This is a genomic window from Pseudomonas sp. NPDC090201, from assembly GCF_044746825.1.
Classification (GTDB): Bacteria; Pseudomonadota; Gammaproteobacteria; order Pseudomonadales; family Pseudomonadaceae; genus Aquipseudomonas; species Aquipseudomonas putida_AD.
This window is the reverse complement of sequence record NZ_JBIVCX010000007.1, coordinates 106988-164286: the sequence shown is the minus strand read 5'-3', so window position 1 is coordinate 164286 and position 57299 is coordinate 106988. Positions and strand designations below refer to the sequence as shown.

At 62.8% G+C, this 57299-nt stretch carries 48 protein-coding genes and 1 pseudogene; 26 read left to right on the top strand and 23 right to left on the bottom strand.

The features are described 5' to 3' along the window. Nucleotides 1-4786 (top strand): beta strand repeat-containing protein (locus ACIPOO_RS19585; RefSeq protein ID WP_400609152.1); only part of this gene is annotated, 4786 nt, incomplete at its 5' end. Between the two features lie 83 nt (nt 4787-4869). Continuing rightward, entirely contained in the window at nt 4870-5208 is a 339-nt protein-coding gene (locus ACIPOO_RS19580; RefSeq protein WP_274135447.1) for a tryptophan synthase subunit beta, read from the top strand. A gap of 333 nt (nt 5209-5541) precedes the next feature. Here the strand turns inward: ACIPOO_RS19580 and lapD are convergent, their stop codons facing one another. From lapD to ACIPOO_RS19545, 7 genes are all read right to left on the bottom strand, one after another. Next, nucleotides 5542-7488 (bottom strand): cyclic di-GMP receptor LapD, encoded by a 1947-nt coding sequence (gene lapD / locus ACIPOO_RS19575; protein ID WP_400609150.1) that lies wholly within the window; start codon nt 7486-7488, stop codon nt 5542-5544. 8 nt (nt 7489-7496) lie between these two features. Next, complete coding sequence (gene lapG / locus ACIPOO_RS19570; protein WP_400609148.1) at nt 7497-8192, bottom strand: cysteine protease LapG; 696 nt, start codon at nt 8190-8192, stop codon at nt 7497-7499. A gap of 243 nt (nt 8193-8435) precedes the next feature. Then, nucleotides 8436-9770 (bottom strand): DEAD/DEAH box helicase, encoded by a 1335-nt coding sequence (locus tag ACIPOO_RS19565; protein WP_400609146.1) that lies wholly within the window; start codon nt 9768-9770, stop codon nt 8436-8438. A gap of 181 nt (nt 9771-9951) precedes the next feature. After that, complete coding sequence (gene yedA / locus ACIPOO_RS19560; RefSeq protein WP_274135444.1) at nt 9952-10851, bottom strand: drug/metabolite exporter YedA; 900 nt, start codon at nt 10849-10851, stop codon at nt 9952-9954. A 272-nt stretch (nt 10852-11123) separates the two neighbouring features. Beyond that, nucleotides 11124-11738 carry a PolC-type DNA polymerase III gene (locus tag ACIPOO_RS19555; protein ID WP_400609143.1) on the bottom strand — a complete coding sequence of 205 codons (615 nt, stop codon included), beginning with the start codon at nt 11736-11738 and terminating at the stop codon, nt 11124-11126. 135 nt (nt 11739-11873) lie between these two features. Continuing rightward, nucleotides 11874-12353 carry an NYN domain-containing protein gene (locus ACIPOO_RS19550; protein WP_400609141.1) on the bottom strand — a complete coding sequence of 160 codons (480 nt, stop codon included), beginning with the start codon at nt 12351-12353 and terminating at the stop codon, nt 11874-11876. A 232-nt stretch (nt 12354-12585) separates the two neighbouring features. Then, on the bottom strand, nt 12586-13383 hold the full coding sequence (locus tag ACIPOO_RS19545) for a DUF2076 domain-containing protein (protein WP_400609139.1): 798 nt from the start codon (nt 13381-13383) through the stop codon (nt 12586-12588). A 190-nt stretch (nt 13384-13573) separates the two neighbouring features. Between ACIPOO_RS19545 and ACIPOO_RS19540 the strand changes: the two genes are divergently transcribed. Next, the gene (locus ACIPOO_RS19540) at nt 13574-14233 is read left to right on the top strand and encodes a YciC family protein (protein WP_400609137.1); all 660 of its coding nucleotides are present in this window, start codon (nt 13574-13576) and stop codon (nt 14231-14233) included. A gap of 9 nt (nt 14234-14242) precedes the next feature. Beyond that, a complete protein-coding gene (locus tag ACIPOO_RS19535) occupies nt 14243-15334 on the top strand; it encodes an endonuclease/exonuclease/phosphatase family protein (protein ID WP_400609135.1) in 1092 nt (363 codons plus the stop codon). 105 nt (nt 15335-15439) lie between these two features. Here ACIPOO_RS19535 and ACIPOO_RS19530 read toward each other — a convergent pair whose 3' ends face one another. The 4 genes from ACIPOO_RS19530 to ACIPOO_RS19515 are packed head-to-tail and all read right to left on the bottom strand — an operon-like array spanning nt 15440 to nt 19244. Next, the gene (locus ACIPOO_RS19530; RefSeq protein WP_400609133.1) at nt 15440-16216 is read right to left on the bottom strand and encodes an alpha/beta fold hydrolase; all 777 of its coding nucleotides are present in this window, start codon (nt 16214-16216) and stop codon (nt 15440-15442) included. A 23-nt stretch (nt 16217-16239) separates the two neighbouring features. Continuing rightward, on the bottom strand, nt 16240-16749 hold the full coding sequence (locus ACIPOO_RS19525; protein WP_274135437.1) for a cytochrome P460 family protein: 510 nt from the start codon (nt 16747-16749) through the stop codon (nt 16240-16242). A gap of 22 nt (nt 16750-16771) precedes the next feature. Continuing rightward, nucleotides 16772-17845 carry an alpha/beta fold hydrolase gene (locus ACIPOO_RS19520; RefSeq protein WP_400609131.1) on the bottom strand — a complete coding sequence of 358 codons (1074 nt, stop codon included), beginning with the start codon at nt 17843-17845 and terminating at the stop codon, nt 16772-16774. Nucleotides 17846-17903: 58 nt separating this feature from the next. Continuing rightward, a complete protein-coding gene (locus ACIPOO_RS19515) occupies nt 17904-19244 on the bottom strand; it encodes an epoxide hydrolase family protein (RefSeq protein WP_400609129.1) in 1341 nt (446 codons plus the stop codon). A gap of 168 nt (nt 19245-19412) precedes the next feature. On the opposite strand from ACIPOO_RS19515, the gene ACIPOO_RS19510 reads away from it, so the two are divergent. Genes ACIPOO_RS19510 through ACIPOO_RS19500 form a run of 3 tightly spaced genes read left to right on the top strand, consistent with a single transcriptional unit; the run spans nt 19413 to nt 22247 of the window. Then, complete coding sequence (locus tag ACIPOO_RS19510) at nt 19413-21188, top strand: ATP-binding protein (protein WP_400609127.1); 1776 nt, start codon at nt 19413-19415, stop codon at nt 21186-21188. Beyond that, the gene (locus ACIPOO_RS19505) at nt 21188-21559 is read left to right on the top strand and encodes a response regulator (protein WP_400609125.1); all 372 of its coding nucleotides are present in this window, start codon (nt 21188-21190) and stop codon (nt 21557-21559) included. Before ACIPOO_RS19510 ends, ACIPOO_RS19505 begins: the two co-directional genes overlap by 1 nt. A gap of 31 nt (nt 21560-21590) precedes the next feature. Further along, nucleotides 21591-22247, top strand: a complete 657-nt coding sequence (locus ACIPOO_RS19500; protein WP_400609122.1) for a response regulator transcription factor — start codon at nt 21591-21593, stop codon at nt 22245-22247. Nucleotides 22248-22256: 9 nt separating this feature from the next. Here the strand turns inward: ACIPOO_RS19500 and ACIPOO_RS19495 are convergent, their stop codons facing one another. The 4 genes from ACIPOO_RS19495 to hrpB all read right to left on the bottom strand — a co-directional run bounded on the left by ACIPOO_RS19495 (nt 22257) and on the right by hrpB (nt 29029). Beyond that, a complete protein-coding gene (locus ACIPOO_RS19495; protein WP_400609120.1) occupies nt 22257-25142 on the bottom strand; it encodes an ATP-binding protein in 2886 nt (961 codons plus the stop codon). Between the two features lie 127 nt (nt 25143-25269). After that, nucleotides 25270-25686, bottom strand: a complete 417-nt coding sequence (locus ACIPOO_RS19490; RefSeq protein WP_400609118.1) for an Ohr family peroxiredoxin — start codon at nt 25684-25686, stop codon at nt 25270-25272. 26 nt (nt 25687-25712) lie between these two features. Next, nucleotides 25713-26099, bottom strand: a complete 387-nt coding sequence (locus tag ACIPOO_RS19485; RefSeq protein ID WP_274135429.1) for a sigma factor — start codon at nt 26097-26099, stop codon at nt 25713-25715. A gap of 395 nt (nt 26100-26494) precedes the next feature. Continuing rightward, on the bottom strand, nt 26495-29029 hold the full coding sequence (gene hrpB / locus ACIPOO_RS19480; RefSeq protein WP_400609115.1) for an ATP-dependent helicase HrpB: 2535 nt from the start codon (nt 29027-29029) through the stop codon (nt 26495-26497). 144 nt (nt 29030-29173) lie between these two features. Here hrpB and ACIPOO_RS19475 point away from each other — a divergent pair, with 144 nt between their 5' ends. Beyond that, a complete protein-coding gene (locus ACIPOO_RS19475) occupies nt 29174-29599 on the top strand; it encodes a polyribonucleotide nucleotidyltransferase (RefSeq protein WP_274135420.1) in 426 nt (141 codons plus the stop codon). Nucleotides 29600-29629: 30 nt separating this feature from the next. Continuing rightward, nucleotides 29630-30535, top strand: coding sequence for a cation diffusion facilitator family transporter (locus tag ACIPOO_RS19470; protein ID WP_400609112.1), 906 nt, complete (start codon nt 29630-29632; stop codon nt 30533-30535). Nucleotides 30536-30666: 131 nt separating this feature from the next. Here ACIPOO_RS19470 and ACIPOO_RS19465 read toward each other — a convergent pair whose 3' ends face one another. After that, complete coding sequence (locus tag ACIPOO_RS19465) at nt 30667-31497, bottom strand: DUF6515 family protein (RefSeq protein WP_337993904.1); 831 nt, start codon at nt 31495-31497, stop codon at nt 30667-30669. Between ACIPOO_RS19465 and ACIPOO_RS19460 the strand changes: the two are divergent. From ACIPOO_RS19460 to ACIPOO_RS19450, 3 genes and pseudogenes are all read left to right on the top strand, one after another. Then, nucleotides 31414-31905: pseudogene (locus ACIPOO_RS19460) on the top strand (hypothetical protein); the annotation flags it as partial. The gene ACIPOO_RS19465 and the pseudogene ACIPOO_RS19460 sit on opposite strands and share 84 nt — an antisense overlap. Nucleotides 31906-32378: 473 nt before the next feature. Then, nucleotides 32379-32858 carry an Lrp/AsnC family transcriptional regulator gene (locus ACIPOO_RS19455; RefSeq protein ID WP_274135417.1) on the top strand — a complete coding sequence of 160 codons (480 nt, stop codon included), beginning with the start codon at nt 32379-32381 and terminating at the stop codon, nt 32856-32858. A gap of 51 nt (nt 32859-32909) precedes the next feature. After that, nucleotides 32910-33116, top strand: a complete 207-nt coding sequence (locus ACIPOO_RS19450; protein ID WP_400609109.1) for a DUF2788 domain-containing protein — start codon at nt 32910-32912, stop codon at nt 33114-33116. Between the two features lie 120 nt (nt 33117-33236). Here the strand turns inward: ACIPOO_RS19450 and ACIPOO_RS19445 are convergent, their stop codons facing one another. From ACIPOO_RS19445 to ACIPOO_RS19430, 4 genes are all read right to left on the bottom strand, one after another. Then, nucleotides 33237-33803, bottom strand: a complete 567-nt coding sequence (locus ACIPOO_RS19445) for a pseudouridine synthase (protein ID WP_274135449.1) — start codon at nt 33801-33803, stop codon at nt 33237-33239. Nucleotides 33804-33926: 123 nt separating this feature from the next. Next, the gene (amn, locus tag ACIPOO_RS19440; protein ID WP_400609226.1) at nt 33927-35423 is read right to left on the bottom strand and encodes an AMP nucleosidase; all 1497 of its coding nucleotides are present in this window, start codon (nt 35421-35423) and stop codon (nt 33927-33929) included. A gap of 164 nt (nt 35424-35587) precedes the next feature. Beyond that, nucleotides 35588-37237, bottom strand: a complete 1650-nt coding sequence (locus ACIPOO_RS19435; RefSeq protein ID WP_400609106.1) for an acyl-CoA dehydrogenase family protein — start codon at nt 37235-37237, stop codon at nt 35588-35590. Between the two features lie 243 nt (nt 37238-37480). Next, entirely contained in the window at nt 37481-39439 is a 1959-nt protein-coding gene (locus ACIPOO_RS19430; RefSeq protein ID WP_400609104.1) for a 7TM diverse intracellular signaling domain-containing protein, read from the bottom strand. A 320-nt stretch (nt 39440-39759) separates the two neighbouring features. Between ACIPOO_RS19430 and ACIPOO_RS19425 the strand changes: the two genes are divergently transcribed. The 4 genes from ACIPOO_RS19425 to ACIPOO_RS19410 all read left to right on the top strand — a co-directional run bounded on the left by ACIPOO_RS19425 (nt 39760) and on the right by ACIPOO_RS19410 (nt 43486). After that, nucleotides 39760-40557, top strand: coding sequence for a hydroxymethylpyrimidine/phosphomethylpyrimidine kinase (locus tag ACIPOO_RS19425; RefSeq protein ID WP_400609101.1), 798 nt, complete (start codon nt 39760-39762; stop codon nt 40555-40557). 27 nt (nt 40558-40584) lie between these two features. Further along, nucleotides 40585-41211, top strand: a complete 627-nt coding sequence (thiE, locus tag ACIPOO_RS19420) for a thiamine phosphate synthase (RefSeq protein ID WP_274136747.1) — start codon at nt 40585-40587, stop codon at nt 41209-41211. A 50-nt stretch (nt 41212-41261) separates the two neighbouring features. Next, complete coding sequence (gene hemL, locus ACIPOO_RS19415) at nt 41262-42545, top strand: glutamate-1-semialdehyde 2,1-aminomutase (protein WP_274136746.1); 1284 nt, start codon at nt 41262-41264, stop codon at nt 42543-42545. Nucleotides 42546-42922: 377 nt separating this feature from the next. After that, nucleotides 42923-43486, top strand: a complete 564-nt coding sequence (locus ACIPOO_RS19410; protein WP_274136745.1) for a tetratricopeptide repeat protein — start codon at nt 42923-42925, stop codon at nt 43484-43486. A gap of 5 nt (nt 43487-43491) precedes the next feature. On the opposite strand, the gene ACIPOO_RS19405 is transcribed toward ACIPOO_RS19410, so the two are convergent. Continuing rightward, the gene (locus tag ACIPOO_RS19405) at nt 43492-43818 is read right to left on the bottom strand and encodes a DUF1820 family protein (protein ID WP_274136744.1); all 327 of its coding nucleotides are present in this window, start codon (nt 43816-43818) and stop codon (nt 43492-43494) included. Nucleotides 43819-43946: 128 nt separating this feature from the next. Between ACIPOO_RS19405 and miaB the strand changes: the two genes are divergently transcribed. From miaB to lnt, 5 genes are all read left to right on the top strand, one after another. Beyond that, nucleotides 43947-45275 carry a tRNA (N6-isopentenyl adenosine(37)-C2)-methylthiotransferase MiaB gene (gene miaB, locus ACIPOO_RS19400; protein ID WP_274136743.1) on the top strand — a complete coding sequence of 443 codons (1329 nt, stop codon included), beginning with the start codon at nt 43947-43949 and terminating at the stop codon, nt 45273-45275. A gap of 214 nt (nt 45276-45489) precedes the next feature. Then, nucleotides 45490-46500: a PhoH family protein gene (locus ACIPOO_RS19395; protein WP_274136742.1), complete on the top strand. Its 1011-nt coding sequence runs from the start codon at nt 45490-45492 to the stop codon at nt 46498-46500. Next, nucleotides 46493-46993 (top strand): rRNA maturation RNase YbeY, encoded by a 501-nt coding sequence (gene ybeY, locus ACIPOO_RS19390; protein ID WP_400609096.1) that lies wholly within the window; start codon nt 46493-46495, stop codon nt 46991-46993. Before ACIPOO_RS19395 ends, ybeY begins: the two co-directional genes overlap by 8 nt. A 5-nt stretch (nt 46994-46998) precedes the next feature. Further along, a complete protein-coding gene (locus tag ACIPOO_RS19385) occupies nt 46999-47838 on the top strand; it encodes an HlyC/CorC family transporter (RefSeq protein ID WP_274136740.1) in 840 nt (279 codons plus the stop codon). A gap of 9 nt (nt 47839-47847) precedes the next feature. After that, on the top strand, nt 47848-49368 hold the full coding sequence (lnt, locus tag ACIPOO_RS19380; RefSeq protein ID WP_274136739.1) for an apolipoprotein N-acyltransferase: 1521 nt from the start codon (nt 47848-47850) through the stop codon (nt 49366-49368). Between the two features lie 111 nt (nt 49369-49479). On the opposite strand, the gene ACIPOO_RS19375 is transcribed toward lnt, so the two are convergent. Both ACIPOO_RS19375 and ACIPOO_RS19370 read right to left on the bottom strand, forming a co-directional pair. Then, nucleotides 49480-50241 carry a YdcF family protein gene (locus ACIPOO_RS19375; protein WP_400609093.1) on the bottom strand — a complete coding sequence of 254 codons (762 nt, stop codon included), beginning with the start codon at nt 50239-50241 and terminating at the stop codon, nt 49480-49482. 87 nt (nt 50242-50328) lie between these two features. Continuing rightward, nucleotides 50329-50715: a hypothetical protein gene (locus ACIPOO_RS19370; RefSeq protein ID WP_400609091.1), complete on the bottom strand. Its 387-nt coding sequence runs from the start codon at nt 50713-50715 to the stop codon at nt 50329-50331. 291 nt (nt 50716-51006) lie between these two features. Here ACIPOO_RS19370 and leuS point away from each other — a divergent pair, with 291 nt between their 5' ends. From leuS to ACIPOO_RS19345, 5 genes are all read left to right on the top strand, one after another. After that, on the top strand, nt 51007-53613 hold the full coding sequence (leuS, locus tag ACIPOO_RS19365; RefSeq protein WP_400609089.1) for a leucine--tRNA ligase: 2607 nt from the start codon (nt 51007-51009) through the stop codon (nt 53611-53613). An 89-nt stretch (nt 53614-53702) separates the two neighbouring features. Further along, complete coding sequence (gene lptE / locus ACIPOO_RS19360) at nt 53703-54308, top strand: LPS assembly lipoprotein LptE (protein ID WP_400609087.1); 606 nt, start codon at nt 53703-53705, stop codon at nt 54306-54308. Nucleotides 54309-54350: 42 nt separating this feature from the next. After that, nucleotides 54351-55388, top strand: coding sequence for a DNA polymerase III subunit delta (gene holA, locus ACIPOO_RS19355; RefSeq protein ID WP_400609085.1), 1038 nt, complete (start codon nt 54351-54353; stop codon nt 55386-55388). A 228-nt stretch (nt 55389-55616) separates the two neighbouring features. Then, nucleotides 55617-55775, top strand: a complete 159-nt coding sequence (gene arfA, locus ACIPOO_RS19350) for an alternative ribosome rescue factor ArfA (protein ID WP_400609083.1) — start codon at nt 55617-55619, stop codon at nt 55773-55775. An 89-nt stretch (nt 55776-55864) separates the two neighbouring features. Beyond that, a complete protein-coding gene (locus tag ACIPOO_RS19345; RefSeq protein WP_400609081.1) occupies nt 55865-57199 on the top strand; it encodes a lytic murein transglycosylase in 1335 nt (444 codons plus the stop codon). The last annotated feature ends 100 nt before the right edge of the window (nt 57200-57299 follow it).

The following is a 57299-nucleotide window of genomic DNA, read 5'->3' as shown; positions in this document are numbered from 1 at the left end:
GGACGAAGACAAATATGTCAGCGGCCAGCTGAAAGCGACCGATGTCGACGACAACGACGTTCTGACCTACACCGTGACCAACAAGCCAGCCGGCTTCACCGTCAATGATGCAGGCCAGTGGACTCTGGACGCCGGCAACGCGGCCTACCAGCACCTGGGCGCAGGCCAGACCACCACCGTCAACGTGCCGTTCACCGTCACCGACAAGGCCGGCCTGACCAGCACCTCGACCCTGACCATCACTGTTACCGGCACCAACGACGCGCCTGTGGCGAAAGTCAGCACTGGCACCGGCGTGGAAGACACCATCACCACCGGCAAGCTGCTGGCCACCGATGTGGACGACGGCGACGTCCTGACCTACACCGTCAAGGACGCTGACAAGCCTGCCGGCTTCACCCTGGACAGCGCCACCGGCCAATGGACTCTGGACGCCGGCAACCCGGCGTACCAGCACCTGGCAGCGGGCGAAATCGCCACCGTCACCGTGCCGTTCACCGTGACTGACAAGGCAGGTGCCACCAGCACTTCGAACCTGGTCATCACCATCACCGGCACCAACGACGCACCGATTGCCGTCAACGACATCGGCGCGACCGTCACCGGCAGCCTGCAAGGCAACTACTACGGCTACAAGGAAGGCACCGACGGTCCGAACCTGGGCACCATCAAGCAAGCGCTGGACTTCATCGCCTCGCACCGGGCTGACGCGACCTTCGACGCGAAAACCCTGAACTACGGTGGCGGTTCTGCGTTCAGCAATGACCTGGGCAATTCGGGTAACCTGCAATCGTTCCTGGGCTCCGACAAGGGCTCTCTGGTCTACACCAACGGCACCGCTCAGACCACCACCTCCGATGCGATCATCGAACTGGCGGGCAAGGTCAACATGGCCGCGGGTGACTACTCGCTGAAAATCACTGCTGACGACGGCTACATCGTCTTCATCGATGGCAAGCAAGTCGCCGCCTTTGACGGCAACCAGTCGTCCGCCGACCACACCACCACCTTCTCGATCGCAGCGGCAGGTGACCACGATATCCAGATCGTCTATTGGGATCAGGGCGGCTACGCACAGCTGAAAGTCGAGGTGGCCTCGATCGTCAACAACGTGACCGGCGCCTACAGCGTTCTGGGCACCAGCAACGCAGTGACCCTGGCGCACAGCACCCTGACGACCCTCGAAGACCAGCCTCTGGTCATCAAGGCGCAGACCATCGTGGGCAACGACACCGATGCCGACGGCGACAAGCTGACCATCAACTCGCTGCAGGGCCATGATCCGAAAGTCGCCTCCGACGTCTTCGACGCCAGCGGCAAAGTGGTCGGTTCGGTCATCATGGATGCCGCTGGCAACGTGATCTTCACCCCGGCCAAGGACGTCAACGGTCCGGTCAGCTTCAGCTACACCGTCACCGATGGTCACGAGACTTCCAACACCGCGACCGTCACGGTCAACGTGGTGGCGGTCAACGACGCACCCGTGGCAGTCGCCAGCTCCGGCACCGGTGTTGAAGACACCATTACCAAAGGCCAACTGCAGGCGACCGACGTCGACGCTGGCGATGTACTGACCTACAGCGTCGCCGATGCCAGCAAACCGGCAGGCTTCAGCGTCAACGCCGCTGGCCAGTGGACCCTGGACGCCGGCAACGCGGCCTACCAGCACCTGGCCGCAGGCCAGACCACCACCCTGTCCGTGCCGTTCACCGTCACCGACAAGGCCGGTGCGAGCAGCACCTCGGTACTGACCATCACCGTCACCGGCACCAACGATGCACCTGTGGCCAAGCTCAGTTCCGGTACCGGCCTGGAAGACACCACCACCACAGGCCAGCTGCAAGCCACCGATGTCGACGACAACGATGTCCTGCACTACTCGGTCGCCAACGCCAACAAGCCAGCCGGCTTCAGCGTCAACGACGCAGGCGTGTGGACACTGGATGCCAGCAACCAGGCGTATCAACACCTGGCCGCCGGTGAAAAACTGACACTGACCGTGCCGTTCACCGTCACCGACAAGGCCGGCCTGAGCAGCAGTTCGGTTCTGACCATCGTCGTCACCGGCACCAACGACGCGCCTGTGGCCAACGCCACCAGCGCAACGGGCCTGGAAGATGCCGGTCAAACCACGCCTGCAATCGCCATCACCCTGAGCGGCAACGATGTCGACGGCACCGTGAGCAAGTTCAGCCTGTCCGACCTGGACGACCTGAGCAGTCACGGCAAGTTCTACAGCGATGCCAATGCCACGATCGAGCTGACCAACCTCAGCAACATCGCAGCCACGAACAACTCGGCGACGATCTACTTCAAGCCGACTGCAGACTGGAGCGGCAGCACCAGCTTCAACTACACCGCCGTGGATAACCTGGGCCTGGCAAGCAGCAAGGCGACTGGCACCATCAACGTCACTCCGGTCGTCGATCAGCCGTACGTGACCGTCGGCCGCGACGTGATCACCAGCACCGGTCTGGTCAAGGACGTCTGGGTCAAGACTCTGCAAAACATGGGTAACAACGGCAACGGTGCAAGCGAAGACACCATCAAGGCGGGCTTCGCCAGCGCGCCGGCCCCGACCAGCGAGACCACCGCAACCAACGCCAGCGAGAGCAACGTTGTCGAGGGCACCGGCACCAAGCTGTCCGGCCTGATCTACCTGGAAGCCGGCAAGACCTACACCTTCGGTGGCTCGGCGGACGACAGCCTGCTGATCACCATCGGCGGCAAGACCGTTGCCAACGCGGCGTGGGGCACTGCCGGCGGGGCGATCAGCGCGACGGGTTACACGCCCACCGCGACTGGCTATTACACCCTGGACATCTACCACTACAACCAGGCGGGTGCGGGCAACTACAACATCAACCTGACCACCACCGTCGGCAACACCAGCCAGACTGTGGCGCTGACCAGCGCCAACGTGCCGCTGTACGCTTCGTTGACCGACCTGACCAATTCGGGCCTGACCGTTTCGGACCTCAATGAAGTCAGCGGCGTCAAAGGCGAGGGTTACTACGCCGGTTACGAGCTCAACCACGGTCTGGAAAATGGCGTGGTCAAGCTGGCTCCGGTTGCCGCAACCTTCACCGACAGCCAAGACGGCTCCGAGACGCATACTCTGGTCCTGAAGCTCACCAGCTCCACCGGCGACGCCAAGGCCCTGGCCAACGGCATCATTACCGATGGTGAAGGACACAGCGCAACCCTGGCCGATGCGGCCAAAGGGCTGGATGTCAGCACCTGGAATCTGGCAAGCCTCACCGTCAAGACGGCCTACTACAGCGGCCAGTTCACCCTGAACGTCACTGCGACCGCCACGGAGAAAGCGCTGGTGGGCGTGCCTGGCGCCACGGCGACCGCGACCGACAGCAAGAACATCGTCGTCACTGTCGATGCAGGCACCTACAAGGCCACCGAAGGCACAGCCGGCGACAGCACGGTCACAGGTACCGCGACCAACGACATCGTCGTGGCGGACGTCAGCGCGATGAAGCTGGTCAAGGGTCAGAACTACGACATCGCGTTCATGGTCGACACCTCGAGCAGCATGTCCGGCAACCTGAAAACCATGGTTGATCAGATGAAGCAGGTGTTCTCGACTCTGGCTGCTGCGGCAACCAGCGAGCAGGCCGGCACCGTCAAGATCTACCTGACCAACTTCGCCAGCAGTGCGGCCAACGGCATCACGGTCGATCTGTCGAAAGCCGGCGCCCTGACCACGCTGAACAACTACCTGGACGGCCTGAAAGCCAGCGGCAACACCAACTATGAGGCGGTTTTCAACAAGACCACTTCCTGGTTCGGCAGCAGCGATGCGGTGAACGCCGGTGCGCAGAAGTTGACCTTCTTCATCACCGACGGTCAGCCGAACGTGTTCGACTCCAGCATCAAAGGCGTCGGCAGCACGCTCGATTCGCACACCACTGCCGCCTACAACAAACTGGCAGCAGCAAGTAACGGTATCGAAGCGATTGGCCTGAACACCAGCGCGCTGGACAAGTACGACACCAACAACCACTCGCAGAATGTCATTGACGTTTCCAAGCTCAAGGACGCGATCCTGAGCAACGAAACCCTGATCGGTCCTGGCAAGGACACCGTCACCGGCGGCGACGGCAACGACATCCTGTTCGGTGACGCCATCCACTACGGCACGCTGGAAGGGACTGCGGCGCTCAAGGCATTCGCGGCCGATGCGTTGAAAGTCAACGTATCGACCATCGATGACAAGGCACTGCATCAATTCATCTCCAGCCACGTGGACGATGTCTCGAAACTGGCCAACGGGTCGAATACCTACGACACCAGCAAGTTCCCGCTGCTGGCAGACGGCAACGACACCCTGCTGGGCGGCAACGGCGATGACATCCTGTTCGGCCAGGGCGGCACCAACACCCTGATCGGCGGCAAGGGCAACGACATCCTGGTCGGTGGCAGCGGCAAGGACACCTTTGTCTGGCAGGCTGGCGACACCAACAGCGGTGGCTTTGACGTGATCAAGGGCTTCAGCGAGAAGGTCGACAAGATCGATCTGCATGACCTGTTGCAAGGCGAGGACAGCAACGACCTCAACAACCTGAGCAAGTACCTGCAGATCACCAACGATGGCAAGGACACCACCATCGAAGTCAGCAGTGCAGGCAAGTTCACCACCGCCACCACGGCGGCGAACGCTGGCAGCACGGCCGATGTGCATATCAAGGTCGAAGGCGTGACCTGGAACAACGACATGCTCAAATCTCTGGTTCAAGGTACTGATCCGACCATCAAGGTCGATCATCACTGATAGATCAGTCGCGTGAGCTGATGTACTGTGCTGGCAGCCGTTACCGACGGCTGCCAGCCGTTGCATTCAATGAGGAATGAGCCATGTTTTACGTTCAGCGCGATGCAGAGGGTGTGCTTGTTCGTGTGGAGGCGGCAGCCTTTGCCGAGGCGACAGACCAGCTACCGGCCGACGATCACGAGATCCAGGCGTGGTACGCCAACGAGATCGTTGAAAAGAGCCTGAACAAGTTGAAGTTGAGCGACACGGACATGATCCGGGTACTCGACGACTTGATTCAGGTATTGACCAGCAAAGGAATCCTCAACATCACCGACCTGCCCCCGGCAGCCCAGGCGAAGTTGATGGACCGTACCCAGGCCCGTGAAACCCTGGGCGGCCTGAGCGATTTGATCAATGATGATGAAACGCGGTTGATCTAGCAGGAGCGCGCGCGACAGGCTTCACACCCCACCCTTGTAGGAGCGCGCTTGCCCGCGATTGCGGTCGTTCAGGCACTGATGTGCTGAATGACAAACCGCCGTCGCGGGCAAGCGCGCTCCTACAGGCGTACTCCGACCCCGTAGCAGTCCGGCTTGCCGGCGATGGCGGCCGTTCAGGCACTGATGTGCTGGATGATACACCGCCGTCGCGGGCAAGCGCGCTCCTACAGGCGTACTCCGACCCCGTAGCAGTCCGGCTTGCCGGCGATGGCGCCCTTGAAAGCGCTATCGCCGGCAAGCCGGACTGCTACGGGGTTGGTGTTTTGCGCGGGCTCACTTCCATGGCGCCGGGTCACCGACCAACTGGCCCTGCACCCCTTCCATGCCCATCTCGACGATCACCTTGCGCTCGCCCTCGGTCTCGACCCGTTCGGCGATCAATGGCAAATCGATGCTATGCGCAGCACGCTGAACCGCTTCGATGAACAGCCGCTTGTGGCTTTCTTCGTCGATGGCGCGAATGTAACTGCCGTCGATCTTCAGGTACGCCAGGCCAAGATGCGCCAGGTTGCCGATCATGCTGAAGCGCCCGCCAAAACGCTGCAGGGCCAGGGAGAACCCGGCCGACTTCAACCGACGCGCCAGCTTCTCCAGCACCGCCTGTTCCGGCAACTGTTCCTCGCCGATCTCGAACGTCAGGCGCGAGCCCACCTTAGGATGCTGACGCAGCAACTCGAAGACCTGATCCAGCGCATCGGCGTCAGCCAGCGTCGGCGCCGAGAGGTTCAGCGCCAGGCTTTGATCGTGGGTTTCAAGATGCGCCAGCACCTGCTTGAGCATCATCAGGTCCAGCCGGCTCGACCAGCCAAAGCGCTCGATCCACGGCAGGAACCGTCCTGCCGCGATGGCGTAGCCCTGCTCGTTGATCAGCCGCGACAGCACTTTGTAATGCAGCACCCGGTCAGGGCTGGCCGACTCGACCACAGGCTGGAAAAACAGCTCGAAGCGGCCATGGGTCAGCGCATGATCCAGCGTGCGATACCAGGTGTGCTGATCGTCACCCACGCTCGCCACAAGGCCATTCTCGGCGTAGCTCCAGGTCTGCTCGCCCTGGGTTTCGGCTACCGACAGCGCCTGGTCGGCCAGCCCCAGCAAGGTCAACGGCGCCTCACCCGGCGTATAAGCGGCCAGGCCCATGTGCGCGACCGGTGACAGGTCGGAAGCACCGGTAGCACCCAGTACCTGCAGCGCCTGCTCAAGGTCCCTGACCAGCTCCAGCGCCTCATCGCGTTCCATGCCCGGCGCCAGAACGGCAAACTCACCACCGCGGGAGCGGCTGATAAGGTTGCGGATCTTCGGATATTTTTCGCAGTGATTGCTCAGCACCTGCGCCACCGCGATCAACAATGCGTCAGTACGCTTGCCGCCCAGCCGCTGGTTCAGGCCGGCCAGATCCTGTACTCGCAGCAGCAACAGATGGCCTGCGCGGTGCTCCTCCTGACTGCTGACATGAGCCTTGAGCTGCATGTCGAAATAGCGCCGGTTCGACAGCCCCGTCAGGCTGTCCTGATAAGACTCCACCCGCAGTTTCTCGCTGCGCTCGGTGCTCTCCTTGAACAGCGCCTTTAGCTTCTCGACCATCTGGTTCATCGCCTGAACCACCCGCCGCAATTCAGGCGTGCGAGGCAGCTCAGGCAAGGTCAGAAACTCGCGACGGCCGATAGCCTGGGACTGCTCGACCATGTAATCGAGCGGCTTCAACTGCCGACGCAGCAGCATCGCACCGAGAATCGCACTGACGATGCCACACACTACCAGCCAGCCCAGGCTACCCAGCGCGCTCTGCCACAACTTGGCCAGGGCGAACATCGGATGGCTGACCACCTCGACCCGCGCCGCCTGCTCCCAACCCCGGCTGACGATGGCCTCGCCGCCCGCCGGCTCAAGGCCGATGGCATTGATGAACCACTGCGGCACACCCTGGTTGTCAGGGGTTGCACTGCGCTCGACGATTACCGCGTTGGTCGCCAGGTCCACCACACGAATGCTCGCGTAGTAGCCGCTGTCGAAGATCGAGGTGGTCATCAGTTCGACCATCGCCGGGTCGTCGATGTTGGCCGTCAGCGACAGCGCCAGCGACGTCGCCGCATCCTGGGCATGTGAGCGCAACTGGTTGACGTACTGGGCCCGCGAGCTTTCCAGGCTGACGACAAAGCTGCCCGCGAACGCGACCACCAGAAACAGACAGATAGCGATCAACAGCTGTTTGAACAGAGACATCAGAGCTCCTAATTCTCAGGCTCGGCCGGGAAGCCTTCGGCGGCCATTTTCTTCAAAACGTCCTGCCAACGGGACAGACGCTTGGTATCGCTGACTTTCTTGTTGCCCTGCGCGCCCGGTAGCCACAACCCCTCGGCATTGAAGGAGTAGACCGGCAAGAGATCCTGCCGCTGGTTGGCGGGTTTGATTTCGTCGATCAGACTGTCGAGCACCAGCGGCATTGCATTGGGGCTCGAATAGTAAGTCAGCACCATGTGCGCACGGTTCAGACGCAATGCCTTGACATAGGTGATGAGCAGCTTCTCGCTGGGCACACCCAGGCGGCGCAGGCTGAAATACTTGGCGATGGCGTAGTCTTCACAGTCACCTGCGCCCTTGATCAAGGACTCCACAGGCGTTGCCCAGTAGTCGACCTCATGCCACAGGTCGATGTCTTCTTCGTAGCGCATCTGCTTGTTGAAGAACTGGTTCACCACTTTGAGCTTGTCCATCTCGCCGATCTGCTTTTCGGTCGACAGCAGATTCTGCCAGGCATCGATGCGCTGCTTGCCGGCCCCCAGAGGCCCATACAGCGATTCGGCCCGACGGCTGATGAGGGAAAAGTCCCAATCGGCACTCAGATAGCTCGCACACGCCGTGCACGTCAGTGCAAGCGCCAGAAGCAACCAGAATCCGGGGCGCTTGTGGGCGGAACGTACTGCCAATTCGTCTAGTCCATCGGGCGAGCGGAGAACCGGAGCAGATGGTGAGGGCTTGGGCGGGAAAAGACAATGGCGTAGTGAGATCATCGCTCCCTGTTACCTCACGTCGATTCCATTCACAACACCCTAACTGTAGCAGTCCGGCTTGCCGGCGGGCAGCGGTGTATCAGTGAATCCTCTATTGACTGACACACCGCTGCCCGCGGGCAAGCCCGGCTGCTACGAACGTAACGCGGCGCGGCGCGGTTACGGCTTACGCTTGCGCGGTCCGGTATTGAACACCGGCACCTTGCGCACAGGCTTGGCCGCCGGCGCTTCCGGTGCAGCGTCGCCACTGTCGACCCACTTGCCCAGATTGCGCTTGCCGCCGCCGCTGACTTTAGGCTTCTTCGGCTTTTTCGGTTTCTTCAGAATCTGCCCCGAGGCGTCGGTCACCGGGACCCGGTGCTCGGGCTCGAAATCCGGCTCTTCCTTGCGTTGCAGGGTCTGGCGGGTCAGGACTTCGATGGCGCTGAGCAGGTCGACTTCGTCGGCGCAAACCAGGGAGATCGCCTCGCCTGTCTGCCCGGCACGGCCGGTACGACCGATGCGGTGGACGTAGTCCTCGGCGACGATGGGCAGATCGAGGTTGACCACGGTCGGCAGGTCGTCGATGTCCAGGCCGCGGGCCGCGACGTCGGTCGCAACGAGGATCTGCACTTCGTTGGTCTTGAAGCGGTCCAGCGCGCGCTGGCGGGTCGCTTGCGGCTTGTCGCCGTGAATGCCGTCGGCATTGATGCCCAGACCCTGCAGACGGTCAACCAGTTGATCGACGCCGACGCGGGTCTTGGCGAACACCAGCACCTGGCCCCAACGCTGCTTTTTCAGCAGATGGATGAACAGCTCGCTCTTGCGCTTCTTGTCGACGGTGACCACCCATTGCTTGACCGAGGTCGCCGCGACGTTACGCGGGCTGACTTCGATGCTCAGCGGGTTATCGAGCATCTGCCCGGCCAGTGCGCGGATCGGGTCGGAAAAGGTGGCCGAGAACAGCAACGTCTGCCGGCGTTTGGGCAAGGCTGCGTAGATATCACGCAGCTCCTGGGAGAAGCCCAGGTCCAGCATGCGGTCGGCTTCGTCGAGCACCAGGGTCTGAACCTGGGAAAATTTCACCGCGTTCTGACGATGCAGGTCCAGCAGCCGGCCCGGGGTAGCCACCAGTACATCGACTCCGCGCCGCAGTTTCATCATCTGCGGGTTGATGCTGACACCGCCGTACACCGCGTACGTGGCCAACGGCAGGTGTTCGGCGTACTGACGGATCGCCTCATGCACCTGTTCGGCCAGCTCGCGAGTCGGCACCAGCACCAGCGCGCGCACCGAGTTGGCGGCGACTTTCGGGCCTTCCATGGTCAGGCGTTGCAGCAGCGGCAGGGCGAAACCTGCGGTCTTGCCGGTGCCGGTCTGGGCAGCGGCCATCAGGTCGCGGCCTTCGAGCACAGGCGCGATGGCCTTGGCCTGAATGGGAGTGGGCGTCTGGTAGCCAAGTGCCTCAAGGGCACGCAGCAGGGGTTCGATCAGGCCAAGGGAGGCGAATGTCATGGGGGTACCGTGAAAATAAATAAACGCTTTAGGTTTCGTACGAAAAGTCGGCGAGCGAAAGTCAGGCAAGGCAAAAACAGGCGAGGAAGCGGAGTTTACGGGTTGTAAATGAGCATTCCGAGCCTGTTTTTAACGCAGCATGGCTGAGCGCAGCCACTTTTCCTGCGAAACCTGGCGCAGTTTACCCTGTCTGGACGGCACTCTGCTTGCGCCACTGCGGCAAGCCGATCAACACGACGGCGCTGATGATGACGCACATGGCCGCCGCTTCCGCCGCACCAATGTGTTCATCGGCGAACAGGACACCCAGCATCACCGCCACGGCGGGGTTCACGTAGGCGTAACTGGTGGCGGCCGCAGGGCGCACGTTTTTCAGCAGGTACATGTAGGAGCTGAATGCGACGATGGAGCCGAACACCACCAGGTACGCCATCACCAGCCAGCCAGAGGTGCCGGGGGATTGAACCATGCGCTCGCCGCTGACGTAGCTGCCGATCAGCATCATGGCGCCAGCGGTGAGCATTTCGCAGCCACTGGCCATGGCGCCGGGAGGAAGCGGCAGGTAGCGGCTCCAGACCGAACCGAACGACCAGGTCGCGGCGGCGAAGATCACCAGCGCCGCGCCGAGCGGGCTTGCCTGCAGGTTGGAACCCAGGTTGAGCAGGCCGATGCCGATCAGGCCCAGCACGATCCCCGCCCACTCAAGCGAGGTGTTGCGGTGCCCCCATAGCAGGCCGAACAGCAGCGTGAACAGCGGCACTACGGCCACCGCCAATGCCGCCACGCCTGATGCCACACCGTTGTGCTCGGCCAGGGTCACCGCGCCGTTGCCGCAAGCCAGCAACAGGAAGCCGATCATGGCCGAGGCTTTCCACTCTTTCCAGGTCGGCATCGGCGCGCCGCGAAAGCGCATGAAGGCAAACAGGATGGAACCGGCGATGGTGAAACGCACACCGGCCATCATCAGCGGCGGCCAGGTTTCGATACCGATACGAATGGCCAGATACGTGGAGCCCCAGATCACATACAGCGCGAAAAAGGCCCCGATCAGCAGCAGGGGAAAACGGCGAGTGGCAGGCATGAGCGGCTCAACTTTTTATTCGGTGAGTACCTCATCAGGATTCACCGGAGTGTTTTTTGAGGTGCCATTTTAAGGAGACAGCGTTTACATAATCAGTAACAACTGCAGATTATTCGACCCGTACACTTTCACACGCCCCACGAAGACCTACTGGCATGACGCACTTGATGTGTAGGAGCGCGCTTGCCCGCGACAGCGGTGTGCCTCTCAACCTGTTTGTCAGGGGCAGATCGCCGTCGCGGGCAAGCGCGCTCCTACAGGGTTCAGTGAACTCAAGCCCCGCGGTGCTTGCTGATGGCGTCGATCATTTTCTTCGTCGGCACTTTCTGCAACTTGCAGAGTAACTGGTGGGAAACAGCGGCGATCCCGTGGGTATTGCGCAATTCAAGGCTCAGGTGCGCGGTGAGGTTGGCAGCCATTTCGGCGTCGGCCATCGCCCGGTGTGCCTTGCCGGTATTGGGCAGGCCCGCCCAGGACGTCAGGGTGCCGAGCTTGTGGTTGGGTGCGCTGGGCATCAGGCGTCGGGCGAGCAGCATCGAACAGGCGAAGCTCTGCTCGCGGGTGCGCTTGATGCGCGACAGTTCGTAATCCCAGAACTTCTGGTCGAACGCGGCGTTGTGCGCCACCAGTGGTGTCAGGCCGACGAATTCGGCGACTTCGTTCATGACCCGATCGGCCGGCGGTGCCGTGCGCAGCATGCTGTTGCTGATGCCGGTCAGGGATTCGATGAAACCCGGAATGCGCACGCCGGCGTTCATCAGGCTCTGGTAGCGCTCGACGATGACGCCCTGCTCCATGATCACCACGGCAATCTCGGTCGCCCGGCAACCGCTGCCTGGGGAAATGCCGGTGGTTTCGAAGTCGATGACGGCGATGCGTTCTTGCATGGGTAAACCTTTATCTATGTATGCACACACGCTGTAGGAGCGCGCTTGCCCGCGACTGCGGTGTATCTCTCAACCTATTTGTCACAGGCAGATCGCCGTCGCGGGCAAGCGCGCTCCTACAGGTGTGAGGCGCCTTCAGTTCTTGAGCAGCAACCCGCCCTCGATCGGCACATAACGGCTGGCGGCGCGGATCAGCGAATTCGCGGTCAGCCCAGGCACGCCGTAGGCCACCGCCTCGACGCCGTGCTTGCTGATGATACGGTCGAGCAACAGGTCGAAATCGCCGTCGCCGGAGGCCAGCACCACTTCGTCGACGCTGGGCGCCACGTCCATGATGTCGATGGTGATGCCCACGTCCCAGTCGCCCTTGGCCGAGCCATCGCTGCGCTGGATATAGGGCTTGAGCTTGACGGTGAATCCCAGGTTACGAAGGATCTGCTGGAATTGCTGCTGTTTGCTGTCGCCACGGTCGATGGCGTAGGCGTAAGCCTCGACGATCTGCCCGCGCTTGCTGATGTCCGCCCAGAGTGCGGCATAGTTGAAGTGGCAACCATGGGCCTGACGCACTGTGTAATACAGGTTCTGTACGTCGGCAAACACCGCGATTCTTCTCACCGGAACTCCTCGATGCGCTGGCAGGCGACAACGGCCCGAAAACCGGACCGGCGCTCAGTATGCCAGTTTGGGGAGGGGATTGAAGAGAAGCGTTTGCTTGAAGGCCTGCAACGACATACCCCGTAGCAGCACGGCTTGCCGGCGGGAGCGGCGTGTCAGCCAATGCAGGGTTGCCTGACACACCGCCCCCGCCGGCAAGCCGTGCTGCTACGGGGGATATGCGGTTCAGCGATCAAACGTACGAATCGTCATCATCGCCGCCGAAAAAGCCGCCATCGTCGTTGCCGTAGTCGGTATCGGCAAAACCGCCGGAGTCATTGCCCCAGCCATCGTTGCTGGTGACACGCTGCTGATCGTCGCCCCAACCGCTGCCATTGCCCAAATCGTTGTTACTGGCTGGCTGCGCAGGCTGCTCTTCGATGATCTCGACGATTTCCTGCGGCTGGCTGTTGTGGTGGAACAGGCTGCTGATGCCTTCAGCCAGCATCACACCGCCTGCCACGCCCGCTGCGGTTTTCAGCGCGCCACCCAAGAAGCCACTACCGAATGGCGCAGCCGGCGCCTGTTGCTGCGGCGGTGGAGCGTAGTTGCCCTGCTGTGGCGCGTTGTAGGGCGGTGGGCTGGACGGGCCATTGTCGCGCCAGCCACCCGAGGACGGAGGCGGACTGGACGGGCGCGAAAAAGAAGAAGCCGGCTGCTGCGGCTGTTGCGGCTCGCGCGAGCCACCACCGAAGATGCTCGACAAGAAGCCACCGCCGCCCTGCGCGGGCGCCTGGGCCTTGGCGCGCTGCAGCTCGGCCTGCAATTGCTGGATCTGTTCGTCGCGCTGGCGGCTCTGGGCCTCCAGCTGCTTGATCGCGACCTCCTGCACCAGGATCGCCTGCGCCATATAGTAAGGCGCGGCAGGTTGCCGGGTCAGGTGCTCCTTGATCAGCGCCTCGGCCTGGGCGTCTCGGGGGGCCGAATCGGTTTCCGCTTGCTTGAGTTTGGTAAACAAGCCATCGATCAGGGTTTGCTCTTCGCTGTGCATGGCGACCTCGTTAGATTGCCGTAGGAATTCTGTGACTGACGCAAGTGTCAGACACAAACAGTAATGGGGCGTTTCAAGGGGCTTTCAATAGGATGTAGAAAAAGTTAAGAAGCCCGCGACCGCCCATCCGATTGGCCCGCTCACCGGCTCTACGTTAAAGTGTCGGCCTGCTTTTTCCTGTGATCCTTTCATGAATCCGCTGACCATCATTCAAGACTCGCTTTACTTCTTCCGGCGTCATTTCGTCAGCATCCTGTCGTTGTGCCTGCCGCTGGTGATACTCGAAGCCCTGACCAAGCAAGTGCTGGGCAGCTCGGCACCAGACGGCTCGGCAAGCTGGCAACTGCTCATCGGCCTTGCGTTCTACCCGTTGTACACCGGTGCTCTAATCCTGTTCCTGGACGCCAAAACCCGGGGCGAAACGCCCGCCAAGCGCGATCTGTTCGCCGCCACGCTACGCCTGTGGCCGACGTTCGCCGTGCTGACCGCCCTGAGCACTCTGCTGATCATGGCGGGCCTGTCGCTGTTCATCGTTCCCGGTGTCTGGGTGATGATCAAACTGGTGTTCTCCGAGTACCTGCTGGTGCTGCGCGGCCTGGGCCCGCTGGATGCCATGCGCGAAAGCTTCAAGATGACCCGCGGCCATGTGGTGCGCATTCTGGTCTGCGTGCTGTTCGTCTACATCCCGCTGTCGGTGCTCGAAGGCCTGAGTTTCTACGTACTACCTGAACAGCAAAGCCCGATGCTGTCGTTGGCGGTGGACTCCATTTCCAGCTTCCTGCAGTTGTTCATCAGCGTGGTGATGTTCCGTCTGTTCATGCTGATCGACGAGCCTTCGCGACCGTCCTGAGGAGCGTCGATGCCCCGCCTGCTGCGTTATGGCGTGTTTCTGGCCCTGTTGCTCGCGCTGATCGCGGGGCTGATCTACAACCTGACCTGGCACCCGGCCAGGCACGAACGCATGCCGGTTTCCTGCAACGCCAGGGGCGCCGCGCCTCCGGTCCTGGTACCCGGCCAGGCGCTCAAGGTCATGACCTGGAACATCCAGTACCTGGCCGGCAAACGCTACGTGTTCTGGTACGACATGGCCGACGGCAGCGGCCCGGACAAGCGCCCCACCATTCAGGACATCGCCTACGACCTCGACGAAGTCGCCCGGGTGATCCGCGACGAACAGCCGGACATCGTGCTGTTGCAAGAGGTGAACGACGGCGCCAAGAACACCGACTACACCAATCAACTGGCGCTGTTGCAGGAACGCGTCACCGACCTGTACCCCTGCAGCACCGAAGCCTTCTACTGGAAATCGGATTTCGTCCCCAATCCGCACATCTTCGGCAGCGTCGGCATGAAGCTCGCGACCCTGAGCCGCTTTCGCATTGAAAAGGCCGAGCGCCTGCAACTGCCCTCCCCAGAGGGCAACCTGATCGGCCGCCAATTCGAGCCCCGCCGCGCATTGCTGGTCAGTTACCTGCCGTTGGCCGGTGACGGGCACCTGGCCGTGGTGAATACCCATCTGGGCGATTTCCACGAAGGCGACGACACCTTGCAACGCCAGGTCGCGGCCACCACGCAGTTGCTCGACGGGTTCGAGCAAAACGGCATCCCGTGGATCAGTGGGGGCGACTTCAACCTGCTGCCCCAAGGCCAGTACCAACGCCTGCCAGCCGAGCAACGCGCGCAATATTCGCCCGAAAGCCAGTTACACGCGCTGTGGGACAAATACCCGATGATCCCCAGCAATGACGACACCAACGGCGAGGATCGGCGCAAGTGGTATACCCGCTTCCCGAACGACCCACGCATCAGCGGGCCGGACCGCACCCTCGACTACCTCTTCTACAGCCCGACCCTGAAGCGTGTTGACGCACAGGTCCGCCAGGCCGACACCCTGCAGATATCCGACCACCTGCCGGTGATTGGACGCTTCCTGTTGCCTGCTGCGCAGTAAAGTCGCCTCCTACGCCCTCCGGGCAGAATCAAACGCGGACGTCAGGCGCACCTCCGATTCAGAAACAAAAGCGGACATCATGCGCACCTCCGATCTGCTTAACCATCAATTGGCCGTCGCGGCCTTCTCGATCAAACGCGCCACAGCTTCAGGATGGGAAACCATGACCACGTGGGAGGCGCCCTGGATGACTTCGGCTTCCCTGGCATTTACCCGCTTGGCCATGAACGCCATGGCTTGTGGCGGGATGTTCTTGTCCTTGTCGCCGTAGATGTACCAGGACGCAATGTGTTTCCACGCAGGGTTGCCCGCCTTCTCGTTCAACGCAGCTTCGGTGACCGGTCGCTGGGTCGCGGCCATCAGCGCGGCCTGGGGAGCAGCAACATCCGCGGCGAACTGGTCGTGAAACTTGTCCTGCTGGATGTACAGGTCCTTGCCACCATCGGCCAGGGGGACCGCCGGTGCCAGGGTCGGGCCGAGGGTGCTGCCGGGGAATTTTCCTGCCAACCCGGCGACGGTCTCGCCGGTTTCCGGCGCGAACGCACTGACATACACCAGCGCCTTGACGTTGGGCCGGTCGTTGGCGGCCTCGCTGATGACATTACCGCCATAGGAGTGGCCGACCAGCACCACCGGGTGCGCAATGCTGGCGATCAGGTTGGAGATCGAGGTGGCGTCACTCTTGACCCCACGCAGCGGGTTGGCGGCAGCCACCACCGGGTAACCGTCTTTTTCCAGAATCTGCACCACGCCGTTCCAGCTCGAGGCATCGGCAAAGGCGCCGTGCACCAGCACGACCGTGGGTTTCTCGGGCTGGGCAGACGCATGGGCGCCCACCAGCAGGCTGGCCGCAAACGTCAGTGCGACGAAGAGCTTGTTCATGGATAACTCCTTGATGGACGCCGTCACGGCGCGAATCGGGTGAAGACGTAATCGTGGTTTTGCACGCGAGCCTGGTGGCAGGCGAAGCAGGTCTGGTGTTGAGCCTCATCGGCAGGCTTGCCGTCGATGAAGCGGCCAAATCCCCAGCCGCCGGTGGAGGCGTATTTCTTTGAGTCCTTGACCATCACCTGAACCGTGGTGGCGGCGCCGGGAATCGATGCGGGCTCGAATTCCGGCGACTGGACGTGCTTCCACGCCAGCTTGACCAGCACCGTGCCGTCGGGAAACGGCAGCACACCGCCTTCATAGGCGTTGATCGCCACCTCGTTGCCGACCACGGCGCGCAGTTCATTCAAGGGCGCGGCTTCCTGTGCGGGGGCGATCAAGACCCATTTTCTGTAGCCCTCGGGCACCTTGACCCCGTAGATCGGCGACACCTGGGCATCACTGGAATCGCCCAGGGCGACTCCAGCAGTGGCCAGCGCGACCGTTCCCGCAATGACGCCAATGGCCGTCAGTCGCTTGAGTTTCATCGCTGCATTCCTCACAACCGGCTCAAAGGTGATCGGCATCGACAATCGCCTGGGCGAACGCCTGCGGCGCTTCCTGTGGCAGGTTGTGGCCGATGCCGCCGCTGATCAGGCGGTACTCGTACTTGCCGGTGAAGCGTTTGGCGTAGGCCTCGGCAGGTGGGTGCGGGGCGCCGTTGGCGTCGCCTTCCATGGTGATGGTCGGCACGCTGATGGACGGGAAGGCTGCGAGTTTCTTCTCGATGGCGTCGTAGCGCGCCTCGCCCTTGACCAGCCCCAGGCGCCAGCGATAGTTGAAGATCGAGACCGCCACATGGTCGGGGTTCTGCAAGGCGGCTGCGCTGCGGTCATAGGTGGCGTCGTCGAAATCCCACTTGGGCGACGCGAGTTTCCAGATCAGCTTGGCGAAGTCATGGGTGTTTTTCTCATAGCCCAGGCGACCGCGCTCGGTGGCGAAGTAGAACTGATACCACCACTGCAACTCGGCTGCGGGCGGCAACGGCGCCTTGCCCGCTTCCTGGCTGCCGATCAGGTAACCGCTCACCGCGACCAGCGCCTTGACCCGCTCCGGCCACAGGGCTGCAACGATGTCGGCGGTGCGCGCACCCCAGTCGTAACCGCCGATCACTGCCTGCTTGATCTTCAGGGCGTCCATGAAGTCGATCAGGTCCACCGCCAGCGCCGCAGGCTGGCCGTTACGAACGGTCTTGGCCGACAGAAACCGCGTGTCGCCATAGCCGCGCTCGTAGGGAATCAACACCCGATAACCCTTGGCCGCCAGCGCAGGCGCCACGTCCACGTAGCTGTGGATATCGTAGGGCCAGCCGTGCATCAGAATGACCGGCGGCCCATCCGCCGGGCCGACTTCGGCGTAGGCCACATCCAGCAGCCCGGCCTTCACATGCTTGAGCGGACCGAATGAAGTGTTGCTGCCAACGGTTATAGGGCCAATCGTGGACGCGGCCACCTCAGCGGCGCTGGCCTGGGACCAAGCCCCGCCCAAGGCGCCCAGTTGTAGCAGCGCAACGGCCAGGATCGAGGGAGCCAGCAGGCGCCGACGCAGGGGCGCGGCGCTCGGGTTGATTGCAGTCAGTTTCATGATGAACCTCCTTTGCGAGCCGCCAGGGGGGGCGGCACAGATAGTGGTCACAGACCGGTTATTGCCCGGCCTTGGCGCTGTCGGACTTGACCGAGGCACGCAGTGGACGGAAGGCGCTGCGCAGTTCTTCGCTGAACAACTGGGGTTGTTCCCACGCCGCGAAATGCCCGCCCTTGTTCACTTCGCTGAAGTAGGAAAGCGAAGGATAGGCGCGCTGTGCCCAGCTTTTTGGCGCGCGGTAGATTTCGTGAGGGAATACCGTGATCGCCACCGGCACCGTGATCGTGTCGGTCTTCTGCGCGGCGGCGCTGAAGTTATTGTTGTTGTTCTCCCAATAGAACCGGGAGGAGGACGCGCCGGTGTTGGTCAGCCAGTAGAGGCTGATGTCGTCGAGCATTTCGTCGCGACTGAGCACGCGCTCGGGCTGGCCGTCGCTGTCGGTCCAGGCGGCGAATTTCTCGTACATCCACGCGGCAGTGCCGGCAGGCGAATCGGCCAGCAGATAGCCGATCGTCTGCGGACGGGTCACCATCATCGCGCCGTAGGCGGCGTTGCGGCCGAAGAAGGTTTTCAGCGAGTCATAGGCACGCAGCTCTGCATCGCCCAGGCCGGTAGGCGCCGACTCGCCGCTGTTGATCGGTTTGACCAGCTCCGGCGGCACGGTGGCCGGCATGTTCAGGTGAATGCCCAGCAAGCCGGGAGGCGCCAGACGCCCCAGCGCATCGGAAATCACCGAGCCATGGTCGCCGCCCTGGGACACATAGTGGCTGTAGCCCAGGCGCTTCATCAGCACATCCCAGGCCTTGGCCACGCGATCAGGCCCCCAGCCCAGCTCTGTGGGCTTGCCGGAAAAACCGTGGCCGGGGATCGATGGAATCACCACGTCGAACGAATCCTCGACTTTGCCGCCGTAGGCCACAGGGTCGGTCAGCGGGCCGATGGTCTTGAGGAACTCGAACTGCGAGCCCGGCCAGCCGTGGGTCAGGATCAGCGGCATGGCGTGGGGATTGCGCGAGCGCACGTGAATGAACTGGATGTCCACGCCGTCGATGGTGGTGATGAACTCCGGCAACGCATTGAGCCGGGCCTCGGCCTTGCGCCAGTCATAGCCATTGCCCCAGTACTTGACCAGCGCCTGGACCTGCGCCAGTTGCACGCCCTGGGAGGTATCGGCCACCGTTTCCTTGTCCGGCCAGCGGGTGTGGGCGATGCGCTGCTTGAGATCGACCAGCTCGGCTTCGTCGACATGAATCTTGTAAGGGCGGATGGCGGCGCTCGCAGGGTCGGCGGCCAGAACAGCGGGCGTCGAACCGGCAAACAGTGCCAGGCCAAAGGCGCCCGCCAAGGCCGAACCGGCCAGACGACGCTGCCAGGTCATCGGGGGGATGGCTGCATGCATGATCAATCTCCTTGGGAAGTGGCCGGCCCGGATGGGTAGGCTTAGCCACGCTCCGACTCACGTGAGACTGATGACACCACCGCCCCTTGCCCCAAGCGATTACACCAAGGTGTCGGTGCATACCTATGTATAGGCTGCGCATAACGGCGGCTATCAGGAGCTAACCGCGTGCCACGACGACACCCACGTATGATGGTCCGGCGCAGTTCCCCTGGCGCATCCTCAACAATCGGCGACAGCGAGAACACCACCGGCATGCACAACGAAATCGAGCGACCTCGTGCAACCGAAGACAGCCTGCGCAGCCTGATCGACGCCGTGCCGGGATTTGTCTGGAGCGCTGCGCCCGATGGCTACGTCACCTTTCTCAATCAGCGCTGGGCCGACTACACCGGCGTGCAACTGTGCGATGCCCAGGGCTTTGGCTGGACCCAGTCCCTGCACCCCGACGATGCCCCGGAGCTGGCGGTCTACTGGGGGCAGCTATTGCAGTCGGGCGAAGCGGGTGAGTACGAGGCCCGACTGCGGCGCTTCGACGGCACCTATCGCTGGTTCCTGATCCGCGCCGTGCCGCAGCGTGACGAGTCCGGCGCGATCCTGTGCTGGTACGGCGAAAACACCGACATCGAAGACCGCAAGCGTGCCGAGATGCTGCTGGCCGGCGAGAAACGTCTGCTGAGCATGATCGCTGGCGGCTCTGCCCTGACGCCGATCCTGGAGGCGCTGTGCGAGCTGGTCGAGGCCTCGTTCAACGGTGGGCTGTGCAGCATCGTGCTGGTCGATCTGAAACACCCCTACCCCGCATCCGAACCCGTGCCTCGCATCCAGCCCGGCGCCGCGCCTCATGTGCCACTCGATCTGGTGCCGGGTGCCGACGGTCGGCCGGCCGATGCAGTGCTCTGCCCCGTCGCCATGGCCGCAGTCACCAACGAACAAGTGATCGTGGGCGACCTGAACCACGAAACCCGCTGGAACGGCTGGCGCACCCGTGCGCTGTCCCATGGCTTGCAGGCCAACTGGTCGACGCCTGTCACTTCGACCAACGGCACGGTGAGCGGGATCCTGTCGATCCTCCATCGCGAGCCGCAAACCCCGTCCACGGCGCAACGCAATCTCATCGCCCAGTGCACCCATCTGGCGAGCATCGCCATCGACCGCGCACGCAACGAGGCTGCATTGGGCAAGATACGTTCCGAGCTGACGCACCTGGCGCGGGTAGCAAGCCTCGGCGCTCTGACGGCGTCCATCGCCCACGAGGTCAACCAGCCGCTGGCGGGCATCATCACCAACGCCAGCACCTGCCTGCGCATGCTCGGCGCTGATCCGCCCAATGTCGCCGGAGCCCTGGAAACCGCGCGCCGCACCATTCGCGACGGCAACCGCGCCTCGGACGTCATCAACCGGCTGCGGGCCTTGTTTTCCAAGAAAAGCATCACCCTCGAAAGCGTGGACATCAACGAAGCCGCGCGGGAAGTCATCGCCATGCTGCTGGGCGAACTGCAACGCAACGGCGTGATGCTGCACCCCGAATTTGCCGACAACCTGCCTCAGGTGATGGGCGACCGCGTGCAATTGCAGCAGGTCATTCTCAACCTGATCCTCAATGCCACAGAGGCGATGAACACTATCAGCAGCCGCTCGCGACACCTGCAGGTCAGCACCCACGCTGACGACAACGACCGCGTCTGCCTGACGGTGCGCGACAACGGCAACGGCTTCGACCCGCAAGATGTGCAACGGCTGTTCACGGCCTTCTACACCACCAAGAGTTCGGGCATGGGCATCGGCCTTTCGGTCAGCCGTTCGATCATCGAACGCCACGAAGGCTCGCTGTGGGCGACCGTGAACGAGGACGGCCCCGGCGCCAGTTTCCGCTTCGCGCTGCCGCGCATCACCCAGAGCGACAACGCGGGCGAGAGCGTCACGACCCAGGAGACCCCCTGATGGATACCCCATTGCTGATTACCGTGGTCGATGACGACGAGTCCGTGCGCGAATCGTTGCCGGATCTGCTGCGCGAATTCGGGTTCCGGGTTCAGGCCTTTTCGTGCGCTATGGATTTCCTTGCGTCCGAGTACCTGGCACAGACCCGCTGCCTGATCCTGGACATCGCCATGCCAGGCATGTCCGGCCTTGAGCTGCAAAAGGAACTGAAGTTACGTCGCTACGACATCCCGATCATTTTCATCACCGCTCACGGAGATCCCGCCGAGCGCCCGCGCCTGATGAACCAGGGCGCCGTGGAGTGCCTGATGAAACCCTTCAGTGAAGCTGCGTTGCTCAAAGCCCTGAGCGCCGCGCTGCCGGTGAGCTGAGTGCAGGATCGAGCCCTTGAGGAGGTGGCTTATGAGAACTGACGACGCGCTTGCGCAAGGACGCAACGCCGTGACGAACGACCCCACCCCGGTGGTGTTCGTGGTCGATGACGATGTTTCAGTGCGCGAGTCGCTGGAGTTGCTGATCGACTTCGCCAAGTGGCGGCCAAGACTGTTCGAGTCCGCCCGGGCGTTTCTCGATCAACCCCAGGCGCCGGTGCCCAGTTGCCTGGTGCTGGACATCAACCTGCCTGACCTGAACGGCCTGGACCTGCAAAACATGATCGCCACCGAGCGCCCGGACCTGCCGATCATTTTTCTCACCGGTTACGGCGACGTCCCCCTCACCGTGCGCGCCATGAAGGCCGGGGCCATGGAGTTTCTGACCAAGCCGTTCGATGACGAAGTGCTGCTGCGCGCCATCGCCGATGCGCTCGACCACAGCCGCGCAGCGCTGGTCCGTGAAGACGGCCTTCGCTCACTGCGCAGCGCCCACGCCACCCTGACCCCGCGCGAGCATGAGGTGCTGGGCATGGTGGTGGCCGGTCGGTTGAACAAGCTGATTGCGTCGGACCTTGGCATCAGTGAAATCACCGTCAAGGCCCATCGCGGCAAGGTGATGCGCAAGATGAAGGCGCGTTCGGTGGCCGATCTGGTCAAGATGAGCGCGCTGCTGGGGCTGCGCTGAGCTGCCGGACTAAAGCTGTTCCCAGAGCGCCTGCAGTTGCCGCAAGTCCAGGGTGTCAAAGCCTTCGGTGAACTGCTCGCGGCACAGACCGATCAGCGCTTTTGCCTCGCTGCGCCGCCCGCGATCCAGCCAGAGCGCCGCCAGATCCATCGAGGTTCTCAGCGCCCATGCCCGCGCCCCTTGCTTGCGGGCCAGATCCAGAGATTCGGTCAGCGTGATCTCGACCCTTGCGTAGTCGGTAGGCGAGAGTGTCTTGAGAATGCCCGCCTTGATCCGCAGCAACTCAGGCAATGCAAAGGCATCCGCGCTGATGCGGCAGTGCGCGATGGTGCGATCGACCTGAGCCAGCGCCTGCTCGTGACGCCCGGCGAGGATCAGCCCTTCGACCAGCGAGATTTCGAACGAAGTGGTCAACAGCTCGTAACGCATGCCTTGCAGCCGGGCCAGACTCTCTTCCAGCATCGCCACGGCGTCACCCGGCTCGCCGGCGCGAATCGCAATGGCGGCACGAATGCCCATGGCCGCCGCGATGTAGGGACCGAAGGCGTTGGCGTGGGCGATGCCGGCGAAGGTGTCGATGCGCTCGGCTGCCTTGTCCAGATCGCCGGTCCAGACATAAATGCACAGCGTCCAGATCAGGGCGATGCAATAGGTGATCGAGTGATCCAGAGCCGCCGCCTCGGCCTCGACCTGCTCGGCCCACTCGCGCGCCTGATCGGCATAGCCCATCAGCCAGAGCGTGCGGGCCAGGCCCAGGCCGGTCCGGTTGCGGTGATCGAAACCGTAGTGAATGGTGCTGCTGCGCTCGGAGGGCAGGCTGTTGCGCAGGGACAGTTCAAGCTCCTCCCGCGCCAGGGTCTGGTTGCCCAGCAAGTGATGGGAAATGCCCGCCAGGGACGCCGCCACGGCGATGGCCTCCGGCTTGCCGATGTCATGCCCGACCTCGACCGCCTGCTCGGCCCAGGCCAGCGAAGACGGGAAATCGCCGATGCGTTCGTAGAAGATCTGCAACCGACCGAGCACACGCAAGCGCGACCACTGATCCCCCAGCGCCACGGCAATATCCAGCGCCCTGAGCAGGGCCTTTTCGGCCAACTCGCTGTTGCCCTGGGTGAACATGAAGGCCAGCCCCAGCGCTGCTTGCAGCTCCATTTCGGTCGGTGTGCCGAAGTAGCCAAGCTCCAGCAACTCGATGGCCCGGGCGCACCAGGTGCGGCATTCGACCATCAACGAGAAATGCAGGAACAACTGTGAGCTGGCCGCCGCCAAGGGCAGCGCCAGGCCCGGATCACCATGGGGGCCGAAGCTCCATTCCAGCGCGCTTCGCACATTCCCCAACTGGCTGGCCAGGCGCGCCGAGCGCTGGTAGATCTCCCCCGGAGAGACGCCAAGATGACCCAGCAGGTCCATGTAGAACGCCGCGTGGCGAAACGCCAGGAGATGCACCTGGGCATCGCCTTGGGCCACAAGCTTCTCCCGGGCATAGGCGCGGGTCATTTCCAGTAAACGGTAAGCGCCCACCGGGTCGGTGAGGTCCACCGCCACCAGGCCTTTGGCAGCCAGTTCGTCGAGCATCGCCGCTGCTGTCACCGAATCGATCTGGCCATCGGCGACCACCTGGGAGGCGGCCTCCAGTGAGAACGGACCGACGAAAATTGCCAGGCGGGCGAACACCAGGCACTCATCCGCCGACAGCAGGTTGTAGCTCCAGTCGAGCATGGCGCGCAGGGTCTGGTGCCGAGGCTGAGCGGTGCGCCGGCCGGACCAGCCCAGGGAAAATCGCTCGCCGAGCAGGGCGTGGGTGGCACGCACGCCATAGGCGCCGACGCGCACGGCCGCCAGTTCGATCGGCAGCGCCATGCCTTCGAGGCGGCGGCACATGTCGACGATCATCTGCGCGTCTTCGGCGTCCAGCACCAGGGTCGCGTTGCCCGACGATGCGCGCTCGACGAACAGCTCGATGGCGGGAAACGCGAGCATTTCATCGACCGACAATTCCTGGGTTTCGCCCGGGAAATCCAGCGGGTTGAGCCAATGCACATGCTCGCCTCGGGCACGCAGGGGCTCGCGGCTGGTGGCCAGCAGGCTCACTCGCGGGGCAGCCTCGCGGATCTGCTCGGCGATGACAGAAACGGCATCGATCAGGTGCTCGCAATTGTCGATCACCAGCACCCACTCCTGGGCCTGCAGATGCGCCAGCAGCACCACCATCGGGTCATCGACCTGCACCGGAATATCCAGCGAACCGGCCAGCGCAGAAGGCACCAGCAAGGCATCCTCGACCTGGGCCAGGTCCACGAAACGCACGCCGCCGGGACGCGCCGCGTGAATCCGGTGCCCGACTTCAATCGCCAGGCTGGTCTTGCCGACCCCGCCTGCGCCGACGATGGTGAACAGCTTGGGCGTCTGCAAACGCTCGACGACCATCTGCACGTCGGTTTCGCGCCCGATCAATCGAGTGCGCGAAGGCAGGCTGCCCACCGTACTCGAAAAGCGGCGCACAGGCACGGCTGCCACTGGCTGTTCCACCAGCGGCTGCTCGCCCTCGAATCGCTCGATTGGCGCGACGAAGGCGTAACCGACGCCCACCTGCGTGCTGATGTAGCGGGCACCCTCCTCGCCATCGCCGAGAATTCGCCGCAGGCCAGTCATGTGGAAGCGCAGGCTGCCTTCTTCCACGACCACATCCGGCCAGACTCTGTCGATCAGTTCACGCTTGGACAACACCCGGCCCGGACGCTCGAGCAGCGCAATCAGCAGGTCCAGCGCCCGTCCACCGATCTCGACGGCAGCACCGTCGCGGGTCAGCAACCGCTTGCCCGGCGTTACGCAGAACGGGCCGAAGGCAAAGCGCAAGGCGAGGGATTCGTGCAGGTCGTCCAGGGCTGACTCCACGGTATCGTTGTCCGAAAATTGAGGGTAATGCCACCCGATGTTGAACGATGGGCGCACGCTTGAGCATGATAGGTGTTTTGATACACCGATCAAGCGATCACGCCCGGCCTGTGCGCCGCGAAGCCAATCACACCAGGGTGACGGCCAGATCCAGCCCGTCGCGCATGGCCTTGGAATACGGACAGTTCTGCCGGGCAGCCTCGATCAGTTCGCTTGCCACCTCGCCCTCAAGTCCGGGCAATGACACCGCCAACCGTGCGCGCAGGAAAAAACCCTGCTCGCCATGCATCAGATCGACCTGGGCATCGACCGCTGTTTCGGCTGGAAAACCGATCCTGCGGGCATTGCACCCATGGCGCAGCGCACCGATGAAACTGGCCGACCAGCCGATGGCGAATAACTGTTCGGGGTTGGTTCCGGTGCCTGGAGCCCCCGGTGGCGAGAGCTTCAGATCGAGCCGGCCATCGTGACTGCGGCCTTCACCATCACGGCCACCGGTGGTGTAGGTGTGGCCGGTGTAGAGAATCTTTTCAATACTGATCATTGGAGGGTCCGACAGGAACAGGCAGTTCAGACTGCGCGCAGGATCTTGCGCGGGGCACAGGTGGCAAGGACGAGCGAAGCATCCACAGGATGGGCATCGTTGCGGTGCAGATAATCACGCAAGGTGCTGCGGGCGACCTCGATCAGCCAGGCACGGAACGGGTGCGCGGCGTCGTAGCTCTGACGATGCCTGCAAAGCGCCGCAAACGCTTGGTGCACTAGCGCTTCGAGGTCCTCCCGCCGCGCCCGGCCGGCCTGGACCTGCCCCTCATAAAACGCCGTGAGCAACGGCGCGACCGCGATGAACAACCGCTGCGTATCGCCCTGACCGCCCATGACGATCAACGCGCTCAACTCATCATTGCTCGGCCTTGCGCCCCCGCACACGCAGCTCTGGCGAATTTCTTCGGACATGATCGGCACTCTCATGATTGGCAACTCGCCATGGCACGTACAGCACCGCTGGGTGCGTTTACGTTGTGGGTGGCGAGGCTACAGAGTGAGGGGCGGGGTTGAATGCTGCCAGTTATCCGGTGTTAGCCCGTGTTAGGCGCGGGACCGTTGTGCACAGCGGCAGCAACGAGTCATTTAGACACATCGCGTGTGTGTGCTTACTGCCGCTTTGCGGCAGATCGCGGGCAAGCGCGCTCCTACGCCCTTCGGGCAGTGGCGATCCGCGCGAGCCTGCCCGATCCGCTTTTGATTCTGCCGAAGGCGTAGGAGCGCGCTTGCCCGCGATCTGCCGCAAAGCGGCAGTAAGACCGGACACCCCGGCTGATCCGGACACCCCGCATGCATCACAACCCCAACTACGTCCCCCTTGGCTTCGCCCGCGCAGTCGGCTGCGCCACCAACGGATCATCCGGCCAGTAATGCTTGGGATACCGCCCCTTCAAATCCTTCTTCACCTCCTGATAGGTGTTCTTCCAGAAGCTCGCCAGATCCTGGGTCACCTGCACCGGCCTGCGCGCCGGGGACAGCAAATGCAGTTTGACGATCTGCCGGCCACCGGCGATGCGCGGGGTGTCGGCCAGGCCGAAGAGCTCCTGCAGGCGCACCGCCAGGATCGGCGGATGTTCGCTGTAGTCCAGGCGCACTGAAGAACCGGACGGCACGCTCAGGTGATGTGGCGCCTGTTCTTCCAGACGCTGCGGCAGCGGCCAGGGCAGCAGGTTATGCAGGATCGAGGACAAGTCGAGGTTGGCGAAATGACTCAGCCGAGTGACCTTGCCCAGATAAGGCAGCAGCCAGTGCTCCAGTTGATCGAGCAGCGCCGCATTGCCCACATCAGGCCAATCGCTGGCGCCGCTCTTTTCCAGGTCCAGCCCGCGCAGCAGTGCTACCCGTGCCTGCCACTGACGCAACTCCGGCGTCCATGGCAAAAGCTCCAGCCCCTTGCGCCGCACCAGCGCCAGCAATGCCTGCCCACGGGCCGAATCGTCCAGGCCGGTCAGCGGCTCGCGGCTGACGATCAACTCGCCCACCTTGCGCTGGCGTTCTGCACGAAACACCCCTTCGCGCTCGTCCCAGTCCAGTTGATCGACCTGAATGACCTGCTCGGCCAGCACCGAATCGAACAGCGCCGGATCAAAATCCGCCGCCAGATAAATGCGCTCCTCACGCTGACCCTGACGACTCCCCAGATCAGCGATCACCAGCCACGGCTCTTTCATCAGCGCGTCGGGTTCGGCGAACAGCGCCGCCCGACCGTTGGCCAGACGATACTCCGCGCCTCCCGCCCGACGTTGCTGGGCGACACGGTCCGGATAAGCCAGCGCCAGCAGCGCCCCCAGCCAACGGGGATGATCGGGATCGGCCACGGCCTGCTTCGCCCCGCCTCGCAAATAACCGCGGTACTGACGGGACAGTTGCCGGGCGCGCTGAACCCCACCCTGGGCACCACGGCCCGCACGCTCGGTGCCCGCCAGCAGCGTCAGGCGGCTGTGCAAGTCAGCGCCCGCGCCTCGCAAGATGTCACGCTCGCCCAGCAAGGCGGCGACGTCGCAGGCCAGCGGACCTAACCCCAGTTCCTGGCCGCGCAGCAACAGATGGGCGATGCGAGGATGCGCAGGCAGCTGGGCCATGGTCTGGCCATGGGAGGTGAGTTTCCAGTCTTCGCCCGGCTGGCGGCTCAATGCCCCGAGCCGACCGAGCAAGTCCTGCGCCTGTGCATAAGCGGCGGCAGGCGGCGTATCGAGCCACACCAGTTGCGCAGGCTCGACGCCCCAACGCGCCAGTTGCAAAGAAAGTCCTGCCAGATCGGCTTGGAGGATCTCCGCCGTGCCGTAGGCGGCCAGTTGGTCGTGCTGGGCCTCGGACCACAGGCGATAACAGACGCCTGGCTCCAGCCGTCCAGCGCGCCCGGCCCGCTGCGTGGCACTGGCACGGGAGATGCGCTGGGTATCCAGCCGGGTCATGCCGCTGCCCGGATCGAAACGCGGCACCCGCGCCAGACCGGCATCGATCACCACGCGCACGCCATCGATGGTCAGGCTGGTTTCGGCAATATTGGTGGCCAGCACCACCTTGCGCTTGCCGCTCGGCGCTGGGTCGATGGCGGCGCGCTGGGCGTTAAGGTCCAGCTCGCCATGCAGCGGACAGAGCATCACATCGCTGCGCTCGCCCAGCGCATCAGCCAGTTGTTGATGAACGCGACGAATCTCCGCCTGCCCCGGCAGGAACACCAGCAAACTGCCGGTCTCACTGCCCAACGCATCCAGAACCGTCTGCACCACACGCGGCTCGATGAACTCCCCCGGCTGAAACGGCCGCCCCCACTGAATCGCCACCGGGAACATCCGCCCTTCACTGCTGATGACCGGTGCATCATCGAGCAGGCTCGACAGCCGCTCACCTTCGAGCGTCGCCGACATCAGCAGGATTTTCAGTGGCTGCTCATCACGAAACAGCGCCCGGCCATTGAGGCTCAAGGCCAGCGCCAGGTCTGCATCGAGGCTGCGCTCGTGGAATTCGTCGAAGATCAGCAGCCCGACCCCTTCCAGCGAGGGATCCTCCTGCAAACGCCGGGTGAGAATGCCCTCGGTGACCACTTCGATCCGGGTATCGGGCCCGACCTTGCTGTCCAGGCGAATCCGGTAGCCCACGGTCTGCCCGACCTTCTCGCCCAGCTCCGACGCCAGCCGCTCCGCCGCAGCCCGAGCCGCCAGACGCCTAGGCTCGAGCATCAGAATGCTCAGCCCGGCCAGCCAGCTTTCGCCCAGCAGCGCGAGCGGAACCCGAGTGGTCTTGCCCGCCCCGGGCGGCGCTTCGAGCACGGCTTCGTCACGATCGGCAAGCGCCTGGCGCAACGCAGGCAGGACAGCATCAATGGGCAGTGAGTTCATGTGGGCTCCAGAAACAGACCGCCGATTATACGGGCGCACCACGTAGCTTTGTTTGCCGCGACACAGAACCGTCCTACAACTTGGATAGTCTTAATGATTAGGCGTTTGCCTTGTATAGTTGCGACTTCCTCTGAGGAGATTTCCATGCGCATTCCTTCGCGTTTGATTGGCACCGTTCTGATCGGCAGCCTGCTGGCTCAACTGACTGCCTGCGGCAGTATTTTCTACCCTGAACGTCGCGGCCAGATTCAAGGCAGCGGCAGGATGGACCCGGCCATCGTGGTGCTCGACGCCATTGGCCTTCTGTTCTACATCATCCCTGGCGTGATCGCGTTCGCGGTGGACTTCGCCACTGGCGCGATCTACTTGCCCGGCGGCAAGCACGCGCAGATCGATCCGCAGAAACTGCAGCCTGCCGTGCGCACTGACGGCACGGTGGACAACGCCAAGCTGCAGGCGATCATCCAGACCGAACTGGGCCGCAGCCTGCCGCTGGACGATCCGCGCCTGATCCAGCACAAGGGCAGCACGCAGCAACTGGCCTCGCTGGGCCTTGTGCCGTCGGCCTGATATTTCGCAGTTGTCACTCAAGGAAGTGCCATGAGCAGCAGCCCTGAACACGCCCGGTTATTGCGTCTGGCGACGCGGGCATCGCTGGCGGTGGCCAGTGTCCTTATCATCGCCAAGGCGGTGGCCTGGTGGCTGAGCGGCTCGGTCAGCCTGCTGGCGGGTCTGACCGATTCGCTGCTCGATGGCGCGGCGTCGTTTCTGAATCTTCTGGCCGTGCACTATGCGCTGCGCCCCGCCGATGACGACCACCGCTACGGCCACGGCAAGGCCGAGGCGTTGTCGGGCATGGCCCAGGCGCTGTTCATTGCGGTCAGTGCCTTTCTGATCGGCTTTCAGGCCATCGAGCGCATCCAGCATCCGCAGGCCTTGAGCGCTCCGGGGCTTGGCATGCTGGTGATGGTGCTGTCGATAGCTCTGACCGTTGGCCTGCTGATGTTGCAGCACAAGGTGGTGAAGGAAACCGGCTCGGCGGCCATTCGCGCCGATTCGCTGCACTACCGTTCGGACTTGCTGCTCAACGTCAGCATCATGATTGCGCTGGGCCTGGCCTATTTCGGTTACGACCAGTTGGACGCATATTTCGGTTTGGCGATTGCGTTCTACATCCTGTGGAGTGCGATCTCGATTGCCCGGGAAACGGTGTCGGTGCTGATGGATGCCGAGCTTGAACCGGGCGTCAGCGCTCGCATGCAGGAACTGGCGCAGGCGGTGCCCGGTGTACTTGGCGCCCACGACCTGCGCACCCGGGTGTCGGGCAACCACTGGTTCGTGCAACTGCATCTGGAATTGCCGGGGACGCTGACGCTGTTGGTGGCCCACGATCTGTGCGAGCAGGTGGAACGGGCAATCATGGCCGAATTCCCGAAGGCCGAAGTGCTGGTGCACGCCGATCCTCAGGAAGTGGTGAAGCGGGCCAATAGCCCGGTGCTGAACTGACCCCTGACCGTAGCAGCCCGGCCGGGCGGCGCTCCGCTTGCCGGCGGGAGCGGCGTATCAGACACCTCAATGGTGACTGACATACCGCTCCCGCCGGCAAGCCGTGCTGCTACGGGGGGAATGCGTTAGTTCTACTGCTGGACGCTGTATCCCCGGCTTGCATAACAGCTGGCCATCGCCTGGCGGTAGATCCCCAGCACTTCCGGCGCCGGCTGATAGGTCGCTGCTGCCGGATCGAAATTGCTCTGCTGCACCGCATAGCGATAACAGTCGTAGCGATCCTGCTCGACTTGCTGCTGGGTCTGCCCGTTGGCCGGGTAGGCGATCACGTCGTAGGGGTTGTCGGGTTGCTGCGCCGGCTGTGGCAGCGACTCGGGGGTGTAAATCGGTTCCACGCCCTGGGGCGGTTCAGCCACGATGTATTCCTGAGTGCTCTGCTCGTAGGTGTAGTAGGTGCCCGCCGCCACGAAGAACAGCGCGCTGCCCAGCCAGACCTGCTGCGCATAATCGGGCAGGTAGCGCACACGAACGCCACGGGGCGGCGCGACCACGACATAGCGCGGGCCCTGCGGGCGATACCAGTAACCCCCCGAATAGAAGTAGTCATTGCCGCGATACGGAACGCGCGAATAGCCGCCCGGCATGCGATCTATCTGGTAGCCGGGGCGGTAGCGCGGACCTGAGCCCCAGCCGTCGCCATGAACGCCCGGTGGATGGCCGCCCTGCCAATTGCCGTTGCCTGGGCGATTGTCGCCACCGCGCCACGGGTTGTTGTGATCGTTGGGGTTGTCACGGTAGAAGCCCTGGCGCGGCTGCTGGGTCTGCACCACGGTGTCCGGGCGGCTCTGGATCGGCAGGTTGTTCTGACGGTCCTGCAACTGGCGCTGCTGCAACTGCTGTTGCTGCTGACGTTGCTGTTGCTCAAGCTGCTGCTGGCGCTGGTCCTGCTGGGCCTGATTCATGCGCTGCTGGTTACGCTCGCGTTCCTGCTGCTGGCGCTGTTGATCGAAGCGCTGCTGCTGGTTCTGCTGGATCTGCCGTTGCTGCTGCAACTGCTCTTGCTGGCGTTGTTGCTGGTACTGCTGCTGTTGCTGCTGGCGTTGTTGTTGCTGCTGTTGTTGCTGCTGCTCGCGCTGCTGATTCTGCTGTCTATCCTCATTGAAGCTGCGTTGCTGGTTCTGTTGCTGCTGACGCTGCATGTCGAAACCGTGCTGACGCTGTTCATTGCGCTGTTGTTGCTGCTGATTGTTATCGTCGGCCAACACCTGAGCGCTGACACTCAAGGCCAAGAGACTGACACCTGCCAAACGCCAGATGCGCGTGTTCATGCTTTCCTCACTGCGGCGCGGATACCTGTTAATAGGACTGCATTCTGGGTGCGCCGTTCGCCGCACTCTATCAGCGTCGCCATCGAAACTGTAGGAGCGCGCTTGCCCGCGACGGCGGTGTGTCAGCGAAGCGTGTGTGTCTGACACACCGCCGTCGCGGGCAAGCGCGCTCCTACGGTCAATGGATAAATCGTGGGCACAAAAAAAGAGGGCTCGATGGCCCTCTCTTGAATGCTTCGTCCTGGCACGACGCTTTTGACGCCGGCTCACCTCGCATCGTCTTCTGGACAGTGCGTAGCCCGGTGGCCTGGCCAACCCTGTTGGGCTGGAGGCCGCGGCTGGCCTGATTCGGCGGGCCGCGCTGGACGCTAATGTCCGGGCAGTGATTCTGGGTAAAAGAATAGGCTTTGGCGCACAGCACAGGATTGCGAATGTTGCTGATGAAAACATCACTTGCGCAATTTTTCACTTCGGATGAATAATTCAGCGCAATAGATACATTAAAGGGACCTAAGATGAGCAAGCTCGACAGATACGACCTGAGCATTCTGGCCGAATTGCAACGTGACGCGCGCATCTCCAACCAGGAGCTGGCCGAACGCATCGGCCTGTCGCCCTCGCCCTGCTCGCGGCGGGTGAAGCAGCTTGAGGATGACGGCTACATCGTGCGCCAGGTGGCCTTGCTTGATCGCAAGAAGCTGGGGCTGAGCCTGACCGCCTATGTGCTGATCGGCATGGACCGGCACACCCCGGACCGCTTCGAGAACTTCGAGCAGCACATCCGCAACCTGCCGCAGGTGCTGGAGTGCAGCCTGGTCACCGGGATCGACGCCGATTATCAGCTAAAAGTCGTGGTCCCGGACATGGACCATTACCAGAAATTCCTGCTGGGCCATTTGACCCGTATCGACGGCGTGACCAGTGTGCGTTCGAGCTTCGTGCTCAATCAGGTGCTGGCCAGCACCGAACTGCCGTTGGTGCACCTGCGCAGCTGATCGTCGCTGCACGCCCTATACTCGCAAGCCCCCGTTTGCAGGAGAAGCCCCATGGAACCCGAGATGTTCGAAGAGTGGATGATGACCATCCTGGTCACCGTGCTGATCGCGTTCATGGGTTTCATCGTCTGGGATTTGGCGAAGAAGTCCAAGGCCGGCCGCTTCGGCACCATGATCCTGTTCGGCGTGCTGGGCCTGGGGGTGCTGGCGTTTGTGATCAAGAGCGTGGTGATTGCGTACATTGAGCAGCATGGCTGATTGACCCAAATACCCCGCTGTAGGAGCGCGCTTGCCCGCGACCGCAGCGGGCCAGTTGGCATCGATGCGTCAGACGCACCGCGGTCGCGGGCAAGCGCGCTCCTACAAGTGGCCAGGCAGCTACAACTTCGCAGGCACTTCCCGCCACTGCCCCTGATCCAGTCCTTCGATGCTCCAGTCGCCAATCCTCACGCGCACCAGCCGCAGCGTCGGCAACCCCACCGCCGCGGTCATGCGCCGCACCTGGCGGTTACGCCCTTCCTTGATGATCAGCTCCAGCCAACTGGTCGGCACGCTCTTGCGAAACCGCACGGGCGGATTGCGCGGCCATAAGTCAGGCTCGTCGAGCTGACGGGCCTGGGCAGGCAGCGTCGGCCCGTCATTCAACTCGACGCCATCGCGCAGTTTCTGCAGCTGTTCCTCACTCGGCTCGCCCTCGACCTGCACCCAGTAGGTTTTCGCCAGTTTGTGCCTGGGGTCGGCGATGCGCGCCTGCAACTGGCCGTCGTTGGTCAGCAGCAACAGGCCCTCACTGTCGCGGTCCAGCCGCCCGGCCGGGTAGATGCCGGGGATCTCGATGAAATCCTTGAGGGTCGCCCGCCCCTCGCCGTCGCTGAACTGGGTCAGCACATCGAACGGTTTGTTGAACAGGATCAGCCGAGGTTCGGCAGGCGGGGCCTTGGCCACGCGACGGGATGCGCCTGTGCTGTTCGGCGCGGGTCGACGGGAAACGGGACGTTGATTGCGGGGCATATCGGCTCGAAGCGTGAAAACAGAAAGGGCCACTTTAGTGGCCCTTGCGTCAAACGCCTAGCGGAATGGCGGTTCGTCGAAGCTGCGCAGTTTGCGCGAGTGCAGGGAATTGAGCTGCGTGCGCATCAGGTCAACTGCCGCGATACCGATCTTCAGATGCTGGGTGACCGCGCGCTCATAGAAGGCGTTGGCCGAACCCGGCAGCTTGATTTCGCTGTGCAGCGGCTTGTCGGATACGCACAGCAAGGTCCCGTAAGGCACTCGCAGGCGGTAGCCTTGAGCGGCGATGGTGCCGCTTTCCATGTCCACGGCCACGGCGCGGGACAGATTGATGAGCGGTCGCTCCTGAGCCCAGCGCAACTCCCAGTTACGGTCATCGTAGGTCAGCACGGTGCCGGTGCGCAGGCGTTTTTTCAGATCGTCGCCACGCTCGCCGGTGACTTGCGCCGCCGACTCCTGCAAGGCGAGCTGCACTTCGGCCAGCGCCGGGATCGGGATGTTTGGCGGCAATACGCGGTCAAGAATGCCGTCGCGGCGCATATAGGCGTGGGCCAGCACGTAGTCGCCGATAGTCTGGGACTGACGCAACCCGCCGCAGTGGCCGATCATCAGCCAGCAGTGCGGGCGCAGCACGGCCAGGTGGTCGGTGATGTTCTTGGCGTTGGACGGGCCGACGCCGATGTTGACCAGGGTCACCCCATGGCCATCTTCGGCGATCAGGTGATAGGCCGGCATCTGGTAGCGGTGCCAGACCACGCTGGAGACGATGGCCTGGGCCTCGCCGTGATCCATGCTCTTGTCGACGACGACGTTGCCCGGCAGCACCATCTTCACGAAGCGCGGGTCGTCGCGCAGTTTTTCCAGGCCGTGGACGATGAACTGGTCCACATAGCGATGATAGTTGGTCAGCAGAATCCAGGGCTGCACATGGCGCCAGTCGCTGCCGGTGTAGTGCACCAGGCGGCGCAGGGAGAAATCGACACGGGCGGCGTCGAACAGCGCCAGCGGCAACGGGTCGGTGTTGGCCCAGTCGTAGAGGCCGTCGGCGATGCCATCGGTGGCGGCGGACAGGTCGGTGCTGGGGAATACGCGGGCCAGGGTCGCGGCGGTCACGCCGGTGCCCGCCAGTTCATCACCCTGCTCGACCACGTACGGATACGGGATGTTCTGCTCGCTGACGCCCACTTCTACCGTCACGGTGAAGTCGTTCATCAGGGGCACGAGCTGTTCGATCAGGTATTTGCGAAACGCCGCCGGGTGGGTGACGGTGACGCTGTAAGTGCCCGGCAGCTGAACCTTGGCGTAGGCGCGGGTGGTCAGCGGCACTTCGCCCTGGCAGTGATAGGTCAGGCGTAATTCGGGGTAGCGGAACAGCAGACGCTCGGCGGCGTCGGGCTCAACGCGGTCTTTCAGATAACGCTTGAGCGCCTGGCTCAAGGCAGTGGTTGCACGTGCGTGCAGCTCGGCAAGGCGATCGACGGCCTGCTCGGCGGTTTCTACAACAACAAAGGCTTCATTCACGATGTGCATCCTTCTGATCTTGCAAGGTTCCATCTTGCCTGCAACGGCGGGGGAAGGCACGAAATGAGTAATGAGGCGCACAATACATCATGCACTACGCAATCCCTGTAGGAGCGCGCTTGCCCGCGACCGCGGTGCGTCAGCCGACATCAATGGGTCAGACACATCGCAATCGCGGGCAAGCGCGCTCCTACGGTTCACGCAACGCCAGGTGACGAACGCGCCACCAACGCCTCCACATCCACCCCGCGCGGCAGCGCGCCGTACACCCGGCCGGGGTGTTCCAGGCGGCCTGCGATGAAGCCGTCGCTGACCACCGCATTTCCGGCCTCCAGCAATAGCCTGGCCTGAAGCCCGACCGCTATGTCCTCGGTCAGTTGCCGGGCGCGGTACTGGATGTCGCTGGTGTCCTTGAATGCGGCCTTCAACCGGTCGATGTGCGCCGCCAGACGCCTGTCGCCATGGCCATCTCCCAACTCATCGAACAGGGCATCGAGCACACCGGGCTCCTTGGACAGGGCGCGCAACACGTCCAGGCACTGCACGTTGCCCGAGCCCTCCCACGTCGAGTTGACCGGCGCTTCGCGATAGAGGCGCGGCAGAATCGTGTCCTCGACGTAACCCGCGCCTCCCATGCACTCAGCGGCCTCGTTGATCATTGCCGGCGCGCGCTTGCAGATCCAGTACTTGCCCACCGCCGTGACCAGCCGCGCAAACCGCGCTTCATGGGAATCGTCCAGCCGCTCCAACGAGCGCCCCATGCGCAGACTCAACGCCAGCGCCGCTTCACTTTCAAGTGCCAGGTCAGCCAACACGTTTTGCATCAAAGGCTGCTGGCTGAGCACACGTGCGCCCACACTTCGATGGGCACAATGATGGGCTGCCTGGGTCAGGGCCTGGCGCATCAGGGCGCTGGATCCGGTCATGCAGTCAAAGCGGGTCATTGCCACCATTTCGATGATGGTCGGCACGCCGCGCCCTTCCTCGCCCACCATCCACGCCAGCGCGCCACGGAACTCCACCTCGCTCGAGGCGTTGCTCCAGTTGCCCAGTTTGTTCTTCAGGCGCTGTATGTAGAACTCGTTGCGGGTGTCGTCCGGGCGATGGCGAGGCAGCAGGAAACAGGTCAGACCCTTGTCGGTCTGGGCCAGGGTCAGGAAGGCATCGCACATCGGCGCCGAGCAGAACCACTTGTGGCCAACCAGTTCATAGGCCTGGCCCGGACCGGGCTGGCCGACCGGATAAGCGCGGGTGGTATTGGCCCGCACATCGGTGCCGCCCTGTTTTTCGGTCATGGCCATGCCGATGGTGACCCCAGCCTTGTGGGCGATGCCGACGTTGCGCGGGTCGTATTCGGTGGCGAGGATTTTCGGCAGCCAGGTCTGCGCCAGGTCCGGCTGCAACCTGAGGGCCGGCACGCTGGCGAAGGTCATGGTCAGCGGGCAACCGCTGCCCGCCTCGGCCTGGCTGTGCAGGTAGCTCATGGCGGCGCGAGCGACGTGGGCGCCTTCGCGGGGGTCGGTCCAGGGCAGCGACGGAATGCCGTGCTCGACGGCCGTCTGCATCAGTTGGTGATAGGCGGGATGAAACTCCACCAGGTCGATGCGATGACCGTAGCGATCATGGCTGGCGAACACCGGTTTGTTCTGGTTGGCGAGAAAGCCGGCTTCCATCAGCGGGCCACCGGCCAACGCGCCATAGGCGTCGATCCGCGCCTGCGCCCACCCGGCACCGAAGCGCTGCGACCACTCCTGCAACGGCAGGTCGATGCGGTAGAGATTGGCGCCATCCAGCGACGGCGGCTGGTTGGTGACTTCGTGGGTCTCGGCGAACTGATGCAGGTTCATGAGGCGGCTCCGGTCGGCAGTCAAGCACCAGTGAAGCACGCACCCTGCGCCTGACAAAGTGCCGTAGACGACTAAATGACGGCGGATTTGCCCTCTTTTGCCGAACCCGGACCGATCGCCTGTAGGAGCGCGCTTGCCCGCGATGGCGGTGTTCCTGTGCCATCGATGCCGTCTGACACACAGCCGTCGCGGGCAAGCGCGCTCCTACAGGGCGAGTGGAGTGTCAATGAATGCCGGGGCGGGTCAGGTGACCGGGGCCTTGGCCTGTGTGACATCCAGGCTCAATCTGAACTGGCTGCCAGCGCCAGGCTCGGACTGGTGGCTCAGACGCCCGCCTTGCAGCTCGATCAGTTGCCGGCAGATCGCCAGGCCAATGCCCAGGCCGCCGTATTCGCGGGTCATCGACCCATCGACCTGGTAGAAATTGGCGTACAGCGTTTCCTCGTCCAGGCGGTTGAACCCGATGCCGGTGTCGATCACATCCACCAGCAGCCGCACATGCTGCGCGTCGGTGCACTGACCGTTGACGCGAATCCTGATCGAGCCCTGCTTGGTGAATTTGATTGCGTTGTCGATCAGACAATCCAGACACTGGCGCAACTTCAGCGCGTCACCCTCCAGGCTGTCCGGCAGTTCGTCCGCCACATCCACGGTCAGGGTCAGGCCCTTGCACCGGGCCATTGGCTCGAAGGTGCTGCGGGCCTGGAACAGCAGGTTGCGCAGGCTGAACATCTCGGTCTGGTAGGTGATTCGTCCGGCCTGCAGCTCGGTCAGGGTGAGGATGCCGTTGACGATGCCCATCATGTTCTGCGCCGAATCGGCTGCGGTCTGGCGATACAGCGCGATCTCGTCTTCGCCGCCTTCCATCTGCATCAGCTCCAGCGAACCGATCACTCCATTCATCGGCGTGCGCAATTCGTGGGTCAGGGTCGCGAGGAACTCATCCTTCAACCTGTTACTGACCGCCAGTTGCTGGTTGAGCTTCTCCAGGTCCCGGGCCGAGTCTTCGGTGATCTGCGCCTGGCGATCGCGCATGGTGTTGATCCGGTCGGCCAGCGCCAGCGACAGCAGCGCGACCTCGACTACCGAGCCGATCTGGCTGGCGTACATGGTCCAGAAGGTGTTGGGCAGGTGCCCCAGCAACATGGTCGCATTGACGATCCCGCCAACCAGGAACGCTGACCAGCCGAAGATGAAATACCGTGCAACGCGTCGCCCCTTGAGCCAGGCGACGATGCCGATCAGCAAGATGACCGGCGTGAAAATCAATACCAGCCCCGTGACCAGACGCAACGCCACGCCGTAATCCATGGTCAGCGACAGGACCATGATAATCGCCGCACAGGCCATCATCACCAGCAGTGGCGCATCCAGCCAGCAGCCCAGGCGCGGGGTCTGCAGGAACTTGCGGGCGAACTGGCTGGCGAACAGGATCGCGGCGGCGATCAGGAAGGTCGTGGAGGTGTTGGCCCACCAGGGGTTGTCGGGCCACAGGTATTCGATCCCGGCACCGTTGACCGACACCTGGTACAGGCCGAAGCAGGTGATGTACAGGATGTAGTAGAGGTAGCTGGTGTCGCGCACGCTCAGGTAGATGAACAGGTTGTAGACCAGCATCACCGCCAGCACGCCGTAGATCATCCCCAGGATGTACAGGCGCGAGGGTTGCTCTTCTATATAGGCGTGGCTGGCCCAGAGGTTGAGCGGTGCCTGCACCGAGCCGTGACTGGCGACCCGCACATAGGCGGTCTTGGTTTCATGGGGTTGCAGGTTGAGGTCGAACAGGTAGTTGTTCTGCCGGATCTGCCGGCTGTGGAACGGCAGCATGTCGCCGGTCTGCCAGGTCAGGCTCGGTGCCGCAGACTCACTGGCCAGGTACAGGTCGACGTGGTCCATCGGCGGATAGGCCAGTTCCAGCAGCCAGTCCGAAGACGCCACGGGATTCTTCGGGCGGTAGGTCAGTTGCACCTTGAGCCAGAACGCCGAGCGCGAGTAGCCGGCATTCAGGGTCGCGGCGTCCAGCGCACGAAACTTCGCCGCGCCTTCTGTCGAAGCAACCTGTTCGATGGTGGCGTCACCGGTGGGGTCTTCGAACACCTGGGTCGCGCGGCCCAGTGCCAGCGTGCGGGTGTTCTCGTCGAATTCCACCGCGCTGGCCAGCATGGGCATCAGCAGCACGAGCAGGGTCAGTAAAATACGCATGCAACACCGCCCACATTGTTCTGGGCGGCGTGGTTGATCCCCCGGTCTACTGGAAACAGCATTTGAATCCGGGCCGAGCGCTCGGCCAACTGACTAAACGGGCAACGCACTTGCAATTACTCTTTTGGCGGGACAGACAAACAGGCTAGACAGCATAGCCACTGATAGCTAGATGACACCACCTTAATCGTCACACGCCAAGCTTTCTGTTGGCTTTCATGACGACTGGTGTTCGTACGGCCGCCACCGATAGCGGGGCCGTGAAAAATCTGCCGACGACCAGCGGCCCGGCAAAAACTTTAGTGGTAAGCTCGCGCACCATGAATATCTATAGCTCCCGCCCCGTTGTCCTCTGTCTCTCCGGCCACGACCCCAGTGGCGGCGCCGGCCTGCAGGCAGATATCGAAGCCCTGCTCGCCCAGGGCTGCCACGCCGCACCTGCGGTCACCGCCCTGACTGTGCAAGACACCGTGAACGTCACCGACTTCCGGGTGCTGGATCGCGAGTGGGTGCTGGCCCAGGCCAACGCCGTGCTCAACGACTCCACCGTTGCCGCCGTCAAGCTGGGCATGCTCGGCTCGCTGGAAATGGTCGATACCGTGGTCGAACTGCTCACCGCCCACCCGCATCTGCCGATGGTCTGCGACCCGGTGCTGCGTGCAGGTGGCGGCGGCAGGCTTGGCAAGGATGAAGTCGGCTATGCCATGCGCGAGCGTTTGCTGCCGCTGGCAACCATCGCCACACCGAACCTGCCCGAAGCGCGAATCCTGGCCGAGCTGCCGGAAGGCACCGCCGACGAGTGCGCCGAGAAACTCCTGCCGTACTGCGAGCACCTGCTGATCACCGGCGGCCATGGCGATGAGCAGGAAGTGCACAACCGCCTGTACATCCCCAACGGCCAGTCGCGCACCTTCACCTGCCAGCGCCTGCCGGGCAGCTATCACGGTTCGGGTTGTACCCTGGCCAGCGCCCTGGCCGGTCGCCTGGCGCTGGGGCAGGACGTCATCAGCGCGGTACAAACCGCGCTGGACTACACTTGGCGCACGCTGCGCGATGCCGAACAGCTGGGCAAAGGCCAGTTCGTGCCTCGTCGCCTGCCGCTGGATTTCTGCTCCTAGCGTCACGAGATCAAGAGGCACCCCTGAATGAAATTGCGTGGCTTGTATGCCGTTACCGACAGCCAACTGTTGGCTGGCAAATTCCTGTCTTATGTCGAAGCGGCCCTGGATGGCGGCGTGACGTTGCTGCAGTACCGCGACAAGTCCGGTGATGAAACCCGCCGTCTGCGCGAGGCATCGGAACTGCTCAAGCTGTGCGAGCGCTATAAAACGCGACTCATCATCAACGATGACGCCGAAGTGGCGGCGCGCCTGGGCGTTGGCGTGCACCTGGGCCAGACCGACGGCTCGCTGCCCGACGCCCGCGCCCTGCTCGGCCACAAGGCCATTGTCGGCGCCACCTGTCACGCCGAACTTGCGCTGGCTGAAAAGGCCAAGGCCGACGGCGCGACCTATGTGGCCTTCGGACGTTTCTTCAATTCCAACACCAAGCCGGGCGCCCCTGCGTGCAGCCTGGAAATGCTGGCCGAAGCGCGAAAACGCATCTCGCTGCCGATTGCCGTGATTGGCGGGGTCACCCTGGAAAACGCAGCGCCCCTGGTGGCCCACGGCGCCGATCTGCTGGCCGTGGTGCATGGCCTGTTCGGTGCAGAAACCGCTCAGGAAGTCACCCGCCGCGCCCGCGCCTTCAACGACTTGTTCAAAACGGCCTGATCTCGTTTCAGGCCGTCACAACCCTATTCGATTCAAACAGAGACCTCATCATGTCCCGTTCTGAAACCCTGTTCGCCAACGCCCAGAAACACATCCCCGGCGGCGTCAACTCGCCGGTTCGCGCCTTCAAGAGCGTGGGCGGCACTCCGCTGTTCTTCAAGCACGCAGCCGGCGCCTATGTCACCGACGAAGACGACAAGCGCTATGTGGATTACGTCGGCTCCTGGGGTCCGATGATCCTGGGCCACAGCCATCCGGACGTCCTGGATGCCGTGCGCAAGCAACTGGAACACGGCCTGTCCTACGGCGCTCCGACCGCGATGGAAACCGAGATGGCGGACCTGGTCTGCTCGATCGTGCCTTCCATGGAAATGGTGCGTATGGTCAGCTCCGGCACCGAAGCAACCATGAGCGCGATCCGCCTGGCCCGTGGCTACACCGGCCGCGACAGCATTATCAAGTTCGAGGGCTGCTACCACGGTCACTCCGACAGCCTGCTGGTGAAGGCCGGTTCCGGCGCGCTGACCCTGGGCGTGCCAAGCTCGCCGGGCGTGCCTGCCGCGTTCGCCAAACACACCCTGACCCTGCCGTTCAACGACATCGAAGCGGTCAAGGCGATGCTTGCCGAAGTCGGCCAGGAAGTGGCGTGCATCATCGTCGAGCCAGTCGCCGGCAACATGAACTGCGTTCCGCCTGCACCCGGCTACCTGCAAGGCCTGCGCGAAGAATGCGACAAGCACGGCGTGGTGCTGATTTTCGACGAAGTGATGACCGGTTTCCGCGTTGCTCTGGGCGGTGCCCAGGCCTATTACGGTGTCAAACCTGACCTGAGCACCTTCGGCAAGATCATCGGCGGCGGCATGCCGGTGGGCTGCTTCGGTGGCAAGCGCGAAATCATGTCGCACATCGCGCCATTGGGCCCGGTCTATCAGGCGGGCACGCTGTCGGGCAACCCGCTGGCGATGGCCGCTGGTTTGACCACCCTGCGCCTGATCAGCCGCCCGGGCTTCCACGACGAACTGAGCGCATTCACCACGCGCCTGCTCGAAGGCCTGCAACAGCGCGCTGACGCTGCGGGCATCCCGTTCGTGACCACCCAGGCGGGCGGCATGTTCGGCCTGTATTTCACCAGCGCCAAGCAGATCGTCACCTTCGAAGACGTCATGAGCAGCGACGCAGAGCGCTTCAAGCGCTTCTTCCACCTGATGCTCGAAGGCGGCGTGTACCTGGCGCCGAGCGCGTTCGAAGCCGGCTTCACCTCCATCGCCCATGGCGAAGCGGAGTTGCAGCTGACCCTGGACGCGGCCGAGAAGGCGTTTGCCCAGCTCAAGTGACGCACATCACCCGTAGCAGTCCGGCTCGCCGGCGAACAGGGAGTGTCAGTCACGGCAAGGCTGGCTGACACGACGCCGTCGCGGGCAAGCGCGCTCCTACAGGTCGGAACGCGATCACTTGTAGGAGCGCGCTTGCCCGCGACGGCGTCGTCCTATAATCACCCTGGCAGGTTGATTTGCGATATCCGTGGGTTATTTTTATTGGATGTTTAGTTCTGCACGCCGCTTTGACGCCCTGAATACAGGCAAATCAAGCCCGTGCAGCAGAAAAACTGCAAAGACTTTGTAAGGTTGGCCCTGCTTATTTCATAATGCGCAGCCAGCACGTTCAGCTGGACGGGCATACCCGCACCTTTTTCAGAGGTAAGTCGACTTCCATGAATCGCACCGGCCGCACCCTTGCATTGGGCTGCCTGTTGCTTCTTCATCCCCTGCTGGCGAATGCAGGTGGCAACTCGTTGTTAATCCCAGCGGTGGGTCGTTGCACCCTGAATACTCAGCCGGACAACTTGCCAGCAGCGCTGGCGGCCTGTCAGCAGGCGGCAAAGGGCGGGGATGCGCAAGCACAATACGAGTTGGGACAGTTCTATTACGACGGCAAGAATGCACCGCGTGATCTGACTCAGGCACTCAACTACTTCGAACAGGCCTCGTTGCAAGGCCATGCCCAGGCACAGTATCAACTGGGCCTGATGTTCTTCCGTGGCGAAGGCGTGCAAGCCAATAACATCCAGGCTTATATCGTGCTGAAGATGGCGGCGGTCAACGGTTCGGAAGATGCCCTGGACCAGGCCGACGAAGTTTCCGCACAGATGAAAAAGGAAGACCTGGAAGTCGCGACCCAAGTACTGGGCCAGATTTTCCGCAAATACCTGCTGGAACTGCAAACCGCCGAAGGGCGCACACCTTTCGCGCCCTTCCCCGACACCAGCAAGCCTTAACCGGGCTACTTGTCCTGCATCGGCATCGGGAACGGCATGACGTTTCCGGTCGGGCGCGCCTCGCTGATTTTCGCCGTTCCCATGCGCTCCACCTCGTCGATACGCACGATCGAATGCATCGGCACAAAGCTGCGCACCACGCCATCGAACTGCGCCTTGAGCTTTTCTTCGCTGGGATCCACCACAACGGTCGTGCGCTCACCGAAGACGAATTCCTCCACTTCCAGGAAACCCCACAGATCGCTTTGGTAGATCTGTTTGGCGTACATCTCGAACACCTGTCCCTGGTTGAGAAAAATCACCTTGTAGATTGGAGCTTCGCGTTTGGTCATAACAGGCAGGTAATGATCGGTGTCTTGAAAGGGCGCGAACTATAGCATGCCGCTCGTGAGGCAATGCTAGGAACCCGGGGCCCGCAGCACTATAATGCGCGGTTCTTCGAATCACCTGATGAACCCGCATGGCCAAGAAGCTCTACATCGAAACCCACGGCTGCCAGATGAACGAGTACGACAGCTCGCGCATGGTGGACCTTTTGGGCGAACATCAGGCACTGGAAGTCACCGCACGCGCGGAAGACGCCGATGTCATCCTGCTCAACACCTGCTCGATCCGCGAGCGGGCGCAGGATCGCGTCTACTCCCAGCTTGGCCGCTGGCGTGAACTGAAGCTGGCGAACCCACAGATGGTGATCGCGGTCGGCGGTTGCGTTGCCAGCCAGGAAGGCGCGGCGATTCGTGACCGTGCGCCCTACGTCGATGTGGTGTTCGGCCCGCAGACCCTGCACCGCCTGCCGGAAATGATCGACGCGGCGCGTACCACCCAGTTGCCGCAGGTGGACGTGTCGTTCCCCGAGATCGAGAAATTCGACCACCTGCCCGAGCCCCGCGTGGACGGCCCGAGCGCCTACGTGTCGGTCATGGAAGGCTGCAGCAAGTACTGCACCTTCTGCGTCGTGCCGTACACCCGTGGCGAAGAGGTCAGCCGGCCGTTCGACGACGTCATCACCGAGGTGTTCCACCTGGCCGAGAACGGCGTGCGCGAAGTGACGCTGCTGGGCCAGAACGTCAATGGTTATCGCGGCACCACCCATGACGGCCACGTGGCAGACCTCGCCGAGCTGATTCGCACAGTCGCGGCCATCGACGGCATCGACCGCATTCGCTACACCACCTCGCACCCGCTGGAATTCTCGGACAGCCTGATCCAGGCCCACGCCGAGGTGCCCGAGCTGGTCAAGCACCTGCACCTGCCGGTGCAATCGGGCTCGGACCGTATCCTGGCGGCGATGAAACGCAACCACACGGTGCTCGAATACAAATCGCGCCTGCGCAAGCTGCGCGCAGCGGTGCCGGACATCTGCATCAGTTCGGACTTCATCGTCGGCTTCCCCGGCGAAACCGAGAAAGACCACCTGAACACCATGAAGCTGGTCGAAGACGTGGGCATGGATTTCTCTTACTCCTTCGTCTACAGCTCGCGCCCGGGCACGCCGGCCGCAGACCTGGCCGACGACACCCCGGAAGAGGTCAAGAAGGAACGGCTCAAGCAACTGCAGGAGCTGATCAACCGTCAGGGCTTCGAAATCAGCCGCAAGATGGCCGGCACCGTGCAGCGCATCCTGGTGACCGACTACTCGAAAAAGGACCCCGGCGAGCTGCAGGGCCGCACCGAGAACAACCGCATCGTCAACTTCCGCTGCGACAACCCCAAGCTGATCGGCCAGTTCGTCGACGTGCACATCGACAGCGCGCAACCGCATTCGCTGCGTGGGTCGTTGCTTCAGTAACCTGCACAAAGCCCTGTAGGAGCGCGCTTGCCCGCGACCGCAGTGTGTCAGCCAGATTCAGGTTGACTGACACACCTCAATCGCGGGCAAGCGCGCTCCTACAAGAGAAATCGAAGCTGCTCACAGACCATTAGTAAGCGGCCCCTTTCGAACACCGCCCGCAGGGTTTATCCTTCATCTCATCATTCTTGCCGTCGGGCGGCTAAAAACCACTTTGAACGCACCTATCGAACCACATCGTTTCAGCCTCGAACCTATCGAGGCCCATCGCTTCGCCAATCTGTGCGGGCAATTCGACGAGCATTTGCGCCTGATCGAACAACGCCTGGACATCGAGATCCGCAATCGCGGAGGCCAGTTCGAGATGATCGGCGAGCGCAAACAGACCACCTCGGCCGAAAACCTGCTGCGTCGACTGTATCGGGAAACCAAGAGCACCGAGCTGTCACCGGACATGGTTCACCTGTTCCTGCAGGAATCGGGCGTCGAAGAGCTGGATAACCATCCTGCCGCCGAAGTCGGCGTTGCCCTGCGCACCAAGAAAGGCATGATTCGCCCACGGGGCCTGAATCAGCAGCGCTACGTGAAGGAAATCCTGGCCAACGACATCAACTTCGGCATCGGCCCGGCCGGTACCGGCAAGACCTACCTTGCCGTGGCCGCAGCCGTCGATGCGCTGGAGCGCGAAACCATTCGCCGCATCCTGCTGGTTCGTCCGGCAGTCGAAGCGGGCGAGAAGCTCGGTTTCCTGCCTGGCGACCTGGCGCAGAAGATCGACCCGTACCTGCGACCGCTCTACGACGCACTCTACGAGATGCTCGGCTTCGAATACGTGGCCAAGCTGATCGAGAAACAGGTGATCGAAGTCGCGCCGCTGGCCTACATGCGCGGCCGCACCCTTAATAACAGCTTCATCATTCTGGACGAGAGTCAGAACACCACCGTCGAGCAGATGAAGATGTTCCTGACCCGTATCGGCTTCGGCTCCACCGCCGTCATCACCGGTGACATCACCCAGATCGACCTGCCTCGCGGCACGAAATCCGGCCTGACCCACGTCATCGACGTGCTCAAGGATGTACCGGGCATCAGCTTCACGCACTTCGCACCCAAGGACGTCGTGCGTCACCCACTGGTGCAACGCATCGTCGAAGCCTACGAGCGCTTCGAGGCCAACGCCGCCCAGAACGGCCAGGCCAGCGGGGATAATCGCCGCGATGCTTGAACTGGACCTGCAAATTGCCAGTGAAGCCAGTGCCCCGAGCGAAGCCCAGTTTCGCCTCTGGTGCGAGATGGGCCTGCGCCAGCGCTCGGCTGACTCGGAAATGACCATCCGCCTGGTCGACGAAGCCGAAGGCCGCGAGCTGAACCACACCTGGCGTCACAAAGACTACGCCACCAACGTGCTGTCGTTCCCTGCCGACGTGCCCGACGATCTGCTGGACATCCCCCTGCTGGGCGATCTGGTGATCTGCGTGCCGGTCGTCGCCCGCGAGGCTGCCGAACAGGGCAAGGCGCTGGACGCCCACTGGGCGCACCTGGTGATACACGGCTGCCTGCACCTGTTGGGCTTCGATCACATCGATGACAACGAAGCCGAAGAGATGGAAGCACTGGAACGGGAGTTGCTTGCAGAACTGGGCTACCCCGATCCCTACGCCGACGACGAACTCGTCGACACCCCACACACTGCAACACCCGGCAAGGACCACGAGTAAGGGCTATGAGCGAAGACCGATCGAGCAACGGGCAAAAGTCATGGTTGGGCAAACTGACCCAGGCATTTGCCCACGAGCCGAAAAACCGCCAGGAGCTGCTAGAGCTGCTGCGCGAAGCCCACCAGAACAAGCTGCTGGACAGCGAAGCGCTGGCCATCGTCGAAGGCGCGATTCAGGTCGCCGACCTGCAGGTTCGCGACATCATGGTGCCGCGTTCGCAGATGATCAGCATCAAGGCCAGCCATAGCCCTCGTGAATTCCTGCCTGCGGTGATCGACTCGGCGCACTCGCGCTACCCGGTCATCGGCGAAAGCCACGACGACGTGCTCGGCGTGCTGCTGGCCAAGGACCTGCTGCCACTGATCCTCAAGGACGACGGCGGCGCGGGCGATGTGAAGAACCTGCTGCGTCCGGCCACCTTCGTGCCCGAGTCCAAGCGCCTGAACGTGCTGCTGCGTGAATTCCGCGCCAACCACAACCACATGGCCATCGTCATTGACGAATATGGCGGCGTGGCCGGCCTCGTCACCATCGAGGACGTGCTGGAGCAGATCGTCGGCGACATCGAAGATGAACACGACGTCGAGGAAGACAGCTACATCAAGCCGTTGCCCAGCGGCGACTTCCTGATCAAGGCGCTGACGCCGATCGAGAGCTTCAACGAGTTCTTCGACAGCGAATTCTCCGACGACGAATTCGACACCGTCGGCGGCCTGGTGATGAATGCGTTCGGGCATTTGCCCAAGCGTAACGAAATCACCGAAATCGGCGCGTACCGTTTCCGCATTCTCAACGCCGATAGCCGTCGTATCCACCTGTTGCGCCTGAGCCCGATCTCACGCTAAGGAATGTAAATGCGCTGGATCACCCGCCCCGGCTGGCCCGGTAACCTGCTGGCCATGGTGGCTGGCGCATTGGTCACCCTGGCCCTGGCGCCATTCGATATCTGGCCGCTGGCGATAGTGGCGCTGGTGCTGTTCTACCTGGGCCTGCGCGACCTCAAGCCTCGTCAGGCACTGTGGCGTGGCTGGAGCTACGGCTTCGGCCTGTTCGGCGGCGGCACCAGTTGGATCTACGTCAGCATCCACACCTATGGCGAGGCGCCGGTGTGGCTGGCGGTGTTCCTGATGGTGCTGTTCTGCGCATCGGTGGCGTTCTTCTTTGCCCTGCCCGCCTGGCTCTGGGCGCGCTGGATTCGCCGCAACGAGGCGCCGCTGGCCGACGCACTGGCCTTCGCCGCCCTGTGGTTCGGCCAGGAAATGTTCCGTGGCTGGTTCCTTACTGGCTTCCCCTGGCTGTATTCCGGCTACAGCCAGCTCGACGGCCCACTCCAGGGCCTCGCGCCGCTGGGCGGAATGTGGCTGATCTCCTTTACCCTCGCGCTCACGGCGGCCTTGCTGTGCAACCTGCCTCGCCTGCGGGCACGCAAGAGCTTTCTGGTCACGGGTATCGTTCTGCTGCTGGCACCCTGGGTCGCAGGTATCGCCCTGAAGAATCACGCCTGGACCGAGCCTTCCGGCGCGCCATTGAAGGTCGCGGCCATGCAAGGCAACGTCGAGCAGAGCATGAAATGGGACCCGGCTGCGCTCAATGCGCAACTGGCGCTGTATCGGGACATGACGTTCACGGCGCAGAAAGCCGACCTGATCATCTGGCCGGAAACTGCCGTGCCGGTGCTCAAGGAGTCGGTGGAAGGTTATCTGTCGGTGATGGGCAAATTCGCCGCCGAACGCAATTCGGCCCTGATCACCGGCGTGCCCCTGCGGCAGATGGGCGGTCACGGCGAATATCGCTACTACAACGGCATTACCGTGACCGGCGAAGGCGATGGCACCTACCTGAAACAGAAGCTGGTGCCGTTTGGCGAGTACGTGCCCCTGCAGGACGTGCTGCGCGGGCTGATCACCTTCTTCAACCTGCCGATGTCGGACTTCGCTCGCGGCCCTGCCGACCAGCCGCTGTTGCAGGCCAAGGGATACCAGATCGCGCCGTTCATCTGCTATGAAGTGGTGTATCCGGAATTCGCTGCCGGGCTGTCTGCCCAGAGTGACCTTTTGCTCACCGTGAGTAACGACACCTGGTTCGGCACCTCCATCGGCCCGCTGCAACACCTGCAAATGGCGCAGATGCGTGCGCTGGAAGCTGGCCGCTGGATGATCCGCGCCACCAACAACGGCGTCAGCGCGCTGATCGACCCGTTCGGCAAGATCACCACCACCGTGCCGCAGTTCGAGAAAGCGGTGATGTACGGCGAAGTCACCCCGATGCGCAACCTCACGCCCTATCTGCACTGGCGCTCGTGGCCGCTGATCGTGCTGTCGCTGCTGCTGATCGGCTGGGCACTGATAGCAAGCCGAATCGCCAAAACCGTTTGATGTTGCGGCAAACCTTGTAGGATCGCGCTTGCCCGCGACGGCGTCGTGTCAGGTTCATATTTGGCACAGACAGATCGCGTCGCGGGCAAGCGCGCTCCTACAGGTTTTGCATCACCGGTAGAACAATTTGTAACCCACCAGCCCCGCCGCTTCGTTCAGCAACTGCCCGTTCTGCCACACCGCCCTGGCTTCCGGCGACCAGCCGCCAAACGGGCGCGCATTGTCCTTGCCCAGATACCCCACAGGCGCAGGCACCACGCTGAAACCGGCCTTCTCGAAGCTCCACACCGAGCGCGGCATATGCCAGGCCTGAGTCACCACAACCACCCGCTTGATGCCCTGAGGCAATAGCATGGCAGCGGACATCGTGGCGTTCTCCCAGGTCGTGCGGCTCTCGCCTTCCTGCCAGCGCACGGTCACGCCGAAGTCATCGCGCAGCGAATCGGCCATGATCGCCGCCTCGCTGGGCGGCTCACCGTAGTGCAGGCCACCGGTGACCAGAATCGGCAATCCCGAAGCCTTGGCCATCCGCGCCGCATAGCGCATCCGCTCAAGGGCGGTGCCGGTAGGAATGTCGCCACCCCAACTCGGATCATTGCGCTCGCGCCCCGAGCCCAGCACCACGATGGCATCGGCCCGTTGCGCCAGGGTCGCCCAGTCGCTCTGGGGCATGGGGGGAATTGTCTCGATGCCCTTGCCCGACCACTCGACCACGATCGGCAAACTCATGGCCCACATGCCGCCCAATCCGACCACAAACAGCACTCGCGCAACTAGCGGCCTGGACTTTCTCAACCACCAGGCAAACACCATAAACAGCAGGAATATGCCCGGGGGCAACAAGAGGTTTTTGAGGAAGTAACGAAAAGGCATCGGGCATCTCCAGAAAGATGCCCGAAGCCTAAAAGGATTGACGCTAAGCAACAATGCTTAATCAGGCGGGATTGAAACCCGCGAAGGTTAACGCTTGAAATGTTTGCTGGAACTGTAACGACTCAACTTCGACGACACCTTGGCGCGACGCTGATCCTTCAGCCAGATGACATTGGCTGATGTGCGCGGGGCGCGGACCGGTTCGGACGGCTCACGTGACGCGCTTGAACTTCCCTTCTTCAGGTTCGATGCTTCCCCTTTTGCGACGGCTTCTCTCTTGTCCGGATGTGCAACATCCAGATAAGCCTCGATCAGCTGGAATTCGGCCTGGCTCAAACCACGCAACTCCAGTTCAGCGGGGTATTCATTGCGAAGCCGGACTGCTGTTTTCGCCATGTCCAAGGCCAGCCCCAGACGATCGATCAAACGGTCATACAGATCAGGTTTCTCTACTTGGTGCCGCAACTCTCCCATCCGCTCACCTCACTGAAGATAAACACATACCCTCGTAAATGAGCTTAGCGGCACTGTAAAAACCGGCGCGATGCCGCGACCAACGGCGGCGCGCGGGCCATCGGGGCAAATCAGGGTTTCCCTAGGCAGTCGGCGCTCATGTATGCTACGGCGCTTCCTGTAATTCCACTTCCGCTCACCGGAACACGAACACCGCGCGTCAGCCGATGCCCCTTGAGGCAGGTAACGCCCACCCGTTCCGGGAACGCAGCGAAGAGGTCAAGGGTCACCAATCTCAAGTCAAAAGTAGCCATGCACGAACTCTATCAGCCCCGCGAAATCGAAGCCGCCGCCCAGACCTTCTGGGAAGAGCAAAAGTCCTTTGAAGTCAGTGAACAGCCAGGCAAGGAAACCTACTACTGCCTGTCGATGTTCCCTTACCCGAGCGGCAAGCTACACATGGGGCACGTGCGCAACTACACCATCGGCGACGTGATCTCCCGCTACCAGCGCATGCTCGGCAAGAACGTCCTGCAACCCATGGGTTGGGACGCCTTCGGCATGCCGGCGGAAAACGCCGCGATGAAGAACAACGTGGCCCCGGCCAAGTGGACCTACGAAAACATCGCCTACATGAAGACCCAGCTTCGCAGCCTGGGCCTGGCGGTGGACTGGTCCCGTGAAGTCACGACCTGCAAGCCGGATTACTACCGCTGGGAACAATGGCTGTTCACTCGCCTGTTCGAAAAAGGCGTGATCTACCGCAAGAACGGCACCGTGAACTGGGACCCGGTCGACCAGACCGTTCTGGCCAACGAACAGGTCATCGATGGCCGCGGCTGGCGTTCGGGCGCAGTGATCGAGAAACGCGAAATCCCCATGTACTACTTCAAGATCACGGCCTACGCCGATGAGCTGCTGGAGAGTCTGGATGACCTGCCGGGCTGGCCTGAACAGGTCAAGACCATGCAGCGCAACTGGATCGGCAAGTCCCGCGGCATGGAAGTGCAGTTCCCGTACGATCAGGCCTCGATCGGCGAAGCCGGCGCGCTGAAAGTCTTCACGACCCGTCCTGACACCCTGATGGGCGCCACCTACGTGGCCGTGGCCGCCGAGCACCCGCTGGCGACCCTGGCAGCGCAGAACGATCCTGAGCTGCAAGCTTTCATCAACGAATGCAAGAGCGGCAGCGTCGCCGAAGCCGACGTCGCCACCCAGGAAAAGAAAGGCCTGCCGACCTCGCTGTTCGTCGAGCACCCTCTGACCGGCGAAAAGCTGCCGGTGTGGGTCGCCAACTATGTACTGATGCACTACGGCGATGGCGCTGTAATGGCAGTACCGGCCCACGACGAACGTGATTTCGAGTTCGCCAACAAGTACAACCTGCCGATCAAGTCGGTCGTGCGCACCAGCGCCGGCGACGAGTCCCCTGCCCCATGGCAGGAAGCGTATGGCGAGCACGGCGAACTGATCAACTCCGGCGAGTTCAACGGCCTGGACTTCTCCGGCGCGTTCGACGCCATCGAAGTCGCGCTGATCAAGAAAGAACTGGGCAAGTCGCGCACTCAGTTCCGCCTGCGTGACTGGGGCATCAGCCGTCAGCGTTACTGGGGCTGCCCGATCCCGATCATTCACTGCCAGGCATGCGGCGATGTGCCAGTGCCGGAAGATCAACTGCCCGTCGTGCTGCCTGAAGACGTGGTGCCGGACGGCGCCGGTTCGCCACTGGCGCGCATGCCTGAGTTCTACGAGTGCAGCTGCCCGAAATGCGGCCAGCCTGCCAAGCGTGAAACCGACACCATGGACACCTTCGTCGAGTCGTCCTGGTACTACGCTCGCTACGCCTCGCCGCACTTCGAGGGTGGCCTGGTGGAAAAATCCGCGGCTGACCACTGGCTGCCGGTCGATCAATACATCGGCGGCATCGAGCACGCGATCCTCCACCTGCTCTACGCGCGCTTCTTCCACAAGCTGATGCGCGACGAAGGCCTGGTGAGCTCCAACGAGCCATTCAAGAACCTGCTGACCCAGGGCATGGTGATCGCCGAGACCTACTATCGCCGCGAAGCCAACGGTGCCTACACCTGGTTCAACCCGGCGGACGTCGAACTCGAGCGCGACAGCAAGGCCAAGGTCATCAGCGCCAAACTGATCGCCGACGGTCTGCCGGTGGAAATCGGCGGCACCGAGAAGATGGCCAAGTCGAAGAACAACGGCGTCGACCCACAGTCGATGATCGATCAGTTCGGCGCGGACACCTGCCGACTGTTCATGATGTTCGCATCGCCGCCTGACATGAGCGCCGAATGGTCCGACTCCGGCGTCGAAGGCTCGCACCGCTTCCTCAAGCGCGTCTGGCGTCTGGCTCAGGCCCACGTAGCTCAAGGGCTGCCGGGCAAGCTCGACATTTCCAGCCTGACTGACGAGCAGAAAGCCGTTCGCCGTTCGATCCACCTGGCCATCAAGCAGGCCAGCCACGACGTCGGCCAGAATCATAAATTCAACACCGCCATCGCTCAGGTCATGACGCTGATGAACGTGCTGGAAAAAGCAGCCCAGGACACCGAACAGGATCGCGCGCTGGTTCACGAAGGTCTGGAAACCGTCACCCTGCTGCTGGCACCGATCACTCCACACATCAGCCATGAGCTGTGGAACCGACTGGGCCACACCGGTGCCGTGATCGACGCGACCTGGCCGGTACAGGATGAAAGCGCTCTGGTGCAGGACAGCCTGACGCTGGTCGTCCAGGTCAACGGCAAGCTGCGCGGGCAGATCGAAATGCCGGCCAGCGCCAGCCGCGAGGAAGTCGAAGCTGCTGCACGGACCAACGAAAACGTCCTGCGCTTCATCGACGGCCTGACGATCCGCAAAGTGATCGTGGTACCCGGCAAACTGGTGAACATCGTCGCCAGCTGATTGGATCGGGCGCCAGAACGATTCTGGCGCCGAACACACTTGCAGAGCCCGCACTTTCGGGTTCAAACGGATTCAAGGGGAGCAACAAGATGATCAAACGCAATCTGCTGGTAATGGGCCTCGCCGTGCTGCTGAGCGCCTGTGGTTTCCAGCTGCGCGGCACCGGCACCAACGCCCTGTCGATCAAGGAGCTGGACCTGAGCGCCCGTGACGCCTACGGCGACGTGGTCACCCAACTGCGTCAGACGCTGACCAACAGCGGCGTGCACGTCTACACCGGCGCCCAGTACAAACTGTTCCTGGCCCGCGAAGACGAAACCCAGCGCACCGCAAGCTACGCAGGTTCCGGTCGTTCGGCTGAATATGAGCTGACCACCGTGCTCAAGTACGAAGTCCAGGGCATCAAGGGCGTTCCGCTGCTCGATGACAACGTTCAGACCACCAAGGTCTTCGTTCACGACGGCAACAACCTGATCGGTTCGGATCAGGAAGCCGAGCAGATCCGCAAGGAAATGCGCAGCGACCTGGTGCAGAAGATGATGGCACGCCTGCAACTGCTGACGCCGCAGCGTCTGGACGAGCTGCAAGCCAAGGCTGATGCCGCGGCCCGTGCACAGGCCGATGCCGAAGCGGCCGCCCAGCGCGTTCGCGACGAGACGCCTCAGCAGTCGCCTATCGAAATCCCGTCCAAGTGATGGCACTGGGGCCGGTTCGCCGGCCCCAACCTTTTCCGAATCATGAAACTCGCCCCCGCCCAACTCGCCAAGCACCTGCAAGGCACACTCGCGCCTGTGTACATCGTCAGCGGCGATGACCCGCTGCAATGCCAGGAAGCCTGCGACGCCATCCGTGCCGCGGCTCGCCAGCAGGGTTTCGATGAACGCCAGGTATTCAGCGCCGACTCAAACTTCGACTGGGGCACCTTGCTGCAAGCCGGTGCGAGCATGTCGCTGTTCGCCGAACGACGCCTGCTTGAACTGCGCCTGCCCTCGGGCAAGCCCGGTGACAAAGGCGCCGCTGCCCTGCTGGAATACTGCGCCCGCCCTGCCGAAGACACGCTGCTGCTCATCAGCCTGCCCAAGCTCGACGGTTCCGCACAGAAAACCAAGTGGGGCAAGGCGCTGGTCGAAGGCCCGCAAACCCAGTTCGTGCAGATCTGGCCGGTGGACGCCAGCCAGTTGCCGCAGTGGATTCGTCAGCGCCTGGGCCAGGCCGGCCTGGCTGCCAGCCCCGATGCGGTCGAGCTGATCGCCGCGCGTGTGGAAGGCAACCTGCTGGCCGCCGCCCAGGAAATCGAAAAGCTCAAGCTGATGGCCGAACAAGGGCAGATCACTGTGGAAACCGTGCAAGCTGCGGTGGCCGACAGTGCGCGCTTCGACGTCTTCGGCCTGACTGACGCGATCCTCAATGGCGAAGCCTCCCACGCCCTGCGCATGCTCGAAGGCCTGCGCGGCGAAGGCGTCGAGCCTCCGGTGATCCTCTGGGCGCTGTCGCGGGAGCTGCGGGTACTGGCCAACCTGGCGTTGCAATACAGCCAGGGCGTGCCGTTGGACAAGGCGTTCAGCCAGGCGCGACCACCCATCTGGGACAAGCGCAAGCCGTTGATGAGCAAGGCCCTGCAACGCCACTCGGCGCGCCGCTGGGCCCAACTGCTGATGGACGCCCAACGCATCGACGCGCAGATCAAGGGCCAGGCCGAGGGTTCGGTGTGGAACAGCCTGAGCCTGCTGTCGCTGCACATGGCCGGGCAACGCCTGCCGCTGCCGTCGGAATAATCTTCCCCCCCGTAGGAGCGCGCTTGCCCGCGATCGCGTCTTTTCAGACACTGATGTGCTGAATGGCACACCTCGTCGCGGGCAAGCGCGCTCCTACAGGTACGCATCGCTCTCGTAGCAGCACGGCTTGCCGGCGGGGGCGATGCGATAGCACAGATCAATTAGACCTGCGCCCGAATCTGGCCGATCATCCCCGCCGCTTTCCCCACACCTGCGAGAGAAAATGCCATGAGCAAAGCCAGGAAGCGGCCAAACAAGGCCAAGTCCATCATCGCCCAGCCCCTGTTCCGCAGCCGCCAGGAACAACCCGCCAAGGGCAAGGGCAGCTACCGCCGCGAAGCCTTCCAGTCGAACAACTGGGAGGCTTCTTCCGTTATGGCGGCCTGAAAAACACGCAAGGTTACTGACCGGCGCCCCGTCGGCCGGGCCAGCATGTTAAGGTCTACACCTTACGGTTTATACCTGTGGACCCCAGAATGCCCTTTAGCTTTCCCCGTCGTTGGCATGTCCGCCAACTGATCGCCGCCGCAAGCACGCTCGTGCTGGTTGCCTGCGCGGAGCAGCCCACTGCCGCCGTCGCCACTCCGCTTCAAACCGCCCCCATGCAGGTCGCCAAGGCCTCGCCGCCGCCTCCCGGTGCCGTAGCGCAGCCAGATGATGGCAATTTCGAAATCCAGCCGGCCATGAGCTTCAGTGAGTGGCAGAGCATGTTCCGCGCCCAGGCCCTCAATGCCGGGATTCGCCCGGATGTGTTCGACAAGGCTTTCGCTGGCGTGACCCCGGACATGAGCGTCGTCAAGGCTGACCGCAGCCAGCCCGAGTTCACCCGCCCGGTGTGGGAGTACCTCGATGGCGCGATGTCCGCCGTGCGCGTGCGCAAGGGCCAGGCGCTGCTGGTTCAGTACGCCGACGTGCTGACGGCCATCGAACAACGTTACGGCGTCGACCGTCAGGCGCTGATCGCGGTGTGGGGCATGGAAAGCAGCTTCGGGCAGTTCCAGGGCACTCAGTCGGTGATCCGCTCGCTGGCGACCCTGGCCTATGAAGGCCGTCGGCCACAGTTTGCCCAGGATCAACTGATCGCCGCGCTGCAGATCATCCAGCACGGCGATATCGACGCGCCAAGCATGCTGGGCTCGTGGGCCGGTGCGATGGGGCAGACCCAGTTCATCCCCACCACCTACAACACCCATGCCGTGGACTTCGACGGCGATGGCCGGCGCGATATCTGGAACTCGCCTGCCGACGCCCTCGCCTCCACTGCCCACTACCTGCAAAGCTCAGGCTGGCAGAAAGGTCAGCCTTGGGGTTTCGAAGTGCAATTGAGCCAAGGTTTCGACTATGCCCTGGCCGATGCCTCGACCCGCAAGAGCATCGGCGAGTGGCAACAACTGGGCCTCAAGCTGCCGAACGGTTCGACCCTGCCCGGCAACCTGTTGCAGCAGCAGGCGGCCCTGTTGCTGCCAGCCGGCTACAAAGGCCCTGCATTCCTGGTGATGGATAACTTCCGGGCGATCCTGAAGTACAACAACTCGTCGTCCTATGCACTGGCCATCGGGCTGTTGTCCGAGCGTTTCACCGGTGGCGGCTATGTGATTGGCCAATGGCCACGCGGTGACCGCCCCCTGAGCCGCTCCGAGCGCATCGAGCTGCAAACCCTGCTCTCGGCCCGTCAGTATGACGCAGGCGCCCCGGACGGCATCATCGGCGCCAATACGCGCAAGGCCATTCGCAGCGCGCAGCAGTCGTTTGGCTGGCCGGCGGATGGCTACCCGACGCAGGAGCTGCTGGATAACCTGCGCCGGCCCTGAAGCACCTACTGTAGGAGCGCGCTTGCCCGCGACCGCGTCATTTCAGACACTGATGTGCTGAATGGCACCCCACCGCGCGGGCCAGCGCGCACCGAACCGG

Bases quoted from the DNA above. Each gene is read 5' to 3' on its own strand.
- ACIPOO_RS19580 (WP_274135447.1), top strand. From the start codon at position 4,870: ATGTTTTACGTTCAGCGCGATGCAGAGGGTGTGCTTGTTCGTGTGGAG.
- lapD (WP_400609150.1), bottom strand. From the start codon at position 7,488: ATGTCTCTGTTCAAACAGCTGTTGATCGCTATCTGTCTGTTTCTGGTG.
- ACIPOO_RS19565 (WP_400609146.1), bottom strand. From the start codon at position 9,770: ATGACATTCGCCTCCCTTGGCCTGATCGAACCCCTGCTGCGTGCCCTT.
- yedA (WP_274135444.1), bottom strand. From the start codon at position 10,851: ATGCCTGCCACTCGCCGTTTTCCCCTGCTGCTGATCGGGGCCTTTTTC.
- ACIPOO_RS19555 (WP_400609143.1), bottom strand. From the start codon at position 11,738: ATGCAAGAACGCATCGCCGTCATCGACTTCGAAACCACCGGCATTTCC.
- ACIPOO_RS19545 (WP_400609139.1), bottom strand. From the start codon at position 13,383: ATGCACAGCGAAGAGCAAACCCTGATCGATGGCTTGTTTACCAAACTC.
- ACIPOO_RS19540 (WP_400609137.1), top strand. From the start codon at position 13,574: ATGAATCCGCTGACCATCATTCAAGACTCGCTTTACTTCTTCCGGCGT.
- ACIPOO_RS19535 (WP_400609135.1), top strand. From the start codon at position 14,243: ATGCCCCGCCTGCTGCGTTATGGCGTGTTTCTGGCCCTGTTGCTCGCG.
- ACIPOO_RS19530 (WP_400609133.1), bottom strand. From the start codon at position 16,216: ATGAACAAGCTCTTCGTCGCACTGACGTTTGCGGCCAGCCTGCTGGTG.
- ACIPOO_RS19525 (WP_274135437.1), bottom strand. From the start codon at position 16,749: ATGAAACTCAAGCGACTGACGGCCATTGGCGTCATTGCGGGAACGGTC.
- ACIPOO_RS19520 (WP_400609131.1), bottom strand. From the start codon at position 17,845: ATGAAACTGACTGCAATCAACCCGAGCGCCGCGCCCCTGCGTCGGCGC.
- ACIPOO_RS19515 (WP_400609129.1), bottom strand. From the start codon at position 19,244: ATGCATGCAGCCATCCCCCCGATGACCTGGCAGCGTCGTCTGGCCGGT.
- ACIPOO_RS19505 (WP_400609125.1), top strand. From the start codon at position 21,188: ATGGATACCCCATTGCTGATTACCGTGGTCGATGACGACGAGTCCGTG.
- ACIPOO_RS19500 (WP_400609122.1), top strand. From the start codon at position 21,591: ATGAGAACTGACGACGCGCTTGCGCAAGGACGCAACGCCGTGACGAAC.
- ACIPOO_RS19490 (WP_400609118.1), bottom strand. From the start codon at position 25,686: ATGATCAGTATTGAAAAGATTCTCTACACCGGCCACACCTACACCACC.
- ACIPOO_RS19485 (WP_274135429.1), bottom strand. From the start codon at position 26,099: ATGTCCGAAGAAATTCGCCAGAGCTGCGTGTGCGGGGGCGCAAGGCCG.
- hrpB (WP_400609115.1), bottom strand. From the start codon at position 29,029: ATGAACTCACTGCCCATTGATGCTGTCCTGCCTGCGTTGCGCCAGGCG.
- ACIPOO_RS19475 (WP_274135420.1), top strand. From the start codon at position 29,174: ATGCGCATTCCTTCGCGTTTGATTGGCACCGTTCTGATCGGCAGCCTG.
- ACIPOO_RS19470 (WP_400609112.1), top strand. From the start codon at position 29,630: ATGAGCAGCAGCCCTGAACACGCCCGGTTATTGCGTCTGGCGACGCGG.
- ACIPOO_RS19465 (WP_337993904.1), bottom strand. From the start codon at position 31,497: ATGAATCAGGCCCAGCAGGACCAGCGCCAGCAGCAGCTTGAGCAACAG.
- ACIPOO_RS19455 (WP_274135417.1), top strand. From the start codon at position 32,379: ATGAGCAAGCTCGACAGATACGACCTGAGCATTCTGGCCGAATTGCAA.
- ACIPOO_RS19450 (WP_400609109.1), top strand. From the start codon at position 32,910: ATGGAACCCGAGATGTTCGAAGAGTGGATGATGACCATCCTGGTCACC.
- amn (WP_400609226.1), bottom strand. From the start codon at position 35,423: ATGGAACCTTGCAAGATCAGAAGGATGCACATCGTGAATGAAGCCTTT.
- ACIPOO_RS19435 (WP_400609106.1), bottom strand. From the start codon at position 37,237: ATGAACCTGCATCAGTTCGCCGAGACCCACGAAGTCACCAACCAGCCG.
- ACIPOO_RS19430 (WP_400609104.1), bottom strand. From the start codon at position 39,439: ATGCGTATTTTACTGACCCTGCTCGTGCTGCTGATGCCCATGCTGGCC.
- ACIPOO_RS19425 (WP_400609101.1), top strand. From the start codon at position 39,760: ATGAATATCTATAGCTCCCGCCCCGTTGTCCTCTGTCTCTCCGGCCAC.
- thiE (WP_274136747.1), top strand. From the start codon at position 40,585: ATGAAATTGCGTGGCTTGTATGCCGTTACCGACAGCCAACTGTTGGCT.
- hemL (WP_274136746.1), top strand. From the start codon at position 41,262: ATGTCCCGTTCTGAAACCCTGTTCGCCAACGCCCAGAAACACATCCCC.
- ACIPOO_RS19410 (WP_274136745.1), top strand. From the start codon at position 42,923: ATGAATCGCACCGGCCGCACCCTTGCATTGGGCTGCCTGTTGCTTCTT.
- ACIPOO_RS19405 (WP_274136744.1), bottom strand. From the start codon at position 43,818: ATGACCAAACGCGAAGCTCCAATCTACAAGGTGATTTTTCTCAACCAG.
- miaB (WP_274136743.1), top strand. From the start codon at position 43,947: ATGGCCAAGAAGCTCTACATCGAAACCCACGGCTGCCAGATGAACGAG.
- ybeY (WP_400609096.1), top strand. From the start codon at position 46,493: ATGCTTGAACTGGACCTGCAAATTGCCAGTGAAGCCAGTGCCCCGAGC.
- ACIPOO_RS19385 (WP_274136740.1), top strand. From the start codon at position 46,999: ATGAGCGAAGACCGATCGAGCAACGGGCAAAAGTCATGGTTGGGCAAA.
- lnt (WP_274136739.1), top strand. From the start codon at position 47,848: ATGCGCTGGATCACCCGCCCCGGCTGGCCCGGTAACCTGCTGGCCATG.
- ACIPOO_RS19375 (WP_400609093.1), bottom strand. From the start codon at position 50,241: ATGCCTTTTCGTTACTTCCTCAAAAACCTCTTGTTGCCCCCGGGCATA.
- ACIPOO_RS19370 (WP_400609091.1), bottom strand. From the start codon at position 50,715: ATGGGAGAGTTGCGGCACCAAGTAGAGAAACCTGATCTGTATGACCGT.
- leuS (WP_400609089.1), top strand. From the start codon at position 51,007: ATGCACGAACTCTATCAGCCCCGCGAAATCGAAGCCGCCGCCCAGACC.
- lptE (WP_400609087.1), top strand. From the start codon at position 53,703: ATGATCAAACGCAATCTGCTGGTAATGGGCCTCGCCGTGCTGCTGAGC.
- holA (WP_400609085.1), top strand. From the start codon at position 54,351: ATGAAACTCGCCCCCGCCCAACTCGCCAAGCACCTGCAAGGCACACTC.
- arfA (WP_400609083.1), top strand. From the start codon at position 55,617: ATGAGCAAAGCCAGGAAGCGGCCAAACAAGGCCAAGTCCATCATCGCC.
- ACIPOO_RS19345 (WP_400609081.1), top strand. From the start codon at position 55,865: ATGCCCTTTAGCTTTCCCCGTCGTTGGCATGTCCGCCAACTGATCGCC.